The 57671-nt window shown below is 56.5% G+C and carries 48 protein-coding genes (1 of these 48 only partly in view); 19 read left to right on the forward strand and 29 right to left on the reverse strand.

Annotated features, from left to right (window positions below):
* From tsgA to cysG, 4 genes are all read left to right on the forward strand, one after another.
* A protein-coding gene (gene tsgA / locus IBT46_RS17720; RefSeq protein ID WP_200546725.1) for an MFS transporter TsgA crosses the window boundary here: on the forward strand, positions 1 to 238 show its 3' end. It extends 947 nt beyond the left edge of the window; the window shows 238 of its 1185 coding nt (coding positions 948-1185); its start codon lies off the left edge, out of view; its stop codon occupies positions 236 to 238.
* Between the two features lie 277 nt (positions 239 to 515).
* The gene (gene nirB / locus IBT46_RS17725) at positions 516 to 3050 is read left to right on the forward strand and encodes a nitrite reductase large subunit NirB (protein ID WP_200546726.1); all 2535 of its coding nucleotides are present in this window, start codon (positions 516 to 518) and stop codon (positions 3048 to 3050) included.
* Positions 3047 to 3394: a nitrite reductase small subunit NirD gene (nirD, locus tag IBT46_RS17730; RefSeq protein ID WP_105594031.1), complete on the forward strand. Its 348-nt coding sequence runs from the start codon at positions 3047 to 3049 to the stop codon at positions 3392 to 3394. The genes nirB and nirD overlap by 4 nt, the downstream gene beginning before the upstream one ends.
* A 67-nt stretch (positions 3395 to 3461) precedes the next feature.
* Positions 3462 to 4823 (forward strand): siroheme synthase CysG, encoded by a 1362-nt coding sequence (gene cysG, locus IBT46_RS17735; RefSeq protein WP_200546727.1) that lies wholly within the window; start codon positions 3462 to 3464, stop codon positions 4821 to 4823.
* A gap of 46 nt (positions 4824 to 4869) precedes the next feature.
* On the opposite strand, the gene trpS is transcribed toward cysG, so the two are convergent.
* From trpS to pilM, 12 genes are all read right to left on the reverse strand, one after another.
* On the reverse strand, positions 4870 to 5874 hold the full coding sequence (gene trpS / locus IBT46_RS17740) for a tryptophan--tRNA ligase (RefSeq protein WP_200546728.1): 1005 nt from the start codon (positions 5872 to 5874) through the stop codon (positions 4870 to 4872).
* Positions 5875 to 5890: 16 nt separating this feature from the next.
* A complete protein-coding gene (locus IBT46_RS17745; RefSeq protein ID WP_200546729.1) occupies positions 5891 to 6568 on the reverse strand; it encodes a phosphoglycolate phosphatase in 678 nt (225 codons plus the stop codon).
* Complete coding sequence (rpe, locus tag IBT46_RS17750; protein ID WP_200546730.1) at positions 6552 to 7238, reverse strand: ribulose-phosphate 3-epimerase; 687 nt, start codon at positions 7236 to 7238, stop codon at positions 6552 to 6554. The genes IBT46_RS17745 and rpe overlap by 17 nt, the downstream gene beginning before the upstream one ends.
* A gap of 85 nt (positions 7239 to 7323) precedes the next feature.
* Positions 7324 to 8142: an adenine-specific DNA-methyltransferase gene (gene dam, locus IBT46_RS17755; protein ID WP_200546731.1), complete on the reverse strand. Its 819-nt coding sequence runs from the start codon at positions 8140 to 8142 to the stop codon at positions 7324 to 7326.
* 122 nt (positions 8143 to 8264) lie between these two features.
* A complete protein-coding gene (locus IBT46_RS17760) occupies positions 8265 to 9266 on the reverse strand; it encodes an SPOR domain-containing protein (protein ID WP_200546732.1) in 1002 nt (333 codons plus the stop codon).
* 100 nt (positions 9267 to 9366) lie between these two features.
* Positions 9367 to 10455 carry a 3-dehydroquinate synthase gene (gene aroB / locus IBT46_RS17765; protein ID WP_200546733.1) on the reverse strand — a complete coding sequence of 363 codons (1089 nt, stop codon included), beginning with the start codon at positions 10453 to 10455 and terminating at the stop codon, positions 9367 to 9369.
* A gap of 53 nt (positions 10456 to 10508) precedes the next feature.
* A complete protein-coding gene (gene aroK / locus IBT46_RS17770) occupies positions 10509 to 11030 on the reverse strand; it encodes a shikimate kinase AroK (protein WP_105594039.1) in 522 nt (173 codons plus the stop codon).
* Between the two features lie 390 nt (positions 11031 to 11420).
* Positions 11421 to 12665, reverse strand: a complete 1245-nt coding sequence (gene hofQ, locus IBT46_RS17775; protein WP_200546734.1) for a DNA uptake porin HofQ — start codon at positions 12663 to 12665, stop codon at positions 11421 to 11423.
* Positions 12628 to 12984 (reverse strand): HofP DNA utilization family protein, encoded by a 357-nt coding sequence (locus IBT46_RS17780; RefSeq protein WP_200546735.1) that lies wholly within the window; start codon positions 12982 to 12984, stop codon positions 12628 to 12630. Before IBT46_RS17780 ends, hofQ begins: the two co-directional genes overlap by 38 nt.
* The gene (locus IBT46_RS17785; RefSeq protein ID WP_200546736.1) at positions 12974 to 13471 is read right to left on the reverse strand and encodes a hypothetical protein; all 498 of its coding nucleotides are present in this window, start codon (positions 13469 to 13471) and stop codon (positions 12974 to 12976) included. The genes IBT46_RS17780 and IBT46_RS17785 overlap by 11 nt, the downstream gene beginning before the upstream one ends.
* Positions 13464 to 14009, reverse strand: a complete 546-nt coding sequence (locus tag IBT46_RS17790) for a PilN domain-containing protein (RefSeq protein ID WP_200546737.1) — start codon at positions 14007 to 14009, stop codon at positions 13464 to 13466. Before IBT46_RS17790 ends, IBT46_RS17785 begins: the two co-directional genes overlap by 8 nt.
* On the reverse strand, positions 14009 to 14836 hold the full coding sequence (gene pilM / locus IBT46_RS17795) for a type IV pilus biogenesis protein PilM (protein WP_200546738.1): 828 nt from the start codon (positions 14834 to 14836) through the stop codon (positions 14009 to 14011). Before pilM ends, IBT46_RS17790 begins: the two co-directional genes overlap by 1 nt.
* A 117-nt stretch (positions 14837 to 14953) precedes the next feature.
* On the opposite strand from pilM, the gene mrcA reads away from it, so the two are divergent.
* Positions 14954 to 17509, forward strand: coding sequence for a peptidoglycan glycosyltransferase/peptidoglycan DD-transpeptidase MrcA (mrcA, locus tag IBT46_RS17800; protein ID WP_200546739.1), 2556 nt, complete (start codon positions 14954 to 14956; stop codon positions 17507 to 17509).
* An 83-nt stretch (positions 17510 to 17592) separates the two neighbouring features.
* Here the strand turns inward: mrcA and nudE are convergent, their stop codons facing one another.
* Entirely contained in the window at positions 17593 to 18159 is a 567-nt protein-coding gene (gene nudE, locus IBT46_RS17805; protein WP_200546740.1) for an ADP compounds hydrolase NudE, read from the reverse strand.
* Positions 18160 to 18562: 403 nt separating this feature from the next.
* On the opposite strand from nudE, the gene IBT46_RS17810 reads away from it, so the two are divergent.
* The 4 genes from IBT46_RS17810 to pckA all read left to right on the forward strand — a co-directional run bounded on the left by IBT46_RS17810 (position 18563) and on the right by pckA (position 24262).
* On the forward strand, positions 18563 to 20701 hold the full coding sequence (locus IBT46_RS17810) for an intracellular growth attenuator family protein (RefSeq protein WP_200546741.1): 2139 nt from the start codon (positions 18563 to 18565) through the stop codon (positions 20699 to 20701).
* A 117-nt stretch (positions 20702 to 20818) separates the two neighbouring features.
* Positions 20819 to 21220, forward strand: a complete 402-nt coding sequence (gene hslR / locus IBT46_RS17815; protein WP_105594048.1) for a ribosome-associated heat shock protein Hsp15 — start codon at positions 20819 to 20821, stop codon at positions 21218 to 21220.
* A gap of 23 nt (positions 21221 to 21243) precedes the next feature.
* The gene (gene hslO, locus IBT46_RS17820; RefSeq protein WP_105594049.1) at positions 21244 to 22122 is read left to right on the forward strand and encodes an Hsp33 family molecular chaperone HslO; all 879 of its coding nucleotides are present in this window, start codon (positions 21244 to 21246) and stop codon (positions 22120 to 22122) included.
* 520 nt (positions 22123 to 22642) lie between these two features.
* A complete protein-coding gene (gene pckA, locus IBT46_RS17825) occupies positions 22643 to 24262 on the forward strand; it encodes a phosphoenolpyruvate carboxykinase (ATP) (RefSeq protein ID WP_200546742.1) in 1620 nt (539 codons plus the stop codon).
* 43 nt (positions 24263 to 24305) lie between these two features.
* On the opposite strand, the gene envZ is transcribed toward pckA, so the two are convergent.
* Together envZ and ompR are read right to left on the reverse strand one after the other, a co-directional pair.
* Positions 24306 to 25670 (reverse strand): two-component system sensor histidine kinase EnvZ, encoded by a 1365-nt coding sequence (envZ, locus tag IBT46_RS17830; RefSeq protein ID WP_200546743.1) that lies wholly within the window; start codon positions 25668 to 25670, stop codon positions 24306 to 24308.
* Positions 25667 to 26386 (reverse strand): two-component system response regulator OmpR, encoded by a 720-nt coding sequence (ompR, locus tag IBT46_RS17835; RefSeq protein ID WP_001157751.1) that lies wholly within the window; start codon positions 26384 to 26386, stop codon positions 25667 to 25669. Before ompR ends, envZ begins: the two co-directional genes overlap by 4 nt.
* 401 nt (positions 26387 to 26787) lie before the next feature.
* On the opposite strand from ompR, the gene greB reads away from it, so the two are divergent.
* From greB to IBT46_RS17860, 5 genes are all read left to right on the forward strand, one after another.
* Entirely contained in the window at positions 26788 to 27267 is a 480-nt protein-coding gene (gene greB / locus IBT46_RS17840) for a transcription elongation factor GreB (protein WP_105594056.1), read from the forward strand.
* A gap of 109 nt (positions 27268 to 27376) precedes the next feature.
* Complete coding sequence (locus IBT46_RS17845) at positions 27377 to 29713, forward strand: Tex family protein (RefSeq protein WP_200546744.1); 2337 nt, start codon at positions 27377 to 27379, stop codon at positions 29711 to 29713.
* Positions 29714 to 29872: 159 nt separating this feature from the next.
* Positions 29873 to 30115 (forward strand): ferrous iron transporter A, encoded by a 243-nt coding sequence (gene feoA / locus IBT46_RS17850; protein WP_200546745.1) that lies wholly within the window; start codon positions 29873 to 29875, stop codon positions 30113 to 30115.
* Entirely contained in the window at positions 30112 to 32415 is a 2304-nt protein-coding gene (gene feoB, locus IBT46_RS17855; protein ID WP_200546746.1) for a Fe(2+) transporter permease subunit FeoB, read from the forward strand. Before feoA ends, feoB begins: the two co-directional genes overlap by 4 nt.
* A gap of 104 nt (positions 32416 to 32519) precedes the next feature.
* Positions 32520 to 34211: an alpha-amylase family glycosyl hydrolase gene (locus IBT46_RS17860; protein WP_200546747.1), complete on the forward strand. Its 1692-nt coding sequence runs from the start codon at positions 32520 to 32522 to the stop codon at positions 34209 to 34211.
* An 18-nt stretch (positions 34212 to 34229) separates the two neighbouring features.
* On the opposite strand, the gene IBT46_RS17865 is transcribed toward IBT46_RS17860, so the two are convergent.
* Both IBT46_RS17865 and bioH read right to left on the reverse strand, forming a co-directional pair.
* Complete coding sequence (locus IBT46_RS17865) at positions 34230 to 34496, reverse strand: YdgH/BhsA/McbA-like domain containing protein (protein WP_200546748.1); 267 nt, start codon at positions 34494 to 34496, stop codon at positions 34230 to 34232.
* A 240-nt stretch (positions 34497 to 34736) separates the two neighbouring features.
* Positions 34737 to 35501, reverse strand: a complete 765-nt coding sequence (bioH, locus tag IBT46_RS17870; protein WP_200546749.1) for a pimeloyl-ACP methyl ester esterase BioH — start codon at positions 35499 to 35501, stop codon at positions 34737 to 34739.
* Positions 35502 to 35538: 37 nt separating this feature from the next.
* On the opposite strand from bioH, the gene gntX reads away from it, so the two are divergent.
* The 3 genes from gntX (at position 35539) to fabF (ending at position 38327) form a co-directional block, all read left to right on the forward strand.
* Positions 35539 to 36222, forward strand: a complete 684-nt coding sequence (gene gntX, locus IBT46_RS17875) for a DNA utilization protein GntX (RefSeq protein WP_200546750.1) — start codon at positions 35539 to 35541, stop codon at positions 36220 to 36222.
* A gap of 58 nt (positions 36223 to 36280) precedes the next feature.
* The gene (gene nfuA / locus IBT46_RS17880; protein WP_105594063.1) at positions 36281 to 36856 is read left to right on the forward strand and encodes a Fe-S biogenesis protein NfuA; all 576 of its coding nucleotides are present in this window, start codon (positions 36281 to 36283) and stop codon (positions 36854 to 36856) included.
* Positions 36857 to 37052: 196 nt separating this feature from the next.
* Entirely contained in the window at positions 37053 to 38327 is a 1275-nt protein-coding gene (fabF, locus tag IBT46_RS17885) for a beta-ketoacyl-ACP synthase II (protein ID WP_200546751.1), read from the forward strand.
* A gap of 42 nt (positions 38328 to 38369) precedes the next feature.
* Here fabF and malQ read toward each other — a convergent pair whose 3' ends face one another.
* Both malQ and malP read right to left on the reverse strand, forming a co-directional pair.
* Positions 38370 to 40451, reverse strand: a complete 2082-nt coding sequence (gene malQ / locus IBT46_RS17890) for a 4-alpha-glucanotransferase (protein ID WP_200546752.1) — start codon at positions 40449 to 40451, stop codon at positions 38370 to 38372.
* 9 nt (positions 40452 to 40460) lie between these two features.
* The gene (gene malP / locus IBT46_RS17895) at positions 40461 to 42863 is read right to left on the reverse strand and encodes a maltodextrin phosphorylase (RefSeq protein WP_200546753.1); all 2403 of its coding nucleotides are present in this window, start codon (positions 42861 to 42863) and stop codon (positions 40461 to 40463) included.
* Positions 42864 to 43429: 566 nt separating this feature from the next.
* Here malP and malT point away from each other — a divergent pair.
* Positions 43430 to 46153, forward strand: coding sequence for an HTH-type transcriptional regulator MalT (gene malT, locus IBT46_RS17900; protein WP_200546754.1), 2724 nt, complete (start codon positions 43430 to 43432; stop codon positions 46151 to 46153).
* Positions 46154 to 46192: 39 nt separating this feature from the next.
* On the opposite strand, the gene ggt is transcribed toward malT, so the two are convergent.
* Positions 46193 to 47971, reverse strand: a complete 1779-nt coding sequence (ggt, locus tag IBT46_RS17905; RefSeq protein ID WP_200546755.1) for a gamma-glutamyltransferase — start codon at positions 47969 to 47971, stop codon at positions 46193 to 46195.
* Positions 47972 to 48126: 155 nt separating this feature from the next.
* Here ggt and IBT46_RS17910 point away from each other — a divergent pair, with 155 nt between their 5' ends.
* Positions 48127 to 48417, forward strand: coding sequence for a DUF2756 domain-containing protein (locus tag IBT46_RS17910; RefSeq protein ID WP_105594069.1), 291 nt, complete (start codon positions 48127 to 48129; stop codon positions 48415 to 48417).
* A gap of 194 nt (positions 48418 to 48611) precedes the next feature.
* Here the strand turns inward: IBT46_RS17910 and ugpQ are convergent, their stop codons facing one another.
* The 9 genes from ugpQ to livH all read right to left on the reverse strand — a co-directional run bounded on the left by ugpQ (position 48612) and on the right by livH (position 57558).
* Positions 48612 to 49352: a glycerophosphodiester phosphodiesterase gene (ugpQ, locus tag IBT46_RS17915; RefSeq protein ID WP_200546776.1), complete on the reverse strand. Its 741-nt coding sequence runs from the start codon at positions 49350 to 49352 to the stop codon at positions 48612 to 48614.
* Entirely contained in the window at positions 49352 to 50422 is a 1071-nt protein-coding gene (locus IBT46_RS17920; RefSeq protein WP_200546756.1) for a sn-glycerol-3-phosphate import ATP-binding protein UgpC, read from the reverse strand. The genes ugpQ and IBT46_RS17920 overlap by 1 nt, the downstream gene beginning before the upstream one ends.
* Positions 50423 to 50425: 3 nt before the next feature.
* Positions 50426 to 51271, reverse strand: a complete 846-nt coding sequence (gene ugpE, locus IBT46_RS17925; RefSeq protein ID WP_200546757.1) for a sn-glycerol-3-phosphate ABC transporter permease UgpE — start codon at positions 51269 to 51271, stop codon at positions 50426 to 50428.
* Complete coding sequence (ugpA, locus tag IBT46_RS17930) at positions 51268 to 52155, reverse strand: sn-glycerol-3-phosphate ABC transporter permease UgpA (protein ID WP_200546758.1); 888 nt, start codon at positions 52153 to 52155, stop codon at positions 51268 to 51270. Before ugpA ends, ugpE begins: the two co-directional genes overlap by 4 nt.
* Positions 52156 to 52294: 139 nt before the next feature.
* The gene (ugpB, locus tag IBT46_RS17935; RefSeq protein ID WP_105594074.1) at positions 52295 to 53611 is read right to left on the reverse strand and encodes a sn-glycerol-3-phosphate ABC transporter substrate-binding protein UgpB; all 1317 of its coding nucleotides are present in this window, start codon (positions 53609 to 53611) and stop codon (positions 52295 to 52297) included.
* 270 nt (positions 53612 to 53881) lie between these two features.
* Entirely contained in the window at positions 53882 to 54595 is a 714-nt protein-coding gene (gene livF / locus IBT46_RS17940; protein ID WP_105594075.1) for a high-affinity branched-chain amino acid ABC transporter ATP-binding protein LivF, read from the reverse strand.
* 1 nt (position 54596) lies between these two features.
* Positions 54597 to 55364: a high-affinity branched-chain amino acid ABC transporter ATP-binding protein LivG gene (livG, locus tag IBT46_RS17945; protein WP_105594076.1), complete on the reverse strand. Its 768-nt coding sequence runs from the start codon at positions 55362 to 55364 to the stop codon at positions 54597 to 54599.
* Positions 55361 to 56635 (reverse strand): high-affinity branched-chain amino acid ABC transporter permease LivM, encoded by a 1275-nt coding sequence (locus IBT46_RS17950; protein ID WP_200546759.1) that lies wholly within the window; start codon positions 56633 to 56635, stop codon positions 55361 to 55363. The genes livG and IBT46_RS17950 overlap by 4 nt, the downstream gene beginning before the upstream one ends.
* The gene (livH, locus tag IBT46_RS17955) at positions 56632 to 57558 is read right to left on the reverse strand and encodes a high-affinity branched-chain amino acid ABC transporter permease LivH (RefSeq protein ID WP_105594078.1); all 927 of its coding nucleotides are present in this window, start codon (positions 57556 to 57558) and stop codon (positions 56632 to 56634) included. Before livH ends, IBT46_RS17950 begins: the two co-directional genes overlap by 4 nt.
* Positions 57559 to 57671 lie beyond the last annotated feature (113 nt).

The raw sequence follows: 57671 nt of genomic DNA on the forward strand, positions 1-57671 counted from the left end.
CACCCTGGGCTCGCTGCAGACCAAAGCGTCTTCACCAAAACTGGTGAACTTTATTCTGACCTGCGGCACCGTGGGCACCATGCTGACCTTCGTGGTGACCGGCCCTATCGTGGAAAAAGGCGGTGCTCACGCCGCGCTGGCAACGGCTAACGGCCTGTACGCGGTGGTGTTTGTGATGTGCCTGCTGCTGGGCTTCGTCAGCAAGCACAAGCTGCATGGCCATATGAACTCGCATTAATTCGCGACCGTTAATGCAGCTAAAAAGCCGGTGCCTGTGCACCGGCTTTTTTTATATGTCATTCCGGTAAATCATCCGTTAACCCCCCTCAATACCCGACCGACTTTCCTCTCACGTTAAAAATCATAAAAGCTATGATTTCATAATGTTATGTAGCTAACATTTTTTCTGCCGCCTACCCACTAATGGGTATTTGCCGGGGGGGATTGATACACATCAATAACCTCGATATCCGAGAGGTTATCGTACGATCAGAATCTTATTAATGAGGCAAAGCATGAGTATCAAACTCGCCATCATTGGCAACGGTATGGTCGGCCACCGCCTGATCGAAGAACTGGTGGAAAAGTCACAGCCCGGACAGTTTGAGATCACTGTCTTTTGCGAAGAACCTCGCGTGGCCTACGACAGGGTCCACCTTTCCGCTTACTTCTCTCACCACACCGCTGAAGAGCTGTCGCTGGTGCGGGAAGGTTATTACCAGAAACACGGCATCAATATCCTGATTGGTGAGCGCGCTATCCTGATTAACCGCGAAGAGAAAGTCATTCACGCCAACAGCGGCCGCCTGGTGCCCTATGACAAGCTGGTGCTGGCTACCGGTTCACGCCCGTGGGTGCCACCGATCCCCGGTGCGGAAGGTGCAGACTGTTTCGTTTACCGCACGATTGAAGATCTGAACGGCATTGAAGCCTGTGCCCGCCGCAGCAAACGCGGTGCGGTCGTCGGCGGCGGTCTGCTGGGCCTGGAAGCCGCTGGCGCACTGAAAAACCTCGGTATTGAAACCCACGTTATCGAATTTGCCCCGGTACTGATGGCCGAACAGCTCGACCGTATGGGCGGCGAGCAGCTAAGGCGTATAATCGAGAGCATCGGCGTGCAGGTGCATACCGGGAAAAATACCCGGCAGATTGTGCACCATGCTCCGAGAGGTAAAACCCTGCAGTTTGCCGATGACAGCCAGCTTGAGGTCGATTTTATCGTCTTCTCCACCGGCATCCGCCCGCAGGATGCGCTGGCGAAACAGTGCAATCTGGCCACCGGTACGCGCGGTGGCGTGGTGATTAACGACAGCTGCCAGACCAGCGATGCGGATATCTATGCCATCGGTGAGTGTGCGTCATGGCGTGAGCATGTCTATGGTCTGGTCGCACCGGGCTATAAAATGGCGCAAATCGCCGCCGACCATCTGTTAGGCGGCAGCAGCCACTTCGAAGGCGCGGACATGAGCGCCAAGCTCAAGCTGCTGGGCGTGGACGTGGGCGGTATCGGCGATGCCCACGGGCGGACGCCCGGCGCACGCAGCTACGTTTATCTCGATGAGAGTAAAGAAGTCTATAAACGCCTGATCGTCAGCGCGGATAACAAAACGCTGCTGGGCGCGGTGCTGGTAGGCGACACCAGCGACTATGGCAACCTGCTGCAGCTGGCGCTGAATGCGATCGAACTGCCGGCCAATCCGGATGGACTGATTCTGCCTGAACACGCCGGAGCAAAACCGTCGATTGGCGTTGAATCGCTACCGGACAGCGCGCAGATCTGCTCCTGCTTTGACGTCACCAAAGGCACAATCGTGCAGGCGGTACAAAACGGCTGTCACAGCGTTGCCGCGCTGAAAGCGGAAACCAAAGCCGGGACCGGCTGTGGTGGCTGTATCCCGCTGATCACTCAGGTGCTGAATGCGGAACTGAGCCGCCAGGGCATCGAGGTAAACCATCATCTGTGCGAACACTTCCCGTGGTCACGCCAGGAGCTGTATCACCTGATCCACGTCAATAACATCCGGTCGTTTAATCAGCTGATTAACAAATATGGCAAAGGCTACGGCTGTGAAGTGTGTAAGCCAACGGTGGGATCGCTGCTGGCATCCTGCTGGAATGAATATGTGCTGAAGCCGGAACATACGCCATTGCAGGACAGTAACGACCTGTTCCTCGGTAATATTCAGAAGGACGGCACCTACTCGATTATCCCTCGCTCGGCGGGCGGTGAGATCACGCCAGAGGGTCTGATGGCGATCGGCAACGTTGCCCGTCAGTACAACCTGTACACCAAAATCACCGGTTCACAGCGTATTGGCCTGTTTGGCGCACAGCAGGACGATCTGCCGGTCATCTGGGAGCAGCTGATTGCCGCCGGGTTTGAAACCGGTCACGCCTACGCCAAAGCGCTACGCATGGCGAAAACCTGCGTGGGCAGCACCTGGTGTCGTTTCGGCGTCGGCGACAGTGTCGGCTTCGGCGTCGAGTTGGAAAATCACTACAAAGGCATCCGTACGCCGCACAAGATGAAATTCGGCGTTTCCGGCTGTACCCGCGAGTGTGCCGAAGCACAGGGTAAAGACGTGGGAATTATCGCCACCGAAAAAGGCTGGAACCTTTACGTCTGTGGTAACGGCGGCATGAAGCCTCGCCATGCCGAGCTGCTGGCTGCCGATCTCGACCGCGATACGCTGATGCACTATCTGGACCGCTTTATGATGTTCTATATCCGCACCGCCGATAAGCTTCAACGCACTTCGGTGTGGCTGGATAATCTGGAAGGCGGTATCGACTATCTGCGGCAGGTGGTGATTCACGACAAACTGGGTATCAACGCGCAGCTGGAAGAAGAAATCAATCGTCTGCGCGCGCAGGTGGTTTGCGAGTGGACTGAAACGGTTAATGATGCGCAGCAGCGCGCTCGCTTTGCCCACTTTGTTAACAGCAGCGCACGCGATCCGCTGGTGCAGATGGTGCCGGAACGCGAGCAGCATCGTCCTGCTCGGGTGCAGGAACGCATTGAGATTATCCAACTGGAGGAAAATGTATGAGCCAGTGGCAGGAGATTTGCCCGTTGACCAGTATTCTGCCCGCAACCGGCGTTTGCGCGCTGGTTGGTAGCCAGCAGATTGCCATTTTCCGCCCGGGTGAAGATGAGCAGGTGTTCGCGTTAAGCAATATCGACCCGTTTGCCCACGCCAGCGTGCTGTCGCGCGGTATCATCGCCGAGCACCAGCAGGAGCTGTGGGTGGCCAGTCCGCTGAAAAAACAGCGTTTCCGCCTGCGCGATGGCCTGTGCATGGAAGATGAAGGCCACTCAGTTCCGAGCTATCCGGCTCGGATCAGTCACGGAATGATTGAGATAAACCTTGCGGCGGAAACCTCCGCCGCCTGACACATCCCTTACCGGCCGCACGCACCTTCGCATGCGGCCATCCTGCCGTTTTCTTTTGTGAGTCTTTATGGATTTTCTTCCTCTGTTCTGTCAGCTGCGTGATAAACCCTGCCTGCTGGTTGGCGGTGGCGACGTCGCCGAGCGTAAAGCCCATCTGCTGCTGGCGAGCGGTGCCCGCCTGCGCGTCTGCGCCCGTGAGTTTTCACCGCAGTTCCAGCTCTGGCAGCAGGCGGGTAAAGCCACGCTGATTACCAATCCGTTTAGCCCGTCGCTGCTGGATGACTGCTGGCTGGTGATTGCCGCCACCGACGATGAGGCGCTGAACCAGCGGGTCAGCCAGAGTGCCGACGCGCGGCGGATGTTCTGCAACGTAGTCGATGCGCCGCAGAGCGCCAGCTGCATTATGCCGTCGATTATCGATCGGTCTCCGCTGATGATCGCCGTCTCTTCCGGCGGGAATGCACCGGTCATGGCCCGGATGCTGCGTGAAAAGCTGGAAGCCCTGCTGCCGCTGCATCTTGGCAGGCTTGCAGCGTGGGGCGGTGCTCAGCGGCAGCGGGTTAAACAGCAGTTCAGCAGCGGGCAGCGCCGCCGCTTCTGGGAAAAACTGTTTAACCATCAGCGGCTGGCGCAGTCGCTGGCCAACGGCGACAGCCAGCAGGTAGAGCGGCTGAGCGAACAGTTATTTACCGAACCGCTGGAGCAGCGGGGCGAAGTGGTGCTGGTCGGCGCCGGTCCGGGTGATGCCGGGCTGCTAACCCTGAAAGGACTGCAACAGATCCAGCAGGCCGACGTGGTGGTTTACGATCGGCTGGTGTCCGATGAGGTGCTAGCCCTGGCGCGGCGCGATGCTGAGCGCATCTTTGTCGGTAAACGCGCGGGGCACCACTGCGTTCCCCAGCACGAAATCAACCAGATCCTGCTCCAGCAGGCGCAAAGCGGCAAACGGGTGGTTCGTCTCAAAGGCGGCGATCCGTTTATCTTCGGCCGCGGTGCGGAAGAGCTGGAGGCCCTACAGGGGGCCGATATCCCCTTCTCCGTGGTGCCAGGTATCACTGCCGCATCGGGCTGTTCGGCCTACAGCGGCATTCCGCTGACCCACCGTGACTACGCACAGAGCGTACGGCTGGTCACCGGCCACCTGCAGCAAAACGGCGAGCTGGAGTGGCAGCATCTGGCCGCAGAGCGGCAAACCCTGGTATTTTATATGGGGCTGACCCAGGCGGCAGAAATTCGTCAGCAGCTAATCAAACACGGCATGTCACCGGAGATGCCGGTCGCACTGGTAGAAAACGGCACGTCAACGCGACAGCGTGTGGTCACGGGTTCACTGGCTGAGCTGGCTGAACTGGCTGAAGAAGTGGAAAGCCCGGCGCTGATTATTATTGGAGAGGTGGTGGCGCTGCGCGAGCAGCTGAACTGGTTTTGACAAACAAAAACGGGTGGCCTGAAGCCACCCGTTTTTATATTCAGGATTACGGCTGGGCGACGAAACCGACGGCAGCGTAAACCTTTTTCAGGGTTTCCTGCGCACGGGCACGGGCTTTCGCCGCACCGTCACGCATAATCTGATCGAGGAAGGCTTCATCGTTGCGATAACGATGATAGCGCTCCTGCAGCTCGCTCAGCATACCGGATACCGCATCCGCCACGGCCCCTTTCAGGTGACCATACATCTGACCGTCGAACTCTTTTTCCAGATCGGAGACGGACTTACCGGTTACGCCCGCCAGAATATCCAGCAGGTTAGAGACACCCGGTTTGTTTTTCACATCGTAACGTACGACAGGTGGCTCATCGCCATCGGTCATCGCACGCTTAATTTTTTTCACCACCGACTTCGGATCTTCCAGCAGGCCGACGACGTTATTACGGTTATCATCAGATTTGGACATTTTCTTGGTCGGTTCCAGCAGCGACATCACGCGCGCACCTGATTTCGGAATAAACGGCTCAGGAACCTTGAAGATATCACCGTAGATGGCGTTAAAGCGTGCGGCAACGTCACGGCTCAGCTCCAGATGCTGCTTCTGATCTTCACCCACCGGCACCTGGTTGGTCTGATACAGCAGAATATCTGCCGCCATCAGCACCGGATAATCAAACAGCCCGGCGTTAATGTTCTCTTCATAGCGCGCGGACTTGTCCTTGAACTGGGTCATACGGCTCAGTTCACCGAAGTAGGTGTAACAGTTAAGAATCCAGCCCAGCTGAGTGTGCTCCGGCACGTGCGACTGCACAAAGATAGTGCTTTTCTGCGGGTCGATCCCACAGGCAAGGTATAGCGCCAGCGTATCCAGCGTTGCCTTACGCAGCGCGACGGGGTCCTGGCGTACAGTGATCGCGTGCAGGTCAACGATGCAGTAAACACAGTGATAGTCATCCTGCATCTGTACCCACTGACGCAGCGCTCCCATATAGTTACCGATGGTCAGTTCACCTGAAGGCTGTGCGCCGCTAAATACAATGGGTTTACTCATGTTTCCGTCCTGATAATTACAGCCCTAACGCGGGCATTAAATCGTTAAAGTGATCGAGCGTGATGTCAGGCTGACTGGTGGCTACGGGCTCACCGTAGTTGTAGCCGTAATTCATGCCGATACAGGGACATCCTGCCGCCTGTGCCGCCAGAATATCATTGCGGGAGTCCCCTACAAACAGCAACTCACCGGGTAGCAGACCAAATTTTCCCAATACCATAAACAGCGGCGCAGGATGCGGTTTTTTGGCGGCGACGTCATCTCCGCCGATAACCAGCGAGAAGTAGTCCGCTATACCTAAAGACTGCAACAGCGGTGCGACAAACGGCGTCGGTTTATTCGTGACGATCGCCATTGGCAGATTCTGTGCCGCCAGCTTTGCCAGCGTCTCCTGCACATGGGGATAGAGCAGGCTACCGCTTTCTACGGTGTCGGCATAATGCTTATCAAACAGAATACGCGCTTCACGCAGCGCCTCTTCACGCGGGGCGTGGCCCTGCGCCCAGTTCAGGGCGCGCTCGATAAGAATGTCTGCACCGTTACCAATCCAGGTCGCAACACGCTCAACGCCTGCCGCAGGAAGCTGCAGCTCGGTTAAGGCTGCATCAACCGCGCTCGCCAGCCCAGGTGCGCTGTCCACCAGCGTACCGTCGAGATCGAATGCCAGTGCGCGAATATCAGTGAAATGAGCCATGGCGGGATTTGTCCAGTTCAGTGCGCATATCGTCGATCACTTTCTTGTAATCGGGATGACCAAAAATTGCTGAACCGGCCACAAACATATCGGCACCGGCCGCTGCAATTTCGCCAATGTTATCGACCTTCACGCCACCATCGACTTCAAGGCGGATATCGTAGCCGCTGTCGTCAATCAGCTTACGAACCTCACGCAGCTTGTTCAACGTGCCGGGAATAAACGACTGGCCGCCGAAGCCTGGATTTACCGACATCAGCAGAATAATGTCCAGTTTATCCATCACGTACTCAAGAATGCTGAGTGGCGTAGCCGGATTCAGCACCAGGCCCGCTTTACAGCCGTGCTCTTTGATAAGCTGCAGCGTGCGATCGACGTGTTCAGAGGCTTCAGGGTGGAAGGTGATGTAGTTAGCGCCCGCTTTGGCAAAATCAGGGATCAGACGATCGACCGGCTTAGCCATCAGATGCACATCGATTGGCGCAGTAATGCCATAATCGCGCAGGGCTTTTAAGACCATCGGTCCCATCGTCAGGTTGGGAACGTAATGATTATCCATCACATCGAAATGTATCACATCACCACCGGCAGCCAGCGCCTTCGCCGTATCTTCACCCAGGCGGGCAAAATCTGCTGCAAGGATTGATGGGGCGATTAAAAACTGTTTCATCCGTTTCTCCCAGGCTAAACCCCTGATAGCCGTGGCGGCAGCCGATGCGACTGCCGCCCGGGCCAAAGGGTCAGATCATTGTTGTTCACCGGCCAGCATAGAGCGCCAGTAATTCACTCACTTTACTCCGCGTGTTGCCACTGCGGCTAATCGAGCGGCGTACCTCAATCTCATGCAGTACCGCTCCCTGATACCAGTTCCGCGTGAGCGGCGTATCATGGTTAGAAATCAGCACCGTAATACTACTGTCCTGTGACAGCGTAGAAGCCAGCTCGGCAAGATGCTGCTGTTCGCGCAGGCTGAAGCTGTTCGTGTGATAAGCCGTAAACTTAGCGGTAGCCGAAAGAGGGGCATACGGCGGATCGCAATAAACTACCGAGCCCGTCTTCGCCTTAGCCAGGGTAACATCATAAGATTCACAAACAAAGGTGGCATTCTGCGCACGTTCGGCAAACCAGAACAGCTCGGCTTCAGGGAAATAAGGTTTACGATAGCTGCCAAACGGCACGTTGAATTCGCCGCGCAGGTTATACCGACACAGGCCGTTGTAGCAGTGACGATTAAGATACAGAAACAGCATCGCCCGGCGATACGGGTCCTGGCTGAGGTTGAACTCCTGCCGCCTGGCGTAGTAGACGACTGAGTCATTCGACTCAATTGTAAACAGCTTACGCACATCCTCAACAAAAGCCTGGGGACGTTCCTTGACAATATTGTACAGGTTGATCAGGTCGCTATTGATATCAGCAAGGATATAGCTTGGATAGTGGGTGTTAAGGAATACCGATCCGGCACCGACAAACGGCTCGATCAGGCAATCACCTTCTGGCAGATGGCGTCTAATATCGTCAAGTAATGGATACTTGCCGCCTGCCCACTTAAGAAAAGCGCGATTCTTTTTCATGCCGTCGTTAATTTTTTACTCATCAGGCTGTGGCTACACCGACAGCATATCTGCGCTTTAAAAGGTCTGCGTGTCGTCACACACTCACACTTCATGAATAGCCGGGTTACCCCGGCACGGGATTAATTTCCTGCTTCTTTTTTAACCTGGCTCACCGGTTTTACCCAGGGATTCTGAGCTCGTACTTCAGCAGGCAGTGATGCCACTGCGCGTTTCGCATCAGCGGTCGTATTATAGGAGCCACTAACCAGGACATACCAGGGTTGCCCGTTACGCGTTGTCTGATACACGTGATAGCCGCTCAGGTTCTGTTTTCTTGCCCATGCGTTTAACGTGTCAGATCGCGAGGCACTGCTCAGCTGTAACGTGTAGTTACCACCGGGTTTAGCCGCACTGGAAACGCTGGTCGGTGTTTGAGCTCGCGGTGCAGCACTATGGCTGGCGGTCGCGGAAGGCTTACTTTCCTTAACTACCGGCTTAGCCGCTGAAGGTTTGCTGTGTACGGCAGCAGGTTTATTCTGCGGCACGGCGTTTTGATGCGGAACATTGGCAGTTTTGGTCGCAGCAGGTTTGCTGCCGGAACCCCCAACAGTAGCCTGCCCGGTAGGTAACGAAGACGAACCGATCCCGGCCTGAGAAGCCGCATCAACTTGCCCCTGCTGATTGTTCAGGGCGTTGTTAAGGTCACCAGGCAGCTCAACGCGCTGTTGATTCTGTGGTGTCTGCAACGGTGCAGCTTCAGTCGGCGTCGATGAAATTTGCGGAGCGCTAAGTTCCTGTGGGGACGACGTTTGACCAGCGGCGTTCGGCTGGCTTTCAGAAGACGGCTGCCCAGCGGTCTGCCCGCTCATGGAAGACGTGCCGGAAAGATCGATATTCTTTTCACCGCCGGAGCTCCCACCAGAAGCAGGCTGGTTAGCCGTCTGGCCACCCGGCGCATCCGGGGTTTTCAACGCTGAACCAATACCCAGCACCAGGAGCAGCAGCACCAGAATACCCACGCCCATCATCATATGCTGACGTGAAACCGGGACTTTCGGTAGTGAAGACGTTTTGCGCGACCGCGGTGGTCGGCGGTCGCTGGTGTCAGGTTTCAACTCGTCTTCCGGTTTAAACTCGTCCATTTAGCCTCCTCCCATAGAGCGGTTACGCCGTTCACATCCTTTGAAAGGCGATAACTTCAGAATAGCAGCCATCAGGCCGATCTGATAATAACATTAAGAGTCAAGGCTTTTGGCAATCCTGAATGGATGCCAGCACCATATCATGCGGTACTCCGCTGCGCACTTCGGCTTTACCGATAGCGAGAGGCAACACCAGACGTAGTTTACCTGCCAACACTTTCTTATCACGCATCATATGTGGCAAATAGTCTTCAGCAGCCATACTTTCAGGGCCATTGACCGGCAATCCGGCGCGCTGTAACAGTGCGATAATACGGTCGGTATCCGCCGGGTCGAACTGCCCAAGACGTTCGGCATTTCGTGCCGCCATCACCATTCCGGCAGAGACTGCTTCACCGTGCAACCAATTACCATAGCCCATATGCGCTTCAATCGCGTGACCGTAGGTGTGGCCTAAATTCAGCAACGCCCGCAGCCCGTGTTCATGCTCATCGGCGGCGACCACTTCGGCTTTCAGCTCACAACAGCGGCGAATACAGTACGCCATTGCGCTGCCATCCAGAGCCAGTAGCGCATCCAGATTCTCTTCAAGCCAGCTGAAGAATTCGCCGTCAAGAATGATGCCATATTTGATCACTTCCGCCAGCCCGGAAGAGAGCTCACGTGACGGTAGCGTCTTCAGACAATCCAGATCAACCACCACTGCAGCGGGCTGATAAAACGCCCCAATCATATTCTTGCCCAGTGGATGGTTAACGGCGGTTTTACCGCCAACGGAAGAGTCTACCTGTGCCAACAGTGTGGTAGGGACCTGGATAAAACGCACGCCACGCTGATAGCTGGCTGCGGCAAATCCCGTCAGATCGCCAATAACACCACCACCCAGTGCGATGAGGGTCGTATCGCGGCCATGAGGTTTTTCTAACAGAGCGGTGAAGACTTGGTCCATAACGGCCAGACTTTTAAACTGTTCGCCATCGGGCAGGATCACCTGATCGACAACCACGCCAGCCCCTTCAAGGCGCTTGCGCATTGCATCAAGGTAAAGAGGGGCCAGCGTTTGGTTTGTCACCAGCATGGCCATATCGCCAGCCTTAAGCGGCCAAAAAGAAGCCGGATCTGCAAACAATCCGGCGGCGATAGTGATGGGGTAGCTACGTTCCCCAAGAGTAACGGTAATCCTCTCCATGACGCTGTATCACCTTTTCTGCTTTGCCCGCAGGCGAACAATCAGAGCATTAATCAGCTCTTTTCCAACATGTTGATAATTTGGTTAGCCACCACTTTCGCGCTCTGATCGTCAGTGCGAATTGTCACGTCGGCAATCTCCTCATACATTGGATTGCGTTCGCCAGCTAATGCTTCAAGCACTTCACGTGGTGGAGAATCAACCTGCAACAGCGGGCGCTTTTTGTCGCGCTGTGTCCGTGCCAGCTGTTTCTCGATAGTGGTTTCAAGATAAACGACTACACCGCGAGCAGAAAGACGATTGCGCGTTTCACGAGATTTGACGGAACCGCCACCTGTCGCCAGCACAATGCCCTGCTTTTCAGTGAGTTCATTAATAATTTTTTCTTCGCGATCGCGGAAGCCTTCTTCGCCTTCAACGTCGAAAACCCAGCCTACATCCGCTCCGGTACGTCGCTCAATTTCTTGATCGGAATCGAAAAATTCCATATTGAGTTGCTGAGCCAACTGACGCCCAATAGTGCTTTTGCCGGCACCCATAGGCCCAACCAGAAAGATATTGCGTTTCTCTGCCATTTTTTCGGTATTACTAAGACAATTCGTGGATGATACCCCGCCTAAACCAGACAGGACATGAACTGAAACCTCATGAGCTAAAGTGCGAGAGTCAGACGAAAAATTATCTCAACACTGAAGGGGTTTTGGCAACCGATTAAATTTACCTTGCTCATTGCACGCAGTAATCTGGCACGTTTCAGTCCGCTTCATTTATCAGCCGGATATGGTTGCATCGGCTACGCCGTTTGCGCGCGATAAAAAACGGTTAAAATGCATTCGCTACTTAAGGCCACAGGCCTGATATTCAAAATCGCTAAACCTTGTAAGCTAATTCAGCCCTTGCGTCAAACGCAACCGTAACCAATTCAGGAAAAAACATACTGCCTATGTTTTTTGTCGCAAAAATCCTTAATCACTTCGAATTAGCCGAGGTGTGATGAAGATCACTAATTCTCTCCTTTTCTGCTCCCGTACGCTGTGACGGAACAGCCCACCCAGCAACGGAATTTCCCCCAGTAGCGGAATCCGAGTCTGCCCGGTGGCACTCTGCTGCTGGAAAATCCCCCCCAGCGCCAGCGTCTGCCCGTCCTTTAGCGCCACCTGCGTATCGATTTCCTGCTTATCAATCGTCAGCACCTCGTTTTCACCGCTGCGCATGGTGCGGCCCGGCACATTCTGGCTGATGTGCAGCTTCAGTAAAATCCGGCCGTTACCCTGAACTACGGGCGTCACTTCCATCCCAAGCACCGCTTCCTTAAATTCCATGGTCGTTGAACCACTATTACCGGTAGCCACTTCGTAAGGGATCTCGGTTCCCTGCTTAATGCTGGCCGTTTGCTGATGGGAAGTGAACAACCGCGGACTGGCGATAATATCAGCCTGGTGTTCGCGTTCCAGCGCGCTTAATTCCAGATCCAGCAGCCGGCCATCCAGCTTCGCCAGGGTCAATCCCAGCATACCTGCAGGGCGCGTAACGCCAAGATCCACGCGAAGCTGGCTGGCGCGCAGCGCACCGGCGACCTGCTCTTCGCCATTCAGCCCCCAGTTCACCCCCAGCTCACGCAGGCTCTCCTCGCTGATAGTGACAATCTGCGCAGCAATCTCAACCTGTTCCAGCGGCACGTCCAGCTGCTGCAGCCAGCGGATGGTTTGATCCAGCGCCTTCTGGGTATCGCGAAGTAAAAGCGCATTGGTACGGGTATCTAAGGTCACGCTGCCACGTGCGGTCATCAGCCTGCTGCGCTCATTTTGCAGGCTGGTATTTAACGCAGCAGCATCGGCATATTTGAACATCACCGTCTTCGTATGCAGCGGGCTGTTCAGCTCTGCGGCTTCCCGCTCTGCCTCTGCACGCTGCTGTTTCTCCTGTTCACGCTCTTCCGGGAACACCAGCATCACGTTGCCTTCCCGTTCAATACTGAGCCTGCCCATTTTCATCACCAGCTCCAGTGCCTGCTGCCATGGAACATCGTGCAGCCGCAGCGTCAGCGAACCGTCTACTTCAGGAGCCACCATCAGGTTCAGCTGCTGGTACTCTGCCAGAGCCTGTAATACCTGGCCTATCGGTGCATCTTCAAATGCCAGAGAGATGGGCGCTGCGCCTCTGCACAACCCGCTAACCAGAATCAGCCCCCACGCGATTTTCCTTAACAAGATGTTCTCCTTTAAATGTCAGCTTCTGCGGTGGATGGCAGGCCTCTTCATCTGTCAGGGTGATGCCTCGCAGATCGATATGCTTAACCTGCCACCCCGCACCGGCAGGCCAATCGTTAACGCTGACGTGCAACCGCTTTCCTGAAAGAGAGATCAGCCAGCCCTCAAAGCGATCTGGCCGCCCGATAATGCCCTGAAGCCGCCACGGCACCGAAACCGCATTGCCTGCCGGGCAACGCCCCGCACCGGCGGGTAAAAACGGGTCCCTTGCCCCGACATCCATCGCCAGAAGTAAAAACAGCAGTGCGCTAAATTTCATAATGAAGTTGAATCAGCAAATGTAACCGTGGAGATTGCCCCTGTAGCGTCATCAAAGGGATCGTTACCGCCGGTCTCAACGTCATCAGATAGCCGAGAAGATCGGTAAACTGCTGCCAGCGAAGAGAAATCGACAGTTCACCGCCGCGTTCATTCGGTTGCCAGTGTTCAAGCTCCCCGCCGCAGGCTGCCAGCAGTGCAGGTAAAGAGAAATGGTGGTTATCTTCCACAGCAGCCTGCGCACCCAGCAGTTCAATCTGTTGTTCCAGCGTTGAAAGCGGCGGCAGACGGCGCAGTACCGCAATTCGCTGCTGATAGCGAGATACAGACTCGTCAGCCTGTTTGTCCAGCTGGTGCGATTTTTGCCAGGCCGGGTATAGCCAGAACTGCCACATCAGCAGTGCCATCAGTGCCCCCACGCCGATAACGCTGAACATGCGAAGCCGGATATCCGCTTCCAGCCACCCCGCCAGCCAGCGATTACTCATTGTTCCCATCCTTGTTACCCAGCGTGAGTTGCATGCTGAAACTCACATCGGCAGACGGCTCACGACGAAGAGCGCCAAGCTTTACGGACGGTATTTCCTGTTGCTGATGCAGCCGGTCGCGAAAATGATGAAGTTCGGCGATGCTGCGGCTGAACCCCTTAAGTGAAACGCTCTGCTGGTGCTTCTTCAGGCCGCTCAGCCAGATATTCGGCGGGATTTCCGCACTCAGCCGCTGGATAAACGCCGACCATCGGGAAAGATCCTGCCGCTGTAACATTTGCTGTCGTTGTAACTCTCTCAGCTGATCGAGCCGCTTTTGCGCCGCCAGAGTACGATTGTGCAGAGCAGCAACATCCTGCTGTACGGCAGGCCATAAGCTGAGCAGCTCCGCTCGCTGATGATTAAGCCGCTGCTGCCAGTATCCGTTTTGCATACCGAGGAGAATCAGCGCCAGCATCAGCGCTCCCGACAGCCGCCATTTCTGCCACTGCTGCCGCTGTCGGCGGTCTCGCCAGGGCATCAGATTAATACAGACCATCAGCGATCCTCTGGGCGCATTGCCAGCCCTGCTGCAATGGTATAAGCCCCACCGCAGACCGGCAGCGGCGGCTGAAGGAATTGCAAGGCGGCAAAGGGGGAAAGCGCCATGGTCCCTTGCGGCGGCGCATCATCCAGCGCAGAGCTGTACCAAACCGCGCTCTGCGGCGGCAGGTAACGCTGCTGCAGTGCAGAAAAATCCGCAATATCTTCCCGCGGGCACCATCCCCAGGGGCGCTCAGCATGCTGTGGTGAATACCACAGCCAGTGGTCACTCAGCCGATGAACCAGCGAAGCATCGGGTGCCAGCATCAGTGCCCGGGCCAGCACGGAGAGCGCCGATGGCGTCAGGTCAATCACATCAGGAATCAGCCCAACCTGCTGCAGGCAGTCCAGCCAGCCCTGTAGCGCTTCCCGGCGGGTTGCGGTTAACGTCAGCTGGTTTTCGCCCCCGTCGCTCAGACGAAAATCCAGCGCCAGTGCTTCCGGTTCAATCGGGAAAAAACGCTTTGCCGCCGCGTGAATATAGTCACTACGCGCGGCTTCACGCAGGTGTGTAGCGGGCAGGCTCAGCTGCCGCTGCATCACCAGCTGGGGCGGGAATCCTACGCGCAGCGCAATCCTTGATGGCAGCAGCCTGCGCCAGCGCTGCAAAATGGAGATGAGGATCTCTGGCCGTTGCACCAGGCCATTTCTTAACGTATCTTGCGGCAACGTATGCTGCCACCAGTGGCGCAGCTGCCAGCCGTTGCGGCGGCGCTGGATAGCGATGGCGCAGAGCTGCCCGTTTTGTATATCCAACCCGACCTGCCATGTCTGAAAAGCCATTGACGAAATCTCCTTATCGTCAGTTACAAAAGGACGTATCCAAGGTACTGGCTTGCCTTTATACTACCGCGCGATTGTTTATAAACTGCCCAATCGACTCTTAATGGGAAATATCAGGTGAAGTTCGTAAAGTATTTATTGATCCTTGCAGTGTGTTGCATCTTGCTGGGAGCCGGCTCGATCTATGGTTTATACAAATACATAGAGCCGCAGCTTCCTGACGTTGCCACGCTGAAAGATGTGCGTCTGCAGACGCCAATGCAGGTCTACAGTGCCGATAACGAGCTTATCGCGCAGTACGGCGAAAAACGCCGTATCCCGCTGACCCTGCAACAAATCCCCCCAACGATGGTGAAGGCGTTTATCGCCACCGAAGATAGCCGTTTTTATGAGCATCACGGTGTCGACCCGATCGGTATTTTCCGTGCTGCCAGCATCGCGCTGGTATCCGGTCATGCCTCACAGGGTGCCAGTACCATTACTCAGCAGCTGGCGCGTAACTTTTTCCTCAGCCCGGAAAAAACCCTGCTGCGCAAAATCAAAGAGGTCTTTCTTGCCGTTCGCATCGAACAGATGATGAGCAAAGATGAGATCCTTGAGCTTTACCTGAACAAAATCTACCTCGGCTATCGCGCATACGGCGTGGGTGCTGCGGCTCAGGTTTACTTCGGTAAAAATATCGATCAGCTGTCCCTGAGTGAAATGGCGATGATTGCCGGTCTGCCAAAAGCACCGTCAACCTTCAACCCGCTTTACTCCCATGAACGTGCCGTGCAGCGCCGTAATACCGTGCTGGCACGTATGCTGGACCAGCATTACATCACCCAGTCGCAGTATGACGAGGCCCGCAATACCCCGCTGGTGGCAAACTATCACGCGCCGGAAATTGCTTTCTCTGCCCCGTATCTGACCGAAATGGTGCGCCAGGAGATGGTGAAACAGTACGGTGAAGATGCCTATAACGACGGCTACAAGGTCTATACCACCGTCACCCGCAAGCTGCAGCTGGCGGCGCAAAAGTCAGTTCAGGATAACGTGCTGGCTTACGATATGCGCCACGGCTATCGCGGCCCGGCCAGCGAACTGTGGAAAGCCGGTGAACCGGCCTGGGGCAAAACGGAAATTCTGAAAACGCTGAAGTCCCTGCCGGTATACGGCCCGCTGTTCCCGGCGGTCGTCACGCAGAGCAACAGCGATTCCGCAACGGTGCAGATGCGCGACGGCAGCACCACGGATCTGAATCTGGATGCCGTACGTTGGGCACGTCCGTTCAAGTCCGATACGTTGCAGGGTGCAACCCCACGTGCCGTGAATCAGGTCCTGCAGCCGGGCCAGCAGATTTGGGTTCGCCAGGCGGACAACGGCTGGATGCTGTCGCAGGTGCCTGACGTTAACTCATCGCTGGTCTCACTCGATCCCCATGACGGTTCGGTGCGGGCGCTGGTCGGTGGATTTGATTTCACCCTGAGCAAGTTCAACCGCGCCACCCAGGCACTGCGCCAGGTGGGCTCGAACATCAAACCGTTCCTCTATACGGCCGCGATGGATCGCGGGCTGACGCTGGCGTCGATCCTGAATGACCTGCCGATTTCCCGCTGGGATGCCGGTGCCGGTGCCGACTGGCGTCCCAAGAACTCACCCAACACCTACGCTGGCCCGATTCGTCTGCGTCAGGGGCTGGGCGAGTCGAAAAACGTGGTGATGGTTCGTGCCATGCGCGCGATGGGCGTTGACTATGCGGCAGAATACCTACAGCGCTTTGGTTTCCCGTCGCAAAACATTGTCCATACCGAGTCACTGGCGCTGGGTTCCGCATCCTTCACGCCGTTACAAATGGTGCGCGGCTATTCGGTAATGGCCAACGGCGGCTTCCTGGTTGACCCTTACTTCATCACTCGTATTGAAAATGAAGCGGGCGATAAGGTGTTTGAAGCAAAACCAAAAGTAGCCTGCCCGGAGTGCAATCTGCCGGTTATCTACGGTGAAACGCAAAAAGCCGTCGCACTGAGCGAAGACAGCGTGGAAAACGTCGCGGTTTCGCAGGAAGGGAAAACCGATGCCGTACCGCAGCCTCAGCTGGAACAGGTAACACAGCAGCAGGTTCAGCAGGACGGCGAGCAGCAGTACGCACCGCACGTCATCAATACCCCGCTGTCGTTCCTGATCAAGAGCGCACTGAACTCAAACATCTTTGGTGAACCGGGTTGGATGGGGACCGGCTGGCGTGCCGGGCGCGATCTGAAGCGTAACGACATCGGCGGAAAAACCGGGACCACCAACAGTTCGAAGGATGCCTGGTTCTCTGGCTACGGTCCGGGCGTTGTAACGTCGGTATGGATAGGTTTTGACGATCATCGCCGCGATCTGGGTCGTACGACGGCTTCCGGAGCCATTAAAGATCAGATTTCCGGCTATGAAGGCGGAGCGAAGAGTGCCCAACCGGCCTGGGATGAGTATATGCAGTCAGCGCTGGATGGCGTACCGGTACAGCCGCTTACGCCACCGGAAGGTATCGTGTCGGTGACCATCGATCGCAGCACCGGCAAGCTGGCCAATGGCGGAGGCAACACTCGCCAGGAGTACTTTATCGACGGTACTCAGCCGACTGAATACTCGGTACATGATGTGGGCACCACGCTGATGGATAATGGCGAAACCCACGAACTGTTCTGACAGATATTAACGCCTTAAAACGAAGAAGCCGGATTAATCCGGCTTCTTTTTTTTGGTCAGAACAGAGAGCAGATCGCTGGCGGTCAGTAGCTGAGCCTTCCCTGCCTCACCAGCCATTCACGCACAAGGAACAGCGCACTGACGTTACGTGCTTCACGAAAATCCGGCTCATCCAGTAAAGCCAGCAGGTTATCCAGCGGCCAGCGCAGCTGCGGCAGCGGCTCCGGTTCATCCCCTTCCAGCTTTTCCGGATAAAGGCCCTCGGCCACTACAATATTCATCTTGCTGGAGAAATAGGAGGGAGCCATGGTGAGCTTACCCAGTGTTTCAAGCTGCTGCGCCCCGAAACCGGCTTCTTCTTTCAGCTCGCGATTTGCTGCCTCAAACGGCGTTTCACCCGGATCAATCAGCCCTTTGGGGAAACCCAGTTCATAACTTTCCAGGCCAACGGCATACTCCTGAATCAGGATCAGATGATCGTCAATAATCGGTACAATCATCACCGCTTCGCGGTCGGAGGGACGCATCCGCTCATATACCCGGCGGGCCCCGTTACTGAAGACCAGATCCACGGCTTCAACGGTAAACAACCGCGAGCGGGCAACGGCCTCAACATTGAGGATTTCAGGTTTCTGTAATTGTCTGGTCATAAGGGCCCCAGGAATAAGCCGAAGATTAAACGTCATCGCCCGCACAAGGCAGAACGCTGACCATATTTACACTATTGTGCGGTAGCCGCATCAGGATGCCAATCATCGCACGGATCATTTTGCTTATTTATAACAAATCATTGTTAATATGAGGAAAATCTTTTAATAAAAGTCAATCTTAGCGGTGGGAAATAGGATTATACCGATTCTTAATACTGCAAATGCCTGGTAAGATTTAGGCAAGGAAAGGCATGCTATTATTTTATCATTATGATTTTAATAACTATTTATAATTTCAACGCGGATTGTCAGCACAATCTGAGCCCACCGTCATTGGTTTAGATATGACCGAAGCCGTTCGCCAGAACCGTAACAGGAGCACCGTGGCAGGAATGAGGGAAGCATGGGCACACTAGTTAGCATATTGCTTGCCATACTGGCCTGCTCAATTGTAGCGGGTTGTGTATTTTGGTATGCACTACGCCGTCGCTCACCGCTGGCTAAGCCTCTACCATTCTTAAGCCCGCCCCAACGTAAGCTGAGCGACGAAGAACGCGCGGCCGTTGAGCGCTACCTGTCATCTCTGGCCCGCAGCCGTTCCACCGTCTTACCTACCGGAGCCAGCAGTGCGCAGGAACAGCTGGTGCTGACCTCACAAAGTAATAACGTCTATCCCGTCACGCGTGCCATAACACGCTACGGGCTCTCCACGGACGAACCGCATAAGTGGCGCTACTATCTTGATTCGGTCGAAGTTCACCTCCCGCCGCAGTGGGAACAGTACATTACCGACGAAAACTACGTCGAGCTGATCAAAACGCAGACCATCCCACTGGTGATCTCGTTGAACGGGCACCAGCTGACTCAGTACAACTGGGATATGCCCGTTTTAGCACCCGCGCTGCGAACAACGACGCCGAATGCCTCCATCCGCAAGGCGGAAAGCGAACAAATTGAACTGCTCAGCGTCCGTAAAGAAAGCCCGGAAGAGCATGCGCTCAGCCGCCCGGAAGGTACGCGCGAGGCGCTGGTGATTGGCACCGCGCTGCTGCTGTTCTTCTTCAGCCTTATCAGCCCAATCATGCTGACACCGTGGCTGGTACTGGCCGGGATAACCATGATACTGGTGAGCGGATGGTTCCTTTACCGTCGCCCTGCCGACAGCGACCTGCGGGAAATACACTGCCTGAGGGGCGCGCCAAAGCGCTGGGGACTGTTCGGTGAATCAAACCAGGGGCAGGCGAGCAATATCTCTTTAGGCAGTATTGATCTGATTTATCCCACGCACTGGCAGGACTATCTGGCCCAGGATCTGGGGCAAACGACTGAAATTGATATCTACCTTAACCGTCATGTTGTGCGTCAGGGGCGCTTTTTGTCGTTACAGGATGAGGTGCGTAATTTCCCTATACAGCGCTGGCGAAAAAACCTCGTGCTTGCCGGCTGTTCACTGGTGGTGATGGTGCTGTTGATTGCCCTTATCCCTTTGAGTATGCCGCTGAAGCTCAGCATGGCCTGGATCAAAGGTACAGACAGCTTACAGGTTACCCGGATTGCCGATCTGGAGAAAACAACGCTGCACATTGGTGACAGTCTGAAGGTTCAGGGGACAGGTATGTGTTCCATCCCTGCGGCCTACCAGGGCAATCGTAGCTACGCTTTCATGCCGTTTGATTGTTCTGCACTCTACTGGAATAACGCTCCGGCCCTGCCTCTGCCGCAGTCGGATATTATCGATAAGGCAGCGGCACTGCTGGATACCACTCGCCAGCAGCTCCATCCGCAGACTAACACCGACCCCAAGCTGAATCCGCAGTTGGCCACGGCAATTCAGAAATCCGGGATGATCCTGCTGGATGATTTTTCCGATATCGTGCTGAAAACTCAGGACCTGTGCAGCCAAAAGCTGGATTGCGTACGGTTGAAAAACGCGCTGGTTAACCTCGGTAATGCCAAAGACTGGACCACGCTGGTGCGCCGTGCCAATTCCGGGGCACTGAGCGGTATGAACGTCCTGCTGCGCCCGGTCAGCGCCGAGGCGCTGGAAAATCTGGTGAATACCGCCACATCAACGTTTTTCTATCGCGAAACGCGCCGCGCCGCGGAGATGCTCAACAGCCCGCCACCGGGAGGTTTTTTAATCTATAGCGATGAAGGCCGTTCTCTGGTCAGCCACCCGGCACCGTCCGTGTCACTGTTTGATTACAACGCTCCCGACCAGTGGCCGGAGTTGCAGCGGCTGGCCGGTATGCTGCTGCAAACGCCGTTTACCGCCAACGGCATCGTCACCAATATCTCAACGGATGCCAATGGCACCCGGCATATTGCTCTTCACAGCGAACCGAATTCAGTGACTCTCTGGCGCTATCTTGGCACCAGCCTGCTGCTGCTGATCCTGGCGGCAATGGTGACGATCAATCTGCTGTTAGCGCTACGCAGGATGAACCGCAATCGCATTCGCCTGCAGGAGATCCAGCGTTATTACGATACCTGTCTTAATCATACCCTGAGTAACATCCGCTCCGTGCGGCCAATGTTTTGACCCGCGCATCTGTGCTATTTTTAAGGCTGTTTATGACCAGCCTCAACGCTTACCAATCTGCAGCTTGAAAGTAACGGGGTTGGCCCATACATAAGGGGCTTCCCGACAGGAGCAGCGATGAAAGAAAAACCCACAGAAGGGGTCAGACTCGATAAATGGCTCTGGGCTGCGCGTTTTTACAAAACCCGCGCCGTCGCGCGTGAAATGATCGAAGGTGGCAAAGTCCATTACAACGGTCAGCGCAGCAAACCCAGCAAACTGGTAGAAGTGGCCGCTGAGCTGACCCTGCGCCAGGGTAACGATGAACGTACGGTTGTTATTCAGGCAGTTAGCGACAAGCGAGGCCCCGCAACGGAAGCGCAGCTGCTGTACCGCGAAACGGAACAGAGCATTGAAAAACGGGAAAAAGTGGCACTGGCGCGAAAAATGAACGCGCTCACCATGCCGCATCCTGACCGGCGACCGGATAAAAAAGAGCGCCGTGACCTGATGAAATTTAAAAATTCTGGCGACGAGTAATCCGCCATTAAGAGAGAAATAATATGTCCCAGCAAGACCAAATGCACCGTTACCTGTTTGAAAACCACGCCGTGCGTGGCGAGCTGGTCACCGCTTCCCAAACCTGGCGCGATATCATCGACGGCCACGATTATCCGCAGCCGGTGCAGCAGCTCCTCGGCGAACTGCTGGTAGCGACCAGCCTGCTGACCGCAACGCTGAAATTTGACGGCGATATTACCGTTCAATTACAGGGTGACGGTCCGCTGAATCTGGCAGTGATCAACGGGAATAATCAACAGGAAATGCGCGGCGTAGCCCGCACTCAGGGCGAGATCGCTGAAGGCAGCAGCCTGAAAGAGATGGTCGGTAACGGCTACCTGGTGATTACCATTTCTCCGAAAGAAGGCGAACGCTATCAGGGTGTGGTTGGCCTGGAAGGCGATACGCTTGCTGCCTGCCTGGAAGACTACTTCATGCGTTCTGAGCAGCTGCCAACACGACTGTTTATTCGCACCGGCGAGCACAATGGTTTAGCGGGTACAGCAGGTATCCTGCTACAGGTACTGCCAGCTCAGGATGCAAGTCTTGATGACTTTAACCACCTCACCACCCTGACCGAAACTATCAAAACCGAAGAGCTGCTTGGCCTGCCGGCCAACGAGGTGCTGTGGCGTCTGTATCACGAAGAAGAGGTGACCGTTTACGATCCGCAAAGCGTGGTCTTCAAATGCTCCTGCTCCCGTGAACGCTGTGGTGAAGTGCTGCTCTCCCTGGCGCAGGATGAAGTGAATCAGATTCTGGAAGAAGATGGCCAGATTGATATGCACTGTGACTACTGCGGCAGCCATTATGTTTATGATTCTGTAGATATTGCGGCAATTCGCAATGGTTCAGCGGGCGAGGCGGAACAGGTTCATTGATTCTCCGCAATGGATAATAATCCATTGAAATATAAAGGAGCAGCTACGTTAGCTGCTCTTTTTTTTGGCTTTTTTACCTCGTTACATCCAATTTTAAAGTCAACTTCGAGGCAATCTGCACCGGGACTACAACGGGTTATAAATCCGCTTCCGCTGTATTGGTGATGCAATGGCAATAAGTCAATCTACTCACCCGATGTTGTCGTTTCCCGTCATCCACTGTCGTAGAAAAGTGAACTGCGCTGACATCGCAGAAAAGACTTTTTCATCGAAACTTACCACTCCTTAAATCCGCATAAATACTCTTTTAATGCGTTATGTTACGGTACTTTTCAGTGTTTTATGCTCCTCCTCTCATTTCTGTCTTCCGCTCCTTTCCCTCCCAGGCGAGAGGAGTAAACTGCGCGCGATCGTGATGGCTCCCCTCTCCCGCATCAGGAACCTGCGGGTTATCACGGTGAAGCAATCGAAATACCCTTACACTTTGCTGTAGTAAAAAACCGAGATAAGGAGCAGTAATATGCGCACTAACGACCTGACCGGCCTGGACCTCGTCGCTTATGGCATCACTGATACGGTTGAGGTGGTTCATAATCCAGATTATGACACGCTGTTTAAGGAAGAGACCCAACCCGGTTTAACCGGCTTTGAGCTCGGTATCGTCACTCAGTCGGGTGCCATTGCCGTGGATACCGGAATTTTTACCGGCCGTTCGCCGAAAGATAAGTATCTGGTCCGCGATGAGACTACCCGCAGCACGCTGTGGTGGAGTGATGAAGGGAAAGGAAAAAATGATAACCACCCGCTTTCACAGGAAACCTGGCAAGCGCTGAAAACTCTGGTTTCACGCCAGCTTTCCGGCAAGCGGCTGTTCGTGGTGGATACCTGGTGCGGTGCCAACCCGGATACCCGCCTGAGCGTGCGCTTTATTACCGAAGTCGCCTGGCAGGCTCACTTCGTCAAAAATATGTTTATCCGCCCGGATGCAGCAGGCCTGGCTCACTTTAAGCCTGATTTTGTGGTGATGAACGGGGCCAAATGCACCAATCCTGACTGGCAGCAACAGGGGCTGAACTCGGAAAATTTTGTTGCCTTTAACCTGACCGAAAAAATGCAGTTGATTGGCGGGACATGGTACGGCGGCGAAATGAAGAAAGGCCTGTTTGCCATCATGAACTATCTGCTGCCGCTAAAGGGTATTGCCTCAATGCACTGCTCGGCCAACGTCGGTGAAAAAGGTGATGTTGCGGTGTTCTTCGGCCTGTCCGGCACCGGGAAAACCACGCTCTCCACCGATCCGCAGCGCAGGCTGATTGGCGATGATGAACACGGCTGGGATGATGATGGCATATTTAACTTCGAAGGGGGCTGCTACGCGAAGACCATCAAGCTCTCCGAGCAGGCTGAACCAGAGATCTATCATGCTATCCGCCGCGACGCGCTGCTGGAAAACGTCGTCGTGCGTGCTGACGGTTCGGTTGACTATGACGATGGCAGTAAGACGGAAAACACCCGCGTTTCTTATCCGATTTATCATATCGATAATATCGCCAAGCCCGTTTCAAAAGCGGGCCATGCGAAAAAAGTGATATTCCTCACCGCTGATGCCTTTGGTGTGTTGCCGCCGGTATCACGTCTTACGGCCGATCAAACCCAGTACCACTTCCTTTCCGGCTTTACGGCTAAGCTGGCCGGCACCGAGCGCGGTATTACCGAACCCACGCCAACCTTCTCTGCCTGCTTCGGGGCAGCCTTCCTGACGCTGCATCCCACCCAATATGCTGAGGTGCTGGTAAAAAGAATGGAAGCCGCCGGAGCGCAGGCGTGGCTGGTCAATACCGGCTGGAACGGCAGCGGTAAACGTATTTCGCTGAAGGACGCACGGGCGATTATCAATACGATTCTGAGCGGTGAGATTGATAAAGCCGATACCGTCACGCTGCCCGTCTTTAATCTGGAAATCCCGCTGTCGCTGCCGGGCGTCGATGCCAGTCTGCTGGACCCTCGCCACTCGTGGGGCGGCGAAGCAGAGTGGCAAGCGAAGGCACGCGACCTGGCGCAGCGGTTTATCGACAACTTCGATAAATTTACCGACACTAAAGCCGGTGCAGCGCTGGTGAAAGCGGGACCGAAGCTGTAAAAAAGCAAAAAAATGGACCGCATGGCGGTCCATTTTCTACTCATCAGCTACGATGCTGTGGCAGGCCACCCGCACCGGGTGCAAGAAACTCAGGTAGGGGAAGCCAGGCACGAACCGACAAGCCGCCTTTTTCACTTTTACCAATCTCCAGTCCACCCTGGTGGGCATCAATAATGCGCTGCACTATCGCCAACCCCAACCCGGTTCCGCTGGTACTACGGGCGCTGTCACCCCGTACGAAAGGCTGGAACAAATGCTGAAGCTGATCGGGTTCAATACCCGGACCATCGTCCTCAATCTGGAACCAGGCACGCTGGAGTTCGCGACCTGAACTGACTTTAATCCAGCCGTTACCATACCGCGCAGCGTTGACCACCAGGTTAGCTACCGCACGTTTGATCGCCAGCGGGTTGATATCGACCATCAGTTCGACCGGCATCACCGAGCTTTCAATCTCTCTTTCGTAGCCACTTTCTGCCGCAATGACTTCACCCAACACGCCGTTAAGATCGGCGTATTCAAACTGCATTTCCTGCCCGGTGCGCAGATAGTCAATAAACTGTTCGATAATCGCATTACACTCTTCGATATCTTTGTTGATCGACTCGGCCAGATAGCCATCCTGCTCCGACATCATCTCCGTTGCCAGACGAATACGCGTCAGCGGCGTGCGCAGGTCGTGGCTGACACCGGCCATCAGCAGCGTACGATCGTCAGCCAGCTGCTTGACCCCTGCGGCCATCTGATTAAATGCACGCGTGACCGAACGGACTTCAGAAGCACCGTATTCACGCAGCGGTGGCGGGATCACGCCTTTACCCACCTGCAGGGCGGCATGCTCCAGCTCGACGAGGGGTCGGTTTTGTATTCGTATAAACAGCCATGCGCCGCCTATCGCCAGTAACATGATCGCCAGCGTATAGCGGAACAGCGGAGAGAAGTCTCCCTGATGGATTTCGGTCAGCGGCACACGCACCCAAATATCCGGAGACAGCCAGGTTTTCAGCCAGACAACCGGGGAATTCTTGTTAACTTCAACGCGCACATCGGTCGGGCCGCCCAGCTGCTGCGCCATCTGCTGGCTAAGGAACTCGTAATGCTGCGCCCAGCGTAATCCGCTCTCTTCCGCCGCCGCATTGGTGTACAGCGAAATGCCCAGCTCGCGATAAATCTCACGACGGAACGCAGGCGGGACTTCCAGCTGCGTGCCATCCTCAAGCTGCAACCTGTCGGTCATCAGCATGCGCACTTCGTAAGCCAGCACCTTATTAAACTGCTGCAGGCTCGGCAAAATGGCAAAGTTCAGAACGACCAGATAGGTCGTTACCAGGCTGACGAACAGCAGGGTAACGATCAATAACAGGGTTCGGGCAAATGAACTGCGGGGTGAGAAGCGGATTCGCCTCATGCTTTACTGCCGTCCGGCACGAATACGTAACCCAGGCCCCAAACGGTCTGGATGTAACGCGGGTGCGCAGGATCTTCCTCCACCATACGGCGCAGGCGTGAAATCTGCACGTCGATAGAACGCTCCATCGCGCTGTACTCGCGGCCACGGGCCAGGTTCATCAGTTTGTCGCGTGAAAGCGGCTCACGTGGATGGCTAACCAGTGCCTTCAGCACCGCAAACTCACCGCTGGTCAGCGGCATGGGTTCATCTTCACGGAACATTTCGCGGGTGCCGAGGTTCAGCTTAAACTTACCGAAGGCGATAACCGCTTCTTCCTGAGATGGCGCACCCGGCAGCTCGTTAGCCTGACGGCGTAACACTGCACGAATACGGGCCAGCAGCTCACGTGGGTTAAACGGTTTCGGAATATAGTCATCGGCACCGATTTCCAGGCCAACGATACGATCCACTTCTTCCCCTTTCGCCGTCACCATAATAATCGGCATCGGGTTGCTCTGACTGCGCAGACGGCGGCAGATAGATAATCCATCTTCACCAGGTAGCATCAGGTCCAGCACCATCAGGTGGAAGGATTCCCGGGTCAGCAAGCGATCCATCTGCTCGGCATTCGCCACGCTACGTACCTGGAAACCCTGCTCGGTTAAATAACGCTCCAGCAACGCACGCAAACGCATGTCGTCATCTACTACCAGAATTTTGTAGTTCTCTTGCATTTCGATACTCCCAAGGCGCTATTGCCTGAAGCTGATATTTTCAAAAAATAAGCCTGAATGTAACAGCCAATAATGGTTTATATTGTAGCTGAAATTGTTACAAAGCATATTAAACAGTAGGTTATCCTTAAAATTCTTCGTTAAACGCGCTACCGATCACGTACGTAAATAAAAAATTCTTAGCGCAAACAGCGGCTAAAGCGATAAATCCGTGAAGCTTTATCGAAACCGTTTCATCCGTGCAGATTTACATTATTTGCCTCAAGAGCCTGTCTTCTTTTTATTCGCTGCCCCAACCGTTGAGCCTGATGGATTGATGTAAGGGGTCACTCCTGTGGGTTGCATCCCCGCCTCATCTCATCACAAAATAGCGTTTTCTCTGGTTACGGCATGGGTTAACGATGAAAACCAAACTGATCACCCGCGGCGGCTACAACCTGCTGAAGCAGGAACTGGACTACCTGTGGCGTGAAGAACGCCCGGAAGTGACAAAAAAAGTGACCTGGGCTGCCAGCCTCGGCGACCGCAGCGAAAACGCCGACTACCAGTACAATAAAAAGCGCCTGCGTGAGATCGACCGCCGGGTGCGCTATCTGACCAAATGCCTGGAGCAGCTGCGTATTGTCGATTATTCACCGCAGCAGGATGGCAAAGTGTTTTTCGGCGCGTGGGTTGAGGTGGAAAACGACGACGGCGACATCAAACGCTTTCGCATCGTCGGCTATGACGAAATCTTCGGGCGCAACGACTATATTTCTATCGACTCGCCGATGGCCCGTGCGCTGCTGAAAAAAGAAGTGGGCGATGCCGCCACCGTGCATACCCCGGTAGGTGACGCTCTCTGGTACGTGAACGATATCAGCTATATAGAAGAGTCCTAATTACGCGGCGATAACCGGTTGCATCACGATTACACCGCCTCAGGGTTGGCATTTTTCGCCTGCAATCCGTATAACTGTCCCCTATTTCTTAAGCCAAAAAAGTATCCCAATGATGAAAGATTCGCTGAGCCGCATTATTGCAGATGAACTCAAGGCCAGAGCAGAACAGGTAGAAGCCGCTGTTCGCCTGCTGGACGAAGGCAATACCGTTCCGTTTATTGCCCGCTATCGTAAGGAAGTGACCGGAGGGCTGGACGATACCCAGCTGCGTACGCTGGAGACGCGCCTCGGGTATCTGCGCGAACTGGAAGATCGCCGCCAGTCGATTCTGAAATCCATTGATGATCAGGGCAAGCTGAGCAACGAACTTGCCGCCGCCATTAACGGCACGATGAGCAAAACCGAGCTGGAAGATCTCTACCTCCCCTATAAACCGAAGCGCCGCACCCGTGGGCAGATCGCCATTGAAGCCGGGCTGGAGCCATTGGCCGATACGCTGTGGCAGGACCCGTCGCAGGACCCAGAACAGCGGGCTGCGGGCTTTGTCGATGCCGATAAAGGCGTCGCAGATGTGAAAGCCGCCCTCGACGGCGCGCGCTATATTCTGATGGAACGGTTTGCCGAAGACGCGTCGCTGCTGGCGAAAGTGCGTGACTACCTGTGGAAAAACGCCCACCTGGTATCCCGCGTCATTGAAGGTAAAGAGGACGAAGGTGCCAAGTTCCGCGACTACTTCGACCATCATGAAGCGCTGGCCACCGTGCCTTCACACCGCGCGCTGGCGATGTTTCGCGGCCGCAACGAAGGTATTTTGCAGCTGTCGCTGAATGCCGATCCCCAGTTTGATGAACCGCCGCGTGAAAGCCACGGCGAGCAGATCGTCACCGATCATCTCGGCCTGCGCCTCAACAACGCGCCTGCCGATGCATGGCGTAAAGCCGTGGTCAGCTGGACCTGGCGCATCAAAGTCCTGCTGCACCTGGAAACGGAGCTGATGGGCACGGTACGCGAGCGCGCGGAAGATGAAGCAATTAACGTCTTTGCCCGTAACCTGCACGACCTGCTGATGGCAGCACCGGCGGGCATGCGCGCCACCATGGGCCTTGACCCGGGCCTGCGTACCGGGGTGAAAGTGGCCGTGGTTGACGCCACCGGCAAGCTGGTTGCTACGGATACCATTTACCCACACACCGGGCAAATCGCCAAAGCGGCTTCCGCCGTTGCCGCGCTGTGTGCGAAACACCATGTGGAGCTGACCGCTATCGGTAACGGAACCGCCTCCCGCGAGACCGAGCGCTTCTACCTGGATGTACAAAAACAGTTCCCGCAGGTACAGGGCCAGAAAGTGATCGTCAGCGAGGCCGGTGCATCCGTTTACTCGGCTTCCGAGCTGGCAGCACAGGAATTCCCCGATCTGGATGTATCGATTCGCGGCGCGGTCTCCATTGCCCGCCGCCTGCAGGACCCGCTCTCCGAGCTGGTGAAAATCGACCCGAAATCCATCGGCGTCGGTCAGTACCAGCACGACGTCAGCCAGAGCCAGCTGGCGAAAAAGCTGGATGCCGTGGTGGAAGACTGTGTTAACGGCGTCGGCGTGGATCTCAACACCGCCTCAGTACCACTGCTGACCCGCGTGGCGGGACTGAGCAAAATGATTGCCCAGAACATTGTCAGCTGGCGCGATGAAAACGGCCGCTTCCAGAACCGCCAGCAGCTGCTGAAAGTCAGCCGTCTGGGGCCGAAAGCGTTTGAGCAATGCGCCGGCTTCCTGCGCATCAGCCAGGGGGATAACCCGCTGGACGCCTCTACCGTTCACCCGGAAGCCTATCCGGTCGTTGAACGTATCCTGGCATCAACCGGGCAGTCGCTGGGCGATCTGATGGGTAACCCCAGCGAACTACGCAACCTGAAAGCGGTGGATTTCACCGATGAGCGTTTCGGCGTGCCTACGGTCAGCGACATCATCAAAGAGCTGGAAAAACCAGGCCGCGACCCGCGCCCTGAGTTCAAAACCGCTCAGTTTGCTGAAGGCGTGGACACCCTGAACGATCTGCTGCCGGGCATGGTACTGGAAGGCTCCGTTACCAATGTCACCAACTTTGGTGCCTTCGTTGATATCGGCGTACATCAGGACGGGCTGGTGCATATCTCCTCGCTGTCGGATAAGTTTGTCGACGACCCGCACAAAGTGGTGAAAGCCGGGGATATTGTCAAAGTGAAGGTCATGGAAGTGGATTTGCAGCGCAAACGCATCGCCCTGACCATGCGTCTTGACGAACAGCCGGGGGAAACCAACGCCCGTCGCGGCGGCGGCAACACTAACAGCAACGCCAATAACCGGGACAACGCCCGCCCGGCGAAAAGCACTAAACGCCCTGCCGCACAGCCTGCGGGTAACAGCGCAATGGGCGATGCGCTGGCTGCCGCATTCGGTAAAAAACGCTAACAGCTCCACGGGCGGATCGGCCGATCCGCCCTCTTTGCTACGATCTGCTGCCACTTGCAGTGCCAACATTGCGCCATATCAATACCAGCGATAATCACTCTCATTAAAATTTGCATCGGTTGATTATCACTCATTTTTATCCATGTGGCGGGCACAGGCATGCAACTGATACCAAAACAGCGTTATCGCATTCTTCGTTTTTCTCCCGAGGTCAGCCCGGTATTTCGACAGAAACTGATGGCCCTGGGCTTGCTACCCGGTTCCACATTTCAGCTGGTTCGCATCGCGCCGCTCGGCGATCCATTACAAATAAAAACATCGCGAATCAGCCTGATGCTACGTAAGAAAGATCTCGCCCTGCTTCAGCTCGAAAGCCTGGCCGCCGCCGGGGCAGAAATATGAAATCCTGTACTATCGCACTCACCGGTAACCCAAATGTGGGTAAAACCACCCTTTTTAATCAGTTGACCGGATCGCGGCAGCGGGTTGGTAACTGGGCGGGCGTCACCGTTGAGCGCAAAGAGGGGTTGTTCAGTACCCCACAGAATCAGGTGCGGCTGGTGGATCTTCCCGGTACCTATTCGCTGACGACGCTGTCCACGCAGGCGTCGCTGGACGAGCAAATAGCCTGCCATTATCTGCTTGGCGGGGAAGCAGACCTGGTGATTAATGTGGTGGATGCCAGCAATCTGGCGCGCAATCTGTATCTCACCACCCAGCTGCTGGAAATGGGGCAGCCGTGCATCGTTGCGCTGAATATGCTGGATATCGCCGATCGTCAGCAGATCAATATTGATAGCGACGCGCTCTCGCTGGCGCTGGGTTGCCCGGTCGTACCGCTGATCTCTACCCGAGGTCAGGGTATTGATGCACTTAAACAGGCTATCGATCGTCACGATCGCAGCGCACCCAATCCGATCGTCGACTATCCACAGACGCTACAGGACGCGATCGCTAAGCTTGCGGATGCTCAGCCCGAAGCAATACCGAAAAAACAACAACGCTGGCTGGCGCTGCAAATGCTGGAGGGTGATATCTGGAGCCGGCAGCAGGCAGGAGAAGCGACCGCACTGCTGGCGGATCTTCTCCTTAAGATCGATGATGATGCCGCACAGGCTATCGCCAGCAGCCGTTACCAGAGAATCGATGAACTCTGCCTGGGTGCGATGGTTCACGGTACCACTGGCATCAGTTTTTCACAGCGGCTCGACCAGCTGGTCATGAACCGCTGGCTGGGGCTACCGATATTTTTCCTGGTGATGTATCTGATGTTCTTTCTGGCGATCAACCTGGGCGGCGCGCTACAGCCGCTGTTCGATCTCGGCTCCGCCGCTATTTTTATTCAGGGTACTCAGTGGCTGGGGATCACTTTGCATTTTCCGGACTGGTTGACGCTGTTCCTCGCTCAGGGAGTCGGCGGCGGGATCAATACGGTGATGCCGCTGGTGCCGCAGATCGGCATGATGTTTCTGTTCCTGTCGCTGCTGGAAGACTCCGGCTATATGGCGCGTGCCGCCTTCGTCATGGATCGCCTGATGCAGGCGCTGGGGCTACCCGGTAAATCCTTTGTGCCGTTGATTGTCGGCTTTGGTTGTAACGTTCCTTCCGTAATGGGAGCCCGCACGCTCGATGCACCGCGCGAACGCTTAATGACCGTCCTGATGGCGCCGTTTATCTCCTGCGGTGCGCGTCTGGCAATTTTCGCCGTTTTTGCGGCGGCTTTCTTTGGTCAACACGGTGCACTCATTGTCTTCAGCCTTTATGTGTTGGGTATTGTGGTTGCTATCCTGACCGGACTGGTGCTGAAACATACGCTGATGCGCGGTACCGCCAGCCCGTTTGTCATGGAACTACCGGTCTGGCACATTCCCCACCTGAAAAGCCTGCTGCTACAGAGCTGGCAGCGTTTGCGCGGATTTGTACTGCGCGCTGGCAAAGTGATTGTGCTGGTCAGTATGCTGATTGGTGCGCTGAATAGTTTTTCGTTAAGCGGAAAACCCGTCAGCGATTTGAATCAGTCCGCCCTTGCCAGCGTTAGCCGCACGCTGACACCGCTGCTTGCCCCTATCGGCGTGACGGACGATAACTGGCAGGCGACCGTCGGCCTGTTAACCGGTGCCATGGCAAAAGAAGTCGTGGTCGGTACACTGAATACGCTGTATACCGCAGAAGCCATCCAACAGCAGCCTTTTGATGCGGAGCAGTTCAGCCTGATCGATCAGCTGCGAGAGGCCGTTGACGAAACCTGGCAAGGCATCAAAGACGCATTCAGTCTCAGCGTGCTTTCTAACCCGATAGAAGCCAGCAAAGGTGACGCTGAAATGGCCGGCGGTGCAATGGGGACCATGCACAGTAAATTCGTCAGCGATGCTGCGGCTTACAGCTATCTGATTTTTGTTTTGCTGTACGTTCCCTGCGTATCGGTGATGGGGGCAATCGCTCGTGAAAGCAGCAACCGCTGGATGCTGTTTTCCATTTTCTGGGGCTTAGATCTCGCCTGGTCGCTGGCCGCGATGTTTTATCAGCTAGCCTGCTTCCAGCAGCATCCGGGGAGCAGCAGCCTGATTATCGCTATCGTCGTGCTGGTCAATATTGTGGTGCTGGCGCTGCTGCGCAGGATCAAGCTTAAACCGACGCTGATCCCGGTTAAAAATATGACTCACGCCTGCAAAGGCTGCGAGCAAAGTAAAAACTGCCACTAATATTCTGCGGCGGGAAGGACAGAAGAAGTTGCGAATCTGATACCAGAGTCTACAGTGAAAAATAACGCCTGAACTCTTCGCCTGCGGTGGTCCGTTCACGACACATGGATATCATCAGTAGCTTAATCGATCGCATCTATGACGCTTCATTTCCCCCCGCCGCGCTGCATCGGCTGCGCGCGCAAATTGACGATGCGCGTGAGCGTATACGCTATCAGCGCAAGCCGCACTGGGATGAAAAAGATGTGGTACTGATAACCTATGCCGACCAGTTCCGCGAGGACGGCACCGCCACATTAACCACCTTTACCCGCTTCTATCAGCAGTATCTGCACACAACGTTTAACCTGGTTCATCTGCTGCCGTTTTTCCCGTGGTCCTCGGACGATGGCTTTTCCGTAATTGATTACCACCGCATCGATCGGCACTGCGGAGGCTGGCAGGATATTGCCCGGCTCCACCAGCATACCCGGCTGATGTTCGATTTTGTCTGTAATCATATTTCGGCAGAAAGCCGCTGGTTCAAAGGCTATCTGGCACAGGACCCACGCTGGGATGACTTCTTTATCAGCATACCGCCTGCTACCGATCTGAGTGCCGTTACCCGTCCGCGCACCTCCCCGCTGCTAACGCCGTTCACTCTGGCCGATGGCGAAACGCGCTTTGTCTGGACAACCTTTAGCGCTGACCAGATTGACCTCAATTTTGCCAACCCGGAAGTGCTGATAGATATGATGGCGGTGCTGCTGGACTATCTGCAAAAAGGGGCAGACTACGTGCGGCTGGATGCGGTTGGCTATATGTGGAAAACTCCCGGCACCTCCTGCATTCACCTGGAGAAAACTCATCAGCTGGTTAAACTGATGCGCGCCGTTGCCGATGAGGTCGCGCCGGGGACGGTGATCCTGACGGAAACCAACGTGCCGCACAAAGATAACATTAGCTACTTTGGCAGCGGCACGGATGAAGCGCAGATGGTTTACCAGTTCTCGCTGCCGCCGCTGGTACTGCACGCCATCCATTACGGGTCGTCACGCGCCCTGAAGCAGTGGGCCGCATCGCTCGACGCCAACAGCGGTAGCACCACCTTTTTTAACTTCCTTGCCTCCCACGACGGCATCGGCCTGAACCCGCTACGCGGCATTCTGCCGGAAACCGAGATCGTCTCACTGGTGCGCGACCTGGCAAACGAAGGCGCGCTGATCTCCTATAAAAACAATCCCGACGGCACCACCAGCCCGTACGAAATTAACGTCACCTATATGGATGCGTTAAATAAAAAGGATGATGACGACGACACCCGCCTGCGGCGCTTTATGCTGGCGCACGCGCTGCTGCTGGCGTTTCCCGGCGTACCGGCGGTCTATGTGCAAAGTCTGCTTGGCTCGCGCAACGATGTTGAAGGGGTAAGGCGTGCCGGCTACAACCGGGCCATCAACCGAGAGAAGTATTCACTGGGTGATATCGAACAGGCCCTAACCGATCCCGCCACGCTGCGGCATCGGGTGTTTAATGCGATGCGTGAACTGATTCAGGTTCGCCAGCGGCAGCCTGCTTTCCATCCCGATAATCCACTAAAAATTCTGGAAAGCGAAAACACGCTGCTGGTGATGCAACGCGAAGCACCGGGCAGCGGAGATACCCTGCTATGCATCTACAATTTGAGTGAGAAGGCGATGAGCTACGCGCTACCAGATGACAGATCCTATCGCAACGTGATTAACGGAAAACAGATGAACAAAGCGGGGCCACTCAGTCTGGCCCCGTGTGACTATTACTGGCTGCAGGCGGAATAAAGCGCCATGCAACGGGGCTTATTTATAAACTTCAGCTTCTGCCAGCGTACGGCCACGCTCTTCAGCGGCGATAATCACGTAGTAACGGCCGCCTAATTTATCCGCCTTGGCAGACAGATCCGCTTTAGCATCCATTGGCGCATTGGTGCCGGTAGTGGTAATCACACCAATTTTATCCAGATTCATCTCCTGAACCTGCTGGCGGCTGATTTCTTCGGCGGCTGAAGCATTAAATGCTAACGTTGCGGTGAATAATAATGCAGTAACAGAAATAATTTTTTTCATGATTTGTCCTCTCCTTAGGCTAGATCCGAATAACTTCGGCAGCGTAAAGACTCTCACGCCGCCGACTTCATTATTAACCGGATCTGACAGACAAACCAACCGGGTAACCTACGAAATTTTGGGCAAAAAGTGGCATTTCCCTGCCCATCATTCGCTTGTTTTTTTACACTCACCATTATTGGCCATCTGAGAGCAAAAAATTGGTTATCAAAAAGTTAAATCACATGATGAATGTTTATATTATTTCGTAAAATCAATAACATACTGACTAAACTCTTCCGGGTGAGAAATAAACGGCGCATGTGCGGCTTTTTCCATGATAACGCTGGGACTGGCTGGCCATAGCGTATCCAGCAGCGGGGCAACCTTACGCGGCACCAGGCCATCGAGTTTACCGTACAAACGCAGCAGCGGAAGATTCAGTGAAATCAGATCCGTTCTTAAATCAACATCCCTGAGTATTTCCAGCCCGGCATTCAACACCTCAACTGACGGCATCGGATGATCCAGTACGACACTTTTCAGCGCACGGGCGTCCTGACGTGCGCTCTCAGTGCCGAGGGTTTGCAGGGCAAGGAAGCGTTCAACCGTTCGCTGGAAATCTTCACTGAGCTGCTGCTGAAAGCCGCTCAGCGTTTCAGGCCGGATACCCGGCCAATCCTCTGCGGCGCTGAAACGTGGTGAAGACGCTACCGTAATCAGGGCTTCAACCCGCTCGGGATGCAGGAGCGCAAGTCTGCTGGCAACCAGTCCGCCCAGCGACCAGCCAAGCCATACTGCCTTCTCGGGTGCCTGCGGCAGTATCGATGCCACCATTTCATCCAGCGACATCGCCGGAAAGCCCTGGCTGCGGCCATATCCCGGCAGATCCACCAGGTGCAGACAAAAATGCGCGCTGAGTCGATCGCTGATGCAATGCCACACGCTGGCATTCAGCCCCCATCCGTGCAGCAGCACAAGATGACGATCGCCCTGGCCAATAGTCTGCCAGTAAAGCTGCTTCATAGGTTATGGTCCTGTGTTTAACGTCGATGAGGTGATCATGCTACCAATGCCAGCCGCCTGTTGGCTATGCCAGATGCCGCTGAATCTGGCACACCACGGCGTGTGCAGCGTCTGCCTGCGTGCGTTACTGCGGCAATACCCCAGCTGCCCGCGCTGTGGTTTAGCCAGCGGCCATTCATCACGCCCCTGCGGGCGCTGCCTGCTGCGCCCGCCGATCTGGCAGCATCTGCTGGCCGTCACGCCGTGGCAGCCGCCGTTAAAGATCTTAGTGAACCGGCTAAAATTTTATCGTGCCACCGCACAGGCGGTGATGCTGGCGCGGCTGATTTTGTTAAGGTGGTTAGATGCACGCCGCAATAACGGGCTGTTACGCCCTGATTTATTACTGTGTGTACCGCTGCATTCCCGCAGAGCGTGGCATCGCGGCTATAATCAGTTAGATGATATGGCGCAGTGCCTGGCCCACTGGACGCGCTGCCGCTACGACCGCCGGGGCCTGATGCGCATCCGCAAAGGGAAAATCCAGCATCGACTCAATGCGCTGGCCCGCCGCCGCAACCTGCGCGGTGCTTTTCGGGTCATGGCGGAGGTCAGCGGGCGTCATATTGCCCTGCTGGATGATGTCGTGACTACCGGCAGCACGGTTGCCGAAATCAGCCGTATACTACTGGCCGCCGGTGCCGCCAGCGTACAGATATGGTGCCTGTGCCGAACCTTGTAGCGGGTCGGAGATGGGCGTATTATAACCAATGAATTTTGTTAACTATTGAGCAATCGCCATGATCGTTATTACTGACTCTGCACAAGAGCACTTTGCAAAACTGCTGTCAAAGCAGGAAGATGGCACCCAGATTCGCGTATTCGTTATTAACCCGGGTACGCCCACCGCCGAGTGCGGCGTCTCCTACTGCCCGCCCGATGCAGTAGAAGCAACCGACACTGAACTGAAGTTCGACAAGCTGTCGGCATTCGTTGATGAACTCAGCGCACCGTACCTGGAAGATGCTGAAATTGACTTCGTCACCGATAATCTCGGCTCACAGCTGACGCTGAAAGCGCCTAACGCCAAAATGCGTAAAGTGAACGATGATGCCCCTCTGGTTGAGCGCGTCGAGTATCTGCTCCAGGCACAAATCAACCCGCAGCTGGCCAGCCACGGCGGTAAAGTTTCGCTGATGGAAATCACCGACGAAGGCTTCGCCATTCTGCAATTCGGTGGCGGCTGTAACGGCTGTTCAATGGTTGATGTCACCCTGAAAGAAGGGATTGAAAAAGAGATGCTGCAGGCCTTCCCTGAACTTAAAGGCGTGCGCGATCTGACAGAGCATCAGCGCGGCGAGCACTCCTTCTACTGATCGCAGCCGGTTATTCTCTCTTCCCGGGCGGCCTTATGGCCGCCTTTTTCATTTACACCCTCGCTATTTCGCTCACTTTTGCATCTTAAAAAAGTTCGTTATACAGAAAGAGCTTAACGCAGGTTTAGCTATGGATCTTTCAGCTTACACGTGTACACTGAAATTTCCTTTCGTAACCCGGGTGAAAGCATTATCTATGAATAATATAAGAGTGGTTATTACCGGTATGGGGCTAACTGGCCCTCTGGGAAACGGCGTGAACGGCAGCTGGCAGCGTCTGGTTGCAGGTAAGTCAGGTGTTTCTGCACTGCCAGCAGATGCCTACGGCGACACTGCCATACGCGTGGGTGGACAGGTTCCCGATGTGAATCAGGACCCTGAGTATGGCTTAGATCTTGATGCTTTAATCCCGCAGAAAGAACAGCGAAAATCCGATCGTTTTATTCATCTGGCGCTGGCTGCGGCCGAAGAAGCGGTAAACCAGGCTAACCTGCGTAACCTTAGCGAAGCGGCACGGATGCGTGTTGCCACCATTATTGCCACCGGTATCGGCGGTTTCCACGCTATCAGCAACGCGGTAAAAACCGTGGCGGAAAAAGGCAGCCGTCGCCTCTCTCCCTTCACGATTCCTTCGTTTATTGCCAACCTTGCCGCGTCACAGGTAGCGATAAAATATGGCTTTAAAGGCATGCTGGGCACGCCGGTTTCCGCCTGCGCCGCCAGCATTCAGAGCATAGGCGATGGCCTGCGTGCCATTCGCTGCGGCGAAGCCGATATCGCCGTAGTCGGCGGCAGTGAGTCCTGCATCAATCCGGTTTCGCTGGGCGGTTTCCAGGCCGCGCGCGCACTTTCTACCGCCTGGAACGAACACCCGGAACGGGCATCAAGGCCGTTTGATGCCGGGCGGGACGGTTTCGTGATGGGTGAAGGGGCAGGCATGCTGGTGCTGGAAGAGCTGGAGCACGCTCGCCAGCGTGGCGCAACCATCCTCGGCGAGGTCGTTGGCTATGGCACTACCTCAGACGCTTATCATATTACTTCCGGGCCGGAAGATGGCGAAGGCGCAGTCAGATCGATGCAAATTGCTCTCGCACAGGCGAAAATGACGGGCAGTGATATCGACTATGTTAACGCCCACTCCACCTCAACGCCGGTGGGCGATCTGGCGGAAATTAACGCCCTGCTGAAAGTGCTGGGAGAAGGCGCGAAAACCGCGATTTCTTCCACCAAGTCGGCAACAGGCCACCTGCTGGGTGCCGCCGGAGCAGTAGGATCGATCTTCTCTCTGATGGCAATACGTCAGCAGATAGCGCCACCGTCGCTGAATATTGATCGACTGGATGACGCGGCGAAAGGATTAGACGTGGTGCAGAATACCGCCCGTCCGATGGCGATCCACACCGCGCTGGTGAATGGATTCGGCTTCGGCGGGGTGAATGCTTCGGTAATTTTTAAAGCTTTCAAAGAGTAACCTGCGGCCGCCTCCGTCACGCTAAGTGGCAGAGGCGGCAGTTCAGGCGGTTTTTCCTGCCTTACGGCGTCGATCGAGGTCGCTAATCAACCGGTTAATCCCCTCATCAGCAAACATGTCCTCTATGCTGAGGCTGAGTTTTCTCCGCCAGTTGGGGTACTGATCGGTGGTGCCGGGTACGTTGACCGGCTTCGCCATATCCAGCCAGTCCTCGGGTTGCAGTCCCAGCAGCGCGCTGTTGCTGTCGGCAATGTAACGCTGCATCCCGCGATTCAGGGTGGCATCCATTTCACGTTTATCCGCCCGCTTCGCGTAGCGTTTTGGCACGCAGCCGAAGCGGTGTAATGCATCCAGCAACGCCTGCTTCTGCTTTGCGCGATCGGCAAACAGCCCGCTTAGCACCACTTTATCCGGATACAGGCCCAGCGTTTCCCCCAGGGTTAAATCTCCCACGTTCCAGAACCCACGCAGCGTCGGCAGATCGTGTGTGGTGGCGCTGGCCATCGACTGCCGTGGCCAGTCGGCCGGAGCCCGCCAGGTGTCTTTGTCCTGCTGTTCGAAGTACAGCACCTTCCATGAGTAGATCCCGTTGTCACGCAGCTTACCGACGATTTCAGCAGGAACGGTGCCCAGATCCTCACCGATCACCATGCACTGATGACGCTCGCTTTCCAGCGCGAGGATCGCCATCAGATCGTCAACCGGATAGTAAACGTACGCGCCAAAATTGGCGGTTTCACCATAGGGTATCCACCACAGGCGCAGCAGCGACATCACATGATCGATACGCAGCGCTCCGCAGCTGGCCATATTGGCCCGCAGGAGATCGATAAAGGGTTGATAGCCGCGGGCCGCCATCACATGCGGGTCCATCGGCGGCAGCCCCCAGTTTTGCCCCAGCGGCCCGAGAATATCCGGCGGAGCGCCTACCGATGCCTTCAGACAATACAGCTCGCGATCGCACCAGGTTTCCGAACCGCCCTCGGCGACGCCAACGGCGAGGTCACGATAAAGGCCAATCGGCATGCCCTGTTGCTGGCTGAACTGCCAGCATTCATCGAACTGGCGGTGCGCCTGCCACTGCAACCACAGCCAGAAGCGTACCTCATCCTCGTGGCGCTGGCAGAATTGCTGCACCGCATCGCTGTCGCCATGCTGCCAGGCTTCCGGCCACACTGGCCAGCCCCAACGGCTGGCATCCTCTTGCAGCATATAAGCGTGGATAGCATCGTAAGCGGCCTGGTTAAACAGGCTTTCCCCGCCGCAGGTAATAAACTGCTCAAACTCAAGGCGCGTCCGGTCCTCGGGCAGCCGGCTGCTGAAGTGCTGCCACGCATAGCGCAGGCCCTGAATTTTTAGCGCACCCACCGGGCCATAATCCACCCAGTCGGCTTCGCGTACCGCCGTCAGCGTGGTCTGAGTTTCGCTCTGCTGCCACCAGCGCTGTGCCTCCTCGCTCTGCTGGAAATCAACGATTGCCGCTACGTCGATATACATCACGTTCAGCCAGCGACGGGAAGACGGGCTGTACGGACTGGCATTCTCCGGCGCGGACGGGTACAGGGCGTGAACGGGGTTCAGGCCGATAAACGCGCCGCCTCGCTGGGCCACTTCGCCGACCATCCGCTTCAGATCGCCAAAGTCGCCCATCCCCCAGTTATGGGCGGAACGCAGAGTATAAAGCTGGACGCAGGACCCCCACAGCTTCTCGCCCTGCTTCAGGGCGGCAGGCTCATAGCAGCGTTTCGGCGCGATAATCACCCGGCACAGCCACTGCTTTTTCCCCTGGCTAAGCAGCAGCTGATGGTAGCCGTTCGGCAGGCGTGACGGCAGTGTCAGCGTTTCTCCCGCCGCAACTCGCCCGTGAAACTCTTTGCCCTTTTCCGTATGAAAATGCCACTGGTACTCACCGCTGCCGCCGATGCTGAGCCGCTGCTCACGCTTGCTGAGCAGCACTTTGCACGGCGGCAGCGGCACACGATCGGCTTTTGGCACCTCGTGCATCGCCGCCAGCAGCTTTTGCCGCGTCGCCAGCGGAATCACCTCCGGCTCGCCTTTGGCGTTGATGTATTCCGCCGCGATACCTGCGGCAGCGGCGGCCTGTTCAAATTGCTGATGATCCATAGGCCGTCCTTAGCGTTTTGCCTGCCAGATGCGCTGCTGATAATCGCGGATTGAACGATCGGAGCTGAACATTCCGGTACGCGCGGTGTTGAGAACGGCCGCGCGGCTCCAGGCTTCCTGGTCGCGATACAGCGCTTCCACCCGCAGCTGCGCCTCACAGTAGCTGGCAAAGTCCGCCAGCACCAGCCACGGATCGCCGCCCTTCGTCAGGCTGTGCAGCATCATATCGAAGGCGTGTTTATCACCGCCGCTAAAGAAGCCGTTTTCCAGCTCTTTCAGCAGGCTGTCCAGGTGCTTATCTTTTTTACGCAGCTTCAGCGGATCGTAGCCTCCGGCCTTCAGCGCCTTCACATCGTCCACGCGGTTACCAAAGATAAAGATGTTCTCTTCGCCGACCTGCTCGGCAATCTCAACGTTAGCGCCGTCCATCGTGCCGACGGTCAGCGCACCGTTCAGCGCCAGCTTCATATTGCCGGTACCGGAAGCCTCATAGCCCGCCGTGGAGATCTGCTCGGAAAGATCCGCTGCCGGGATCATCAGCTCCGCCGCCGTAATGCGGTAGTCAGGGATAAACACCACTTTCAGCTTATCGCCGATTAGCGGATCGTTATTGATCTTCTCCGCCACCTTATTGATGGCAAAGATAATATTTTTTGCCAGATAGTAACCCGGCGCGGCTTTGGCACCGAACAGGAAGACCCTCGGCACCCAGTCCTGCTTCGGATTGTCGCGCAGGCGCTTATAGCAGGAGAGGATATGCATCAGCCCCAGATGCTGGCGCTTGTATTCGTGCAGGCGCTTAATCTGCACATCGAACAGGGCATCCGGGCTGACCACAATGCCGGTGCGCTGCTTAATGTACTCCGCCAGACGCACTTTATTATCGTGCTTAATCTGCCGGTAGCGCTGGCGGAAGGCCTTATCATCGGCGTACTTCTCCAGTCCGCGCAGGGCATCCAGATTATTGGCCCACTCTTCCTTCAGCGTCTCGTCGATCAGCGCAGAGAGCGCCGGGTTACACTGTTTCAGCCAGCGGCGCGGCGTAATGCCGTTGGTGACGTTATGGAACTTCTCCGGCCACAGCTGGTGATACTCAGGGAACAGATCCTTAACCACCAGATCGGAGTGCAGCGCCGCTACGCCGTTAACGGCAAAACCGCTGACCACGCACAGATTCGCCATCCGCACCTGCTTGTCATGAACGACAGCCAGCTTCGCCCAGACTTTTTCATCCCCCGGCCACTGCTTTTCAACCTGCTTTTTAAAGCGGCGATCGATCTCTTTGATCAGCGTGAAGTGGCGCGGCAGCAGGCTGCGAACCAGACGCTCGTCCCAGCGCTCCAGCGCCTCAGGCATCAGAGTGTGGTTGGTGTAGGCAAAAGTTTTACTGACGATAGCCCAGGCGTCATCCCAGCCGAGTTGATGATCGTCAATCAGCACCCGCAGCATTTCCGGGATCGCGATGGTTGGATGGGTATCGTTGAGCTGGATCACTTCGTAGTCCGGCAGCTCGTGCAGCTTGCGGCCAGCCAGATGATGGCGGCGCAGAATGTCGGCTACCGAACAGGCGCACTGGAAGTACTGCTGCATCAGGCGCAGGCGCTTGCCTTCCTGATGGTTATCATTCGGATAAAGTACCTTGGTCAGCTTCGCGGCATCAATGCCCTGCTGTTCCGCCTTGAGGAATTTGCCGTCGTTAAACAGGGTCAGATCGAACGGATGGGCATGCGTCGCCTGCCACAGGCGCAGCGGCTGGACCACGCCGTTGCGATAGCCGGTGACCGGCAGATCCCAGGCCTCGCCGCGCAGGGTAAAAGCGGGCTGCCAACTAAAGCCGCCGGAGCCGTTTTTCACCACCTTACCGCCGATGCCGACATTCACATCCAGCGCCGCGTTGTGGCGGAACCACGGATAGCTCTCACGATGCCAGTCGTCCGGGGCCTCTTTCTGCTGACCGTCGGCAAACGACTGCCGGAACAGGCCATACTGATAATTAAGGCCGTAGCCGGTTGCCGACTGCCCCACTGTAGCCATTGAGTCAAGATAACAGGCCGCCAGGCGTCCAAGACCGCCGTTGCCCAACGCCGGATCGACCTCCTCTTCCAGCAGTTCGCTCAGGTCACGCTGGTGTTCCGCCAGAGCGGCTTTCACCTCGTCATACCAGCCGAGATTCAGCAGGTTGTTACCGGTCAGTCGTCCAATCAGAAATTCCATCGAGATATAGTTAACGTGCCGCTGCTTTTTATCCACTTTTGCCACCGGCTGTGCCGCCAGCAGCTCGGCCAGTGTACCGCTAATCGCCTGCCACCACTGGTGAGAATTCATCTCAGCGGCGGAGGAATAGCCCAGATGCTGCCACTGACGCGTCAGAGCCGCGTCAAAACGTGCTTTATTGAATTGCTGTTGCGACATAACTTCCCTCACAAAATGGTTTCAAATTGACCAACTGCCGTCATGACCCGAAATACTGTGGTAGACCAATGCGCACATGCTAACGACGCCGGATGACAGAGCATCATCCCCGGGCAATTTTTACCAGGGAGGAGCCGTGGGGCGTAGGTGAAAATGTGATCGCCAGCACCTTACAGTTAAGACGCCAATGCGAAAAAAAGCTCATCGCATAATGCGATGAGCAAATAAATAACAAGAATGACAATGAGAGGGTATAGCTCGCCGGACCCGCGGCCCGGATGAAACGCACAATCAATCGGCAGAGCGCACTGCATGGCTAAAAAAAGGTGAGGGAGGTGTGTGTTAAAAGTAATGCGATGTAATTAAGTATGAGTCAATTCATTAAACGCGCCAGTGTCGCACGATGTAAAAAATCATAAGGAAATGTGATGCAGTGCAACTTACAGAACCTCCATTTACGCTGCGTCTTGCAATACACGTTATCCTGGTCAAAGGTACTTTAATTACACGCTGCGAAATAATTCATTTTATTTCTTCTTTCGCCATCACACAGTGAAGTGTTCGCCATGCTGATACCCTCAAAACTAAGCAGACCGCTAAGGTTAGAGAATACGCTGGTACGCGATCGCCTGATCGCCAGGCTGGCCAACAGCCATCTGTACCGCCTGGTGCTGGTCACCAGCCCGGCAGGCTACGGTAAAACCACACTGATGGCCCAGTGGGCAGCGGGAAAACGCGACCTGGGCTGGTACTCGCTGGACGAAAGCGATAACTACCCCGAACGCTTCGCCAACTATTTTATGGCGGCTGTTCAACAGGCGACCGGCGGCCACTGCATACGCAGTGAAGCCCTGGCGTCGAAAAGGCAGTATGCCTCGCTCAATGCCCTGTTCTCGCAGCTGTTTATCGAACTGGCCGAATGGCAGGCACCGCTGACCATCGTGATTGATGATTACCACCAGCTCACCAATGACGTGATTCATCAGGCGATGCGCTTTTTCCTGCGCCATCAGCCGGAAAACCTGACGCTGGTGATCCTCTCCCGTAACCTGCCGTCGTTGGGCATTGCCAATCTGCGCGTGCGCGAGCAGCTGCTGGAAATTAACAGCCAGTCGCTGGCCTTCACCCATGAAGAAACCCGTGCCTTTTTCGCCGGGCGCCTGCTGCAGCCCATAGCCGAACAGGAATCGCAGCGGCTGTGTGATGAAGTCGCCGGATGGGCCACCGCACTGCAGCTGATCGCCCTCTCCGCCCGCCAGTCCAACACGCCAACCCATCAGTCCGCCCAGCGTCTGGCCGGGATTAACGCCAGCCACCTGGCGGATTATCTGGTGGATGAGGTGCTGGACTGCGTCGACGACGCTACGCGAAACTTCCTGCTGCGCAGTTCGGTGCTGCGCTCGATGAACGACGGGCTGATTGCCCGCCTGACCCGCGAAGAGTGCGGCCAGCGGCGGCTGGAAGAAACTGAACGCCAGGGGCTGTTTATTCAGCGCATGGATGAACGCGGCGAGTGGTTTAACTTCCACCCGCTGTTTGCTTCATTCCTGCGACAGCGCTGCCAGTGGGAGCTGGGCAGCGAACTCCATGCGATCCACCGTGCCGCCGCCGAAGGCTGGATGGCGCAGGGTTACGCCGGTGAGGCGATCCATCACGCGCTGGAGGCGGAAGATATTCCGCTGCTGCGCGATATCCTGCTGCGCCACGCGTGGACCCTGTTTAACCACAGCGAACTGACGCTGCTGGAAAAAGGTTTACAGGCGCTGCCCTGGAAACAGCTGGTCGAGAATCCCCGGCTGATCCTGCTGCAGGCGTGGCTGGCGCAGAGCCAGCACCGTTATAACGAAGTCGACCGCCTGCTGGCGCGTGCCGAACAGGAAATGGCGCGGGAGCAGGTGGTGGTCGACGATCTGCTCAGCGCCGAGTTTAACGCCCTGCGCGCTCAGGTGGCGATCAACGCTGGCCGCCCGGACGAAGCCGACCGGCTGGCGCTGCTGGCGCTGGACACCCTGCCGCTGAGCTGCGCTTTCAGCCGTATCGTTGCCACCTCGGTGCGCGGCGAAGTGCTGCACTGCCGGGGCGAGCTGGCTATGGCACTGATGATGATGCAGCAAACCGCGCAGATGGCGCGGCAGGAGAACGTCTGCCACTACGCGCTGTGGGCGCTGCTGCAGCAGAGTGAAATACTGATTGCCCAGGGCTATCTGCAAACGGCCTGGGATACGCAGGAGCAGGCTTTCCGCCTGATTGCGGAAGAAGGGCTGGAACAGCTGCCGATGCATGAATTCCTGCTGCGCCTGCGTGCGCAGCTGTTGCTCTCGTGGGCACATCTGGACGATGCGGAGAAAGCCGCCCGCGCCGGGCTGAAGGTACTGGAGAACTTCCATCCGCAGCAGCAGCTGCAGTGCCTGACGGTGCTGGCGAAATGCGCCCTGGCGCGCGGCGATCTGGATAACGCCCGCCGCTATCTGACCCGCTGTGAGAATCTGCTCAGCAACGGCCACTACCACAGCGACTGGGTGACCAACGCCGATGAGGCGCGGGTGATCTACTGGCAGATGACCCACGACGTCACCACCGCTGGCAGCTGGCTGGGCCTGACCCTGAAACCGGCGGATGCGGATAATCACTTCCTGCAGGGTCAGTGGCGCAATATCGCCCGCGCGCAGATCCTGCTCGGTCAGTTTAATCAGGCGGAAGTGGTGCTGGATGAACTGAATGACAATGCCCGCCGCCTGCTGCTCACCAGCGATTTAAACCGCAATCTGCTGCTGGCCAACGCGCTCTACTGGCGGGAAGGCCGTAAAGCCGAAGCGCAGCAGGCGCTGATTGAGGCACTGACGCTGGCCAACCGCACCGGCTTTATCAGCCACTTTGTCATTGAAGGCGAACCGATGGCGCAGCAGCTCCGCCAGCTGTTGCAGCTCAACACGCTGCCGGAAATGGAGCAGCGGCGCGCTCAGCGCATCCTGCGCGATATTAATCAGCACCACCGTCACAAGTTCGCCCACTTCGATGAAAGCTTTGTCACCCGCCTGCTGACCCATCCGCAGGTGCCGGAACTGATCCGCACCAGCCCGCTGACCCAGCGCGAGTGGCAGGTACTGGGGCTGATTTATTCCGGCTACAGCAACGAGCGCATCGCGGGCGAGCTGGACGTGGCGGCCACCACAATCAAAACCCATATCCGCAATCTGTATCAGAAGCTTGGCGTGGTACATCGTCAGGAGGCGGTACAGCAGGCACAGCAGCTGCTGCAGCTGATGGGGATGGGCGTAAGCGCGCAGTAAAAAAACCGGGCCGAACGGTTAACGCCGGCCCGTCGGCTGTCAGTATCCTGCCGTTAAATCATCAATCGTACGCGGATCGGAAGCGCCATAGCGCATGCCGTCCGGCCCCAGCATAATGCTCTGGGTGCTGCCCATCGCCGGCATCACCTTCACCTGCTGACCCTTCTCACCCAGCAGCTTCAGCGTATCCGGGCTGAAGCCCTTCTCCACCCGCAGCTGGTCCGGCAGCCACTGATGGTGGAAGCGCGGCGCGTTGGTGGCTTCCGCCACGTTCATACCAAAATCGATGCTGTTGACCACCATTTGTAACACGGTGGTGATAATACGGCTGCCGCCCGGGCTACCGGTCACCAGCCAGGTTTTACCGTCCTTCGCCACGATGGTCGGCGACATGGACGAGAGCGGACGCTTGTACGGCTGCACCGCATTGGCCTCACCGCCGACCAGACCGTACACATTTGGCGTGCCGGGCTTGGCGGAAAAGTCATCCATCTCGTTATTCAGCAGAATGCCGCTGTCGCTGGCCACGATGCCGCTGCCGAAGTTGGTGTTCAGCGTGTAGGTCACCGCCACCGCATTGCCGTCTTTATCCACCACCGAGAAATGCGTGGTCTGATCGCTTTCATACGGCGCCAGCTTGCCCGGCTTGATCTCCGACGACGGGCGCGCCTTCGCCAGGTCGATCTGCTGCGCCAGGGTTTTCGCATAGGCTTTGCTGGTCAGCGCCTGAGTCGGCACCTTGACGAACTCCGGGTCGCCGAGGTATTCCGAGCGGTCGGCGTAGGCATACTTCTCGGCTTCCGCCATCACCTGGATCGCATCCGCGCTGCCGAAGCCCATTTTCGCCAGGTCAAAGTTTTCCAGAATATTAAGGATCTGCACGATGTGGATACCGCCGGAGGACGGCGGCGGCATGGAATAGACTTCATAGCCGCGATAGCTGCCGCCGACCGGTTTACGCTCGATCGCACGATAGTTGGCGAGATCCGCTTTGCCAATCAGCCCGCCGTGCTGCTCCATTTCTGCCGCGATTTGATCGGCAATTTTCCCTTTATAAAACGCATCCGGCCCCTGGCGGGAAATCAGCTCCAGGCTGTTCGCCAGATTACGCTGCACCAGCTTCTCGCCTTTCTGCCACGGCGTGCCGTCGGCCTTAAAGAAGATCGCCTTGCTGTTCGGATGGTTGAGCAGCACCTCTTTGCCATAGACGCTGAGATCGTCAGCCAGCGATTCGTTGACCACAATCCCCTTGCGCGCCAGCTCCAGCGCGGGCTGGATCAGCGCGCTCAGCGGCAGCGTGCCGTACTTTTGGTTCGCCAGCGAGAAGCCCGCCACCGTGCCGGGAACGCCGGACGCCAGGTGGGAGGTCAGCGATTTTTTACTGTCGGCATTCCCCTGCGCATCGAGGAACATATCGCGGCTGGCGCGCACCGGGGCCATTTCACGGAAATCAATCGAGGTGGTGTTGCCGGAAGCGGTACGCAGCAGCATAAAACCGCCGCCGCCCAGATTGCCCGCCTGCGGATGGGTCACGGCCAGCGCATAGCCGACGGCCACCGCCGCATCCACCGCGTTACCGCCCTGTTCGAGGATCTTCACGCCGACCGCCGTGGCGGTCGCGTCCACCGAAGCCACCATGCCGTGCGCCGCTTTCACCGGATGGAAGGTATCCGCGCCGACCCCATAGGAAACCGGTGCCGCCGCCGGAGCAGGCGGTGCCGTCGGCGTATCGGTGGGGGCTGCCCCTGCGCCCTGCCAGACCAGCAGCCCGGCCAGCAGCGACCAGGACAGGCGACGCATCTTACCTTGTGTCATCATTGTTACATCCTTTAAGTTTATTTACGTTATGTTTGCCATTGATAAATATGGACAAAAATGGATATTTTGCGAATTTTGCATGAAATCAGGAGCACTCCTGGCCTCAGGGCATTGCGGTTGGCGTAAAATGAGGGAAGTAACACGGAGGAATCACAATGAAAACGAAAGTGTTAGTGATGCTTGCCGCCCTGCTGCCGCTGAGCGGTATGGCGAATATGTTAAACAACGGCAATAACCCGAATCAGCCGGGCTATAACCCCAGCACCCAGCGCATGCAGCAGCAGATGCAGACCCAGCAGTCTCAGCAGAAACTGAAACTTCAGCAGGATCAGCAGCGGCAGCAGCAGGAGCTACAGCGTAAAATTCAGGAGCAGCGCGACAGCGCCTCGCAGCGCACGTTGAATAACCAGCCGGGCCACAGCAACAACACGCTGCCGTCTAACTAACCCCGCGCGATATTGCCCGTTTTTTTACTCTCATGCCCTGTCGGTTAGCCGCCAGGGCATTTTTTCGTGGCAAACAGGCAGAGCGTCGTCGCTGACGGCAGGCTTAGCGCAGGCTTTTTTCAAATGGCAGCTCGCCGCCCTGGGCTTCGGGATCGCCTTCGAGATCGAACAGCGGCGTATAGCCCGCGGTGCCCTCAGCGAAAATCCGGTCCGATCACGTCAATGCGGTCGGTACAAATCGCATCCACGCCCCACTGCAGCAGCTGATGCGCGCGCGCCGGCTCGTTAACCGTATACACCAGAATCCGCAGCCCGGCCTGCTTCAGCTCGGCGGTGCGCTGCTCATCCAGCAGCTTGTGATTCAAATGGATGGAGAGGCAGCCCAGCGCGTCGGTCATCTGCCGCCAGTTATCATCCCACTCATGCAGCAGCAGGCCACGCGGCAGCTCCGGTGCGGCTTTCTGCGCCGCTTCCAGCGCTTCGTAAGAAAACGAGGAGAGCAGCGGTGCCACCTGATCCTGCCACAGATCGCGTGCGGCCAGCGCCACTACCCGACCGGTTTCAACTTCAAGGCCGGTAGTCGGCTTGATTTCGATATTCGCCATCAGTCGATGCTGGCGGCAGCGATCCGCCACCTGCGCCAGCAGCGGCAGGCGCTCGCCGTCGAAGGTTTTGCCAAACCAGCTCCCGGCATCCAGCTGCACCAGCTTATCCCAGGGCAGCTGCCCCGCTACGCCCCAGCCGTTGCTGGTGCGGTCGAGCGTGTCGTCGTGCAGCAGGAAAATTTCACCGTCCTGCGACAGTTTGGCGTCAAATTCAATCATCAGGTGGCCCAGCTGCGCGCCAAGATCGATAGCGGCCAGGGTATTTTCCGGGGCCAGTTTGCCGCCGCCGCGATGGGCGACAATCGGTGGGTAGGGCCAGGCACGATTAATCATTCAGTACGTTGTCCATTTTGGTCAAAGAAGTGCAGCGCGTGCGGTGGCAGATGCAGCCACAGCGTGCTGCCAGCGGCCGGGCGAAGCGAGTGCGGCAGGCGCACCACCAGCTTATGCTGGCCCCATTTGCCGTGCGCCAGGTTGTCTGCTCCCAGCATTTCCAGCGTGTCCACCACCAGCGGGATCCCGCCGGCTTCGGCAGAAGACAGCTCAATATGCTCCGGGCGAATGCCCAGCGTCAACGCCTGCCCGGCCAGCTTCGCCGATGGCGCAGCAATCGGTAAGGCAAAACGCTCATCCAGGCTGAAGCGTGACCCGTCGGCGCTGAACTGCCCGTCCAGCAGGTTCATCGCCGGTGCACCGATAAAACTGGCGACGAAGCGCGTCGCCGGTCGCTCGTAAATTTCGGTCGGCGTGCCCAGCTGTTCCAGCACGCCTTTGTTCATCACCATCACGCGCTGCGCCAGCGTCATCGCTTCCACCTGGTCGTGGGTAACGTACAGGCTGGTGGTTTGCAGGCGGCGGTGCAGCTGCTGTAGCTCAAGGCGCATCTGCACGCGCAGGCGGGCATCCAGGTTCGACAGCGGCTCATCAAACAGGAACACCGCCGGTTCGCGGACGATAGCGCGCCCCATCGCCACGCGCTGGCGCTGGCCGCCGGAAAGCTCGCGCGGACGGCGCTTCAGCAGCGGTTCCAGCTCCAGGCTGCGCGCCGCTTCCAGCACCTTTTGCCGGATCTGCTCTTTGCCCATGCCGCGAATTTTCAGGCCCCAGGCCATATTCTCTTCCACGCTCATATGCGGATAGAGCGCGTAGTTCTGAAATACCATCGCGATGCCGCGATCTTTTGGCTCTTCATCGGTAACACGACGTGAATCGATATAGATATCGCCCGTGGTCACTCGTTCCAGCCCCGCCACCATCCGCAGCAGGGTCGATTTTCCACAGCCGGACGGCCCGACCATCACCATAAATTCGCCATCCTGCACGGTCACGTCCAGCGGTTGGATGATCTGGATTTTTCCGTCGTAGGATTTGGTTACTGCCTGAAGTCTTACACCAGCCATAGATTATTTCTCACTCTCTACCAGACCGCGCACGAACGCACGCTGCATGACTAATACGATCACCACCGGTGGGATCAGGGTTAACAGCATCGCCGCCATCACTTCATTCCACTGCGTTGGCGAACCGCTGGTGGAGATCATGCTTTTTATGCCCGCCACGGCGGTGCTCATCGACGCATCGTTGACGATCAGCAGCGGCCACAGATACTGGTTCCAGCCGTAGATAAAGGTAATGACAAACAGCGCCGCCAGATTGGTTTTCGACAGCGGCAGAACGATGTCACGGAAGAAACGCATCGGGCTGGCACCGTCAACGCGCGCCGCTTCCATCAGCTCGTCCGGCATCGACATAAAGAACTGGCGGAACAGGAAGGTGGCCGTGGCGGAAGCCATCAGCGGCAGCGTCAGGCCGCTGTAGCTGTCGAGCATATTCAGATCGGCAATCACCTGCACCGTCGGGAAAATACGCACCTCCACCGGCAGCATCAGAGTGATAAAGATCATCCAGAAAAACAGACCGCGTAGCGGGAAGCGGAACCACACCAGCGCAAATGCCGAAATGATGGAGACGCTGATTTTGCCGATGGTGATCGCCAATGCCATAAACAGGCTGTTCATCAGCATCAGGCTGAAGGCCGGGCCGCTACCGTTCACCCCCCGCACCCAGATATTGCTAATGTTTTCCCACAGGTGGCTGCCGGGGATCAGCGTCATCGGCACCTGATAAACGGCATTGTTATCCAGCGTGGCGGCCACAAAGGCCACATAGAGCGGGAACAGGATAGTCAGGATGCCGAGGATCAGCAGGGTATGGCTGAAGATATCCAGCCCGCGACGATTTTCAATCATTGGTAACGCACCTTACGCTCAACAAAGCGGAACTGAATCACCGTCAGCACAATCACCAGCAGCATCAGCACCACCGACTGGGCGGCAGAGGAAGAGAGATCCAGCCCGGCAAAGCCTTCGCGGTAAATTTTATAAATCAGCGTGGTGGTGGCCTGCACCGGACCACCACCGGTGGCGGCATCGATCACCGGGAAGGTATCGAAGAAGGCATAGACCAGATTCACCACCAGCAGGAAGAAGCTCACCGGGGTAATCAGCGGCAGCGACAGCGCGAAGAAACGCCGCACCGGGCCAGCACCGTCAATCGCCGCCGCCTCAACCAGCGACTTCGGAATCGACTGTAATGCGGCGAAGAAAAACAGGAAGTTGTAGCTCATCTGCTGCCAGATAGAAGCCAGCACAATCAGAAACATCGCCTGCCCGCTGTTCTGCGCGTAGTTCCAGTTGTAGCCCCACTGGTTCAGCAGGTGGCTGAACAGCCCCAGCCCGGGGTTAAACAGAAACATCCACAGCACCGCCGCCACGACCGGTGCCACCGCGTAGGGCAGCAGCAGCAGCGTCTGATAGGTTTTTTTCAGGCGGATAACATAGTCCACCAGCGCCGCCAGCAGCAGCGACAGCCCCATGCCGAAGAACGTCACCAGCCCGCTGAATTTGATGGTGGTCCAGAATGACTCGAGGTACAGACCGTCGCTGAACAGCCGCTCAAAGTTCTCCATACCCACAAACGTACTGGAGATACCAAACGGATCGATGCTTTGCAGCGAATACCAGAGCGCTTCGCCCGCTGGCCAGATAAAGAAAATCGCCGTAATTACCAGCTGCGGCAACAGCAGCAGATAGGGCAACAAGCGATTGTGAAAGACGGGACGGGGCTGAGCCATAGTGGATTATCTCGTGCGGAACGGGGTCGGTATTAACGGGCACATCACCGATCGCCCCACGGGAGAGATCGGTGATGTGCCTTTGCAGGCAGACCGCCGCCCGGCCCGGAGGCGAGCGGCGGTCTGCACCGGCAACAGGTTACTTCGTCTGCTGCTCGAAGCGGCGCAGCAGCTCGTTACCACGCTTAACGGCGTTATCCAGCGCGGCCTGCGGCGTTTGCTTACCGGTCCATACGCCTTCCAGCTCTTCGTCAACGATGGTACGGATCTGCGGCATGTTGCCCAGACGCATCCCTTTGGTGAACGGCAGCGGATCTTTGTTCAGCATCTGGCGAGTCGCGATATCCGCGCCCGGGTTCTTGTCGTAGAAGCCCTGCTGTTTGGTCAGCTCGTAAGCCGCCGTGGTGATCGGCAGGTAGCCGGTTTTCTGATGCCACTCGGCAGCGATTTCCGGCTTAGCCAGGAACTGCATAAACTCGGCGACGCCCTTATAGGTGGCATCGTCTTTGCCCTTCATCACCCACAGGCTGGCTCCGCCGATAATGGCGTTCTGCGGTGCGTTCGGCACGGTTTCGTCGTACGGCATCATGCCCACGCCGAAGTTAAACTTGGCGTATTTGCGGATGTCGGCCAGCGAGCCGGAAGAGGCGGTGGTGATCGCACAGTCGCCGTTGTAGAACTTGGAAGTGGATTCATCTTTACGGCCGAAGTAGGTGAAATCACCCTTCTTGTTCAGATCGGACAGCATCTGGATGTGGCGCACCTGTACCGGCTTGTTGAACTCCAGCACGGCATCGGTGCCGTCAAAGCCGTTGTTTTTGGTCGCGACCGGCAGACCGTGCCAGGCGCTGAAGTTTTCAATCTGAATCCAGCCCTGCCAGCCGCTGGCGTAGCCGCATGACATGCCCGCTTTACGCAGCGCGTCGGTATCCTTCGCCAGTTCCTGCCAGGTTTTTGGCGGCTGATCCGGGTTCAGACCGGCTTTTTTGAAGGCGTCTTTGTTGTAGTACAGCACCGGCGTGGAGCTGTTAAACGGCTGGGAAATCAGCTCGCCTTTCGAATCGCTGTAGTAACCGGCTACCGCAGGCACGAACTGCTTCGCATCCATCGCGATACCGGCTTTTTTAAAGACTTCATTAACCGGGACGATGGCTTTCGATGCCATCATTGTGGCCGTACCCACTTCATATACCTGCAATACGGCCGGTGCTTTGCCGGTACGCACGGCAGCAATACCCGCCGCCAGGCTCTGTTCGTAGTTGCCTTTGTAGGTCGGCACAATTTTGTAATCGGGGTGAGTTTCGTTAAAACGCTTCGCCAGTGAGTCAACCTCTACGCCCAGCTCGCCTTCCATCGAGTGCCAGAACGGAATTTCGGTAGCGGCCAGCGCGCTGCCGCTGAAGGTCAGTCCCAGCACCATGCTGAGAGCGGTACGACGGAATGCGGTAGATGACATATCGGTTTCCTGTGCCCGTTTTAATGATGCGCGATTCCGCGCACTGTGTGAGTCGGCAAGTAACATGCCACGGCTAAATGACAGATTAATAATAGCGATGTGACGGAAATGTGACGGTCGAATGACGGGAATTTCGAAACGCGACGGCAGAAGTGAGAGGAATGTAACAACTTTAGTCATCAACAGAGAGAAGACGATCACAGATTTAGCGCACAGTTGGCCGCACGTTCGGGGCAAAAAAAGGGCAGCCGCTTTGGCTGCCCTGGGTATTTATCCGCCGAGGTAGGCGCTTCTGACCGCCTCGTTGGCGAGCAATGCCTCACCCGTGTCTTCGAGCACCACATGACCGTTTTCGAGCACGTAGCCACGATCCGCCAGCTTCAGCGCCTGATTCGCATTCTGCTCAACGAGGAAGATGGTCATCCCCTCTTTGCGCAGCTGTTCGATGGTGTCGAAAATCTGCTGAATGATAATCGGCGCCAGGCCCAGCGACGGTTCATCCAGCAGCAGCAGGCGCGGCTGGCTCATCAGCGCACGGCCAATGGCCAGCATCTGCTGCTCGCCGCCGGACATCGTCCCGGCACGCTGAATGCGGCGCTCCCACAGGCGCGGGAAAAGCTCGTAAACGCGCTTGATGCGTTCCTGATACTGCTGACGCTCGGCAAAGAAACCGCCCATCGCCAGGTTCTCTTCCACCGTCATGCGGGAAAATACCCGGCGGCCTTCCGGCACAATGGCGATGGCTTCACGCATAATGCGCGCGGTCTGCCAGTCGGTAATATCCTGACCGTCGAAGACGATGCTGCCTTGAGTTGCGCGCGGCTCACCGCACAACGTGCCCAGGATAGTGGTTTTACCCGCACCGTTGGCACCAATCAGGGTGACAATTTCCCCCTGATTGATATGCAGGCTGACGTTATGCAGCGCCTGGATTTTCCCGTAGTGCGCGCTGATATTATTCAGAGAAAGCATAGGGTTACTCATCTTATGCCTCCCCAAGGTAAGCACGGATCACATCCGGGTTGTTACGAATTTCTTCCGGCGTACCGTTCGCCAGCGGCGTACCCTGGTTCACCACGTAAATACGGTCAGAAATGCCCATTACCAGTTTCATATCGTGTTCAATCAGCAGTACCGAGACTTTATGCTCGCCGCGCAGTTCTGCGATCAGCTCATCCAGCTCGTGAGTTTCTTTCGGGTTAAGCCCCGCCGCCGGTTCGTCCAGCATCAGGATTTCCGGGCGCGTCACCATACAGCGGGCGATTTCCAGACGGCGCTGCTGGCCGTAGGCGAGGTTACCCGCCTGACGGTTAGCCAGCTCAAGCAGCCCGACGCGCTTCAGCCAGGTGGCGGCGCGGTCCAGCGCATCGCTTTCCGCCCGGCGGAAGGCCGGGGTTTTCAGCAGGCCGGAGAAGACGCCGCTTTGCAGATGCTGATGCTGTGCCACCAGCAGGTTTTCAATCACCGTCATTTCACGGAACAGGCGCACGTGCTGAAAGGTACGCACCACGCCCATGCGGGCGATCTGCTGCCCCGGCAAACCGGCCAGCTGTTTATCGCCCAGCATGATAGAACCGCCGGTTGGCTTATAGAAGCCGGTCAGGCAGTTGAACACCGTGGTTTTACCCGCCCCGTTCGGGCCGATAAGCGAGACGATTTCCTGCGGACGGAGTTCAAGCTGAACGTTGTTGACCGCCAGCAGACCGCCAAAGCGCATCATCAGGCCATTGACTGCTAACAAAGGCTGACTCATGCCTGCTCTCCTTTTTCCGCATTTTTCAACTTCAGGTGCGGACGCTTCATCGGCAACAGCCCCTGCGGACGCCAGATCATCATCAATACCATCAATCCACCGAGCACCAGCATGCTGTACTCGTTCAGGTCACGCATCAGCTCACGCGATACCACCAGCAGTATTGCCGCAAGGATGACCGCAAACTGCGATCCCATCCCGCCCAATACCACGATTGCCAGCACGAAGGCGGATTCGGCAAAGGTGAAGGATTCCGGGCTGACGAAGCCCTGACGGGCGGCGAACAGGCAGCCGGCAAAACCGGCAAACGCGGCGCTGATGGTGAACGCGGTCAGCTTGATGCGCGTCGGGCTGAGGCCCAGCGAGCGGCAGGCGATTTCGTCTTCACGCAGCGCTTCCCATGCGCGTCCCAGCGGCATACGCAGCAGGCGGTTGATCACGAAGAGGGTGATCACCACCAGCAGCAGCGCCACCATGTAGAGGAAAATAATACGGTCGCTCGGGTCGTACTTCAGGCCGAAGAAGTTATGGAAGGTGTCCCAGCCGCCGTCGCGCACGCTGCGGTTGAATTCCAGACCGAAGAAGGACGGTTTCGGGATCTGGCTGATGCCGTTCGGGCCACCGGTGATTTCGGTGTTGTTCAGCAGCAGAATACGCACGATCTCGCCGAAACCGAGCGTCACAATCGCCAGATAGTCACCGCGCAGACGCAGTACCGGGAAGCCCAGCAGCAGGCCAAATCCTGCGGCCACCATACCGGCCAGCGGCAGCGACTGCCAGAAACCCAGGCCGTAATAGTGGTTCAGCAGTGCAAAGGTGTAGGCGCCGATGGCGTAGAAACCGCCGTAGCCCAGCACCAGCAGGCCGGATAGCCCGACGACCACGTTCAGCCCCAGGCCGAGCATCACATAAATAAGCGTCAGGGTGGCGATATCCACCGTGCCGCGTGAAACGATAAACGGCCACACCGCCGCCGCAACCACCAGCGCCAGCAGGAACAGCTTCTGTTTCGGCGTTGAGCCATCAATCCCCGGCAGCACCAGCGAAGGGCCAGAGACTTTTTTCAGGCTGCTCTGCACCAGCGGGCGCAGCATCTGGAAGATAAACACCACGCCGCAGCCGACGGCGATCCAGTTCCAGCGCACGTCTCCGGCGTTGTTAACCACCAGATGTGTACCGTCGAGATTCAGCCGCAGGCCCATAAAGAACGCGGCCAGCACCAGCAACATCAGGGAGGAAACGAGCGCATTCAGCAGGTTAAGCTTTTTCATACTTTCTCAACCTCCGGACGGCCCAGAATACCGGTTGGCATCACCAGCAGCACCACAATCAGCAGCGCGAATGACACCACGTCTTTGTACTCGGTGCTCAGATAAGCGGAGGTCAGCGCCTCGGCAATACCGAGGATCAGTCCGCCCAGCATCGCGCCTGGGATACTGCCGATGCCGCCCAGTACCGCAGCGGTGAAGGCCTTCATCCCGGCCATAAAGCCGATGTACGGGTTGATTACACCGTAGAACTGGCCCAGCAGTACGCCGGCCACCGCCGCCATCGCCGCACCAATAACAAAGGTCAGCGAGATCACGCGGTCGGTATTAATACCCAGCAGGCTGGCCATTTTCAGGTCTTCAGCACAGGCGCGGCAGGCGCGGCCCATGCGGGAATAGCGAATAAACAGCGTCAGCGCCAGCATGGCGAGGAAAGTTACCGCCCAGATAACAATCTGCATGGTAGAGATGGTGGCGGCAAAGCCGTTGCTTTCTCCCAGCGTCCACTGTCCGGTGACCAGGCTTGGCAGCGCGAGGTCACGCGAGCCCTGGGTCAGGCTGACGTAGTTTTGCAGGAAGATGGACATCCCGATAGCGGAGATCAGCGCGATCAGGCGCTTGGAAGAGCGTACCGGTTTGTAGGCCACGCGCTCGATGCTCCAGCCGTAGCAGCTGGCGATCACCACCGCCACCACAAAGCCGCAGCCGATCAGCAGCCAGCTGGCATCGATCCCCATCATCATCAATGCAGCGATGACGATAAACGAGACGTAGCTGCCGATCATATAGACTTCGCCGTGGGCAAAGTTAATCATGCCGATGATGCCGTACACCATGGTGTAACCGATGGCGATCAGCGCATAGGTGCTGCCCAACGTCACACCGTTGAACATTTGTTGCAGAAAATAGAGAAACTGCTCGGACATACCTGAATACCTTACGATTCCTCCTGCGCAGGCAGGGCAGAAGGATGAATACAACAAAGGGCCGGGCAGGCCCGACCCCAACGGGGGATAGTCATCTCGCCGCAGGGGCCAGG

Source organism: Erwinia sp. S38 (genome assembly GCF_016624545.1).
In the GTDB taxonomy this organism is placed as follows: domain Bacteria; phylum Pseudomonadota; class Gammaproteobacteria; order Enterobacterales; family Enterobacteriaceae; genus Erwinia; species Erwinia coffeiphila.

Excerpts from the sequence above, each read along its gene's own strand:
- nirB (WP_200546726.1), top strand. The coding sequence starts at position 516 with ATGAGTATCAAACTCGCCATCATTGGCAACGGTATGGTCGGCCACCGC.
- nirD (WP_105594031.1), top strand. The coding sequence starts at position 3,047 with ATGAGCCAGTGGCAGGAGATTTGCCCGTTGACCAGTATTCTGCCCGCA.
- cysG (WP_200546727.1), top strand. The coding sequence starts at position 3,462 with ATGGATTTTCTTCCTCTGTTCTGTCAGCTGCGTGATAAACCCTGCCTG.
- trpS (WP_200546728.1), bottom strand. The coding sequence starts at position 5,874 with ATGAGTAAACCCATTGTATTTAGCGGCGCACAGCCTTCAGGTGAACTG.
- IBT46_RS17745 (WP_200546729.1), bottom strand. The coding sequence starts at position 6,568 with ATGGCTCATTTCACTGATATTCGCGCACTGGCATTCGATCTCGACGGT.
- rpe (WP_200546730.1), bottom strand. The coding sequence starts at position 7,238 with ATGAAACAGTTTTTAATCGCCCCATCAATCCTTGCAGCAGATTTTGCC.
- dam (WP_200546731.1), bottom strand. The coding sequence starts at position 8,142 with ATGAAAAAGAATCGCGCTTTTCTTAAGTGGGCAGGCGGCAAGTATCCA.
- IBT46_RS17760 (WP_200546732.1), bottom strand. The coding sequence starts at position 9,266 with ATGGACGAGTTTAAACCGGAAGACGAGTTGAAACCTGACACCAGCGAC.
- aroB (WP_200546733.1), bottom strand. The coding sequence starts at position 10,455 with ATGGAGAGGATTACCGTTACTCTTGGGGAACGTAGCTACCCCATCACT.
- aroK (WP_105594039.1), bottom strand. The coding sequence starts at position 11,030 with ATGGCAGAGAAACGCAATATCTTTCTGGTTGGGCCTATGGGTGCCGGC.
- IBT46_RS17780 (WP_200546735.1), bottom strand. The coding sequence starts at position 12,984 with ATGAAATTTAGCGCACTGCTGTTTTTACTTCTGGCGATGGATGTCGGG.
- IBT46_RS17785 (WP_200546736.1), bottom strand. The coding sequence starts at position 13,471 with ATGAGTAATCGCTGGCTGGCGGGGTGGCTGGAAGCGGATATCCGGCTT.
- IBT46_RS17790 (WP_200546737.1), bottom strand. The coding sequence starts at position 14,009 with ATGGTCTGTATTAATCTGATGCCCTGGCGAGACCGCCGACAGCGGCAG.
- pilM (WP_200546738.1), bottom strand. The coding sequence starts at position 14,836 with ATGGCTTTTCAGACATGGCAGGTCGGGTTGGATATACAAAACGGGCAG.
- nudE (WP_200546740.1), bottom strand. The coding sequence starts at position 18,159 with ATGACCAGACAATTACAGAAACCTGAAATCCTCAATGTTGAGGCCGTT.
- IBT46_RS17810 (WP_200546741.1), top strand. The coding sequence starts at position 18,563 with ATGGGCACACTAGTTAGCATATTGCTTGCCATACTGGCCTGCTCAATT.
- hslR (WP_105594048.1), top strand. The coding sequence starts at position 20,819 with ATGAAAGAAAAACCCACAGAAGGGGTCAGACTCGATAAATGGCTCTGG.
- hslO (WP_105594049.1), top strand. The coding sequence starts at position 21,244 with ATGTCCCAGCAAGACCAAATGCACCGTTACCTGTTTGAAAACCACGCC.
- pckA (WP_200546742.1), top strand. The coding sequence starts at position 22,643 with ATGCGCACTAACGACCTGACCGGCCTGGACCTCGTCGCTTATGGCATC.
- envZ (WP_200546743.1), bottom strand. The coding sequence starts at position 25,670 with ATGAGGCGAATCCGCTTCTCACCCCGCAGTTCATTTGCCCGAACCCTG.
- ompR (WP_001157751.1), bottom strand. The coding sequence starts at position 26,386 with ATGCAAGAGAACTACAAAATTCTGGTAGTAGATGACGACATGCGTTTG.
- greB (WP_105594056.1), top strand. The coding sequence starts at position 26,788 with ATGAAAACCAAACTGATCACCCGCGGCGGCTACAACCTGCTGAAGCAG.
- IBT46_RS17845 (WP_200546744.1), top strand. The coding sequence starts at position 27,377 with ATGATGAAAGATTCGCTGAGCCGCATTATTGCAGATGAACTCAAGGCC.
- feoA (WP_200546745.1), top strand. The coding sequence starts at position 29,873 with ATGCAACTGATACCAAAACAGCGTTATCGCATTCTTCGTTTTTCTCCC.
- feoB (WP_200546746.1), top strand. The coding sequence starts at position 30,112 with ATGAAATCCTGTACTATCGCACTCACCGGTAACCCAAATGTGGGTAAA.
- IBT46_RS17860 (WP_200546747.1), top strand. The coding sequence starts at position 32,520 with ATGGATATCATCAGTAGCTTAATCGATCGCATCTATGACGCTTCATTT.
- IBT46_RS17865 (WP_200546748.1), bottom strand. The coding sequence starts at position 34,496 with ATGAAAAAAATTATTTCTGTTACTGCATTATTATTCACCGCAACGTTA.
- bioH (WP_200546749.1), bottom strand. The coding sequence starts at position 35,501 with ATGAAGCAGCTTTACTGGCAGACTATTGGCCAGGGCGATCGTCATCTT.
- gntX (WP_200546750.1), top strand. The coding sequence starts at position 35,539 with ATGCTACCAATGCCAGCCGCCTGTTGGCTATGCCAGATGCCGCTGAAT.
- nfuA (WP_105594063.1), top strand. The coding sequence starts at position 36,281 with ATGATCGTTATTACTGACTCTGCACAAGAGCACTTTGCAAAACTGCTG.
- fabF (WP_200546751.1), top strand. The coding sequence starts at position 37,053 with ATGAATAATATAAGAGTGGTTATTACCGGTATGGGGCTAACTGGCCCT.
- malQ (WP_200546752.1), bottom strand. The coding sequence starts at position 40,451 with ATGGATCATCAGCAATTTGAACAGGCCGCCGCTGCCGCAGGTATCGCG.
- malP (WP_200546753.1), bottom strand. The coding sequence starts at position 42,863 with ATGTCGCAACAGCAATTCAATAAAGCACGTTTTGACGCGGCTCTGACG.
- malT (WP_200546754.1), top strand. The coding sequence starts at position 43,430 with ATGCTGATACCCTCAAAACTAAGCAGACCGCTAAGGTTAGAGAATACG.
- ggt (WP_200546755.1), bottom strand. The coding sequence starts at position 47,971 with ATGATGACACAAGGTAAGATGCGTCGCCTGTCCTGGTCGCTGCTGGCC.
- IBT46_RS17910 (WP_105594069.1), top strand. The coding sequence starts at position 48,127 with ATGAAAACGAAAGTGTTAGTGATGCTTGCCGCCCTGCTGCCGCTGAGC.
- IBT46_RS17920 (WP_200546756.1), bottom strand. The coding sequence starts at position 50,422 with ATGGCTGGTGTAAGACTTCAGGCAGTAACCAAATCCTACGACGGAAAA.
- ugpE (WP_200546757.1), bottom strand. The coding sequence starts at position 51,271 with ATGATTGAAAATCGTCGCGGGCTGGATATCTTCAGCCATACCCTGCTG.
- ugpA (WP_200546758.1), bottom strand. The coding sequence starts at position 52,155 with ATGGCTCAGCCCCGTCCCGTCTTTCACAATCGCTTGTTGCCCTATCTG.
- ugpB (WP_105594074.1), bottom strand. The coding sequence starts at position 53,611 with ATGTCATCTACCGCATTCCGTCGTACCGCTCTCAGCATGGTGCTGGGA.
- livF (WP_105594075.1), bottom strand. The coding sequence starts at position 54,595 with ATGAGTAACCCTATGCTTTCTCTGAATAATATCAGCGCGCACTACGGG.
- livG (WP_105594076.1), bottom strand. The coding sequence starts at position 55,364 with ATGAGTCAGCCTTTGTTAGCAGTCAATGGCCTGATGATGCGCTTTGGC.
- IBT46_RS17950 (WP_200546759.1), bottom strand. The coding sequence starts at position 56,635 with ATGAAAAAGCTTAACCTGCTGAATGCGCTCGTTTCCTCCCTGATGTTG.
- livH (WP_105594078.1), bottom strand. The coding sequence starts at position 57,558 with ATGTCCGAGCAGTTTCTCTATTTTCTGCAACAAATGTTCAACGGTGTG.